This window comes from Flavobacterium sp. WC2421, from assembly GCF_040822115.1.
Classification (GTDB): Bacteria; Bacteroidota; Bacteroidia; order Flavobacteriales; family Flavobacteriaceae; genus Flavobacterium.
Genome location: NZ_CP162004.1, coordinates 1 through 57,671 on the forward strand (window position 1 = coordinate 1; position 57,671 = coordinate 57,671).

Genomic DNA, 57,671 nt, shown 5'->3' on the forward strand with positions numbered 1-57,671 from the left:
ATGAACAAAACTGCTCAATCAGTATGGGAAAACTGTTTGTCTTTTATAAAAGACAACATTCAAGATCAAGCATTCAAAACTTGGTTTGAACCGATCAAATCAGTTGAACTTACCGATAACGCATTATATATTCAAGTTCCAAGTAAATTTTTCTACGAATGGTTAGAAGAACACTATGTGAAATTATTAAAAGTTGCCTTAACTAAGGAACTTGGTAAAAACGCAAAGTTACTTTATAAAATTAAGATGGAAAACACTTATGGTAATAAACAACCGTTTACGGAACAATTACCAAGTGCCAACCGGGCTCCAATGAAACCACAAAATGTTGACGCCCCTTTTAAAAACTTAGATCCTGAATTAAAAAATCCTTTTGTAATTCCAGGAATTAGAAATTTAAAAATTGAATCCCAACTTAATGCCAACTATAGTTTTGATAATTTCCTTGAAGGAGATTCTAATAGGCTAGCTCGCTCAGCGGGTATGGCTGTTGCCAATAAACCTGGAGGAACATCATTTAACCCGTTATTGATTTTTGGTGGCGTTGGACTTGGTAAAACACACTTAGCGCATGCTATAGGAGTTGAAATCAAAGACAAATACCCAGATAAAACTGTTTTATACATTTCAGCCGAAATATTCACTCAACAATACATTGATTCCGTTAAGAAAAATAATAGAAATGACTTCATTCACTTCTATCAATTGATCGATGTTTTAATTATTGATGATGTACAATTCCTTTCGGGTAAATCAGGAACACAAGATGTCTTTTTCCACATCTTCAACTATTTACACCAAAATGGAAAACAAGTAATTCTTACATCAGACAAAGCACCGGTTGATATGCAAGATATTGAGCAACGCTTATTATCTCGTTTCAAATGGGGATTGTCTGCTGAATTACACCAACCAGATTACGAAACTAGAATTTCAATCTTGAAAAACATTCTATATCGGGATGGTGTGGAGATTCCAGAAGAAATTATTGAATATGTAGCACGCAACATTAAATCAAATGTGCGTGAATTAGAAGGAGCAATTATTTCCTTAATTGCACAATCTTCTTTCAATAAAAAAGAGGTTACTATTGAATTAGCCAAAAGTGTGGTAGAGAAATTTGTGAAAAATGTAAAACGCGAAATTTCTATTGATTACATTCAAAAAATTGTTTCTGATTATTTCCAATTGGATTTAGAAACATTACAATCAAAAACTAGAAAAAGACACGTGGTACAGGCGAGACAACTGGCTATGTTTTTTGCTAAAAAATTCACTAAAGCGTCCTTAGCCAATATTGGTTCTCAAATTGGAGATCGTGATCACGCAACAGTATTACACGCTTGCAAAACAGTTGACAATCTTGTGGCAACCGATAAACAATTCAAAAAATTTGTTGAAGATATCCATAAAAAATTAACGTTATAAACGCATCATGCCCGTAAAAATTTTAATGGTTTGTTTGGGCAATATTTGTCGATCACCGTTGGCAGAAGGTATCTTAGCTTCTAAACTTCCAAAAGAAAAATTTACAGTAGATTCTGCAGGAACTGGTTCTTGGCATATTGGCCACGCTCCAGATTCTCGCTCCATTGCTATAGCAAAAAAGTACAAACTAGATATTTCAAAACAAAAAGGAAGACAATTCAATACTTCTGATTTTGAAACTTATGATTACATCTATGTCATGGACAAATCCAATTATGACGATGTAATCGAATTATCTAAAACTCAAGAACAAAAGAATAAAGTACAAATCATTTTGAACGAATTGTACCCCAACGAAAATGTAGATGTACCTGATCCTTATTTTGGTATGCCCAATGGATTTGACATCGTTTACAATATGCTAAATGAAGTTTGCGAAATTATAGCTACAAAAATTAAAGAGACCCACCCATAATTTTAGGAGTTCATTTTTACCTGCAAAACAAATTCATTTCTTTATTAATGCCGTTCTTTGCATTTCTAAATTAGATTAAAAACATAAATCGATCAAAATGAAACCAAATACTTTACTAGGAAAACTCTATTTAATCCCAACTACAATGGGGGATTGCGACCCAATGGATGTTTTGCCTCAAACTGTTAAAAGGACCATCGATTTTATTGACTATTATATTGTAGAGAACGACAAAACAGCTCGAAAATCGATTAAAGAAGTTAATCCCGAAAAAAAACAATCGGACTTAGTTTTGTTTACTCTAAACAAACGCACTGAAGTAAAAGAACATCTTGATTTTATCAAACCATTACTAGAAGGTAAAAACATGGGATTAATGAGTGAGGCCGGTTGCCCTGGTGTTGCTGATCCTGGTGCTGTTATCGTAAAACTAGCACATGAAAAAGGAATTCAAGTAGTTCCCTTAGTTGGCCCCTCTTCTATTTTATTAGCCATGATGGCTTCAGGAATGAATGGTCAAAGCTTTACCTTTCACGGGTATTTACCTATTGAAAAAGACGAGAAACGAGCCAGTTTTAAAACTTTAGAACGAATTTCTTTCGAAAAAAATCAATCCCAAATATTTATTGAAACCCCTTATCGCAACAATAAATTACTCGAAGATTTATTACTGACCTTGCATCCTGAAACACACTTATGTATCGCTACAGACATTACATTACCAACAGAATACATCAAGACTAAGAAAATTGCGGCTTGGAAAAAAGAAACGATTGATTTACATAAACGACCTACTATTTTTATTATTCATAAAATGTAATTTTTAAACTATAAACTTTTTTATACAATAGAAATCTCAAAACCATATCCATTTTCCTATAAAGTAACTGCTTTGTATGGCAATGGATTTTTGGTTTTTATTAATAATAACCTTCAGCACTTTTTAATTTTTAATATTAAATGGCATAAAACTCATTTTATTATCAAAAAATAAATATTAAACACTGATAATCAATATTTTATACTTAAATTTAATATCCCCTTATCTTAACCAAAAATCATCATTATAAATTTAAAAAAATTTAATTATGAAAAACAAGATTTTAAAAGGAGGATTAATGTTGGTTACTATGTCTTTACTGATAGCCTGTAATCAAAAAAAAGAGGCACCCATGGCCGTAATTGACAAAGACGCAATCAAAACCGAAATTCAGTCGATGGAAGATGCATTTGCAACTAACTTTAATGCGAGAAGCACCGATAACATCATGTATTACGCTGATGATGCCATCAGTTTTTCAAATGAAAAAAAACCTTTAGAAGGGAAAGCTGCCATTCAAGCTTCAATAAAAGAGGATTTAAAAACTTTTCCAAAAGGAGCCAAAATCAATTTTGAAACTAAAGAAGTTCATGTTTCAAATGATGCCAATCAAGTGGTAGAAATTGGCGGCTATGAGGTCAAAGATTCCACTGATGCAAAAATCATGAGCGGCAACTTCATCAGCCTATTTGAAAAAAAAGACGGCAAATACATTTGTATTCGAGACATGGGAAACTCTGATATGCCTAAACCAAAAAAATAAAACAATATCATAAAAACACAAAGTAAAGTACTCCTAACAAAGTACTTTACTTTGTGTTTCCGTTTTAAATAAATACAATGTCGATTACAAAAAAATGAATCCGAAAAATGTATTTCTAAACTCAAATCAAATACTTACTTTTAGATCATTAAAAAAAGAAGCATGTCAAAACTCCCCAACATTGGTACAAGTATTTTTACAGTAATGTCTAAAATGGCAACAGAATATGATGCTGTCAACCTTTCACAAGGATTTCCTAATTTTCCTGTAGACGAGCGTTTGACTACTATTGTAGCTCAGTTAGCCAGTGAAAATGTACATCAATATTTACCAATGGCAGGTTATCCTCCATTGTTAACCAAAATTGCTCAACTAACCTACCGTTCTTATAAAAGAACCATTCGAACAGACACTGAAATTCTTGTTACTGCTGGTGCGACCCAGGGTATTTTTACCACCATTCAAGCTTTAATTAAATCTAATGATGAAGTCATTATCTTAGACCCTAGCTATGATTGTTATGAAGCGCCAGTTCTTTTATGTAATGCAAAACCAGTGCGAGTTCCTCTTAATGATAATTATACTCCCCACTGGGAAAAGATAGAAAATGCGTGTTCTTCAAAAACAAAAATGATTATTATCAATAATCCGCATAATCCAACTGGGAAAATTTGGATTCATTCTGATTTTGAAGCATTAGAAAATATATTACAAAAATATCCTGAAATGATTGTTCTCTCAGATGAAGTGTATGAATACATCACATTTGAAAAAAAACATATTTCAGCTCATACACGTGAAAAATTATTAAATCGTTGCATTATAATTTCTTCTTTTGGAAAATCCTTCCATGTTACTGGTTGGAAAATAGGCTATCTCATTGCTCCTGAACATTTGATGAAAGAAATCAAGAAAGTGCATCAATTTTTAGTTTTTAGTGTGAATAGCATTTGTCAGGTGGCTATTAGCAACTATTTAGACTTAGTATCTGTTGAAGAAATAAGTCAATTATATATTGAAAAACGGGATTATTTTAGCGCTTTATTAAAAGAGAGTCGTTTTAAATTACTGCCTTGCGAAGGCACTTATTTTCAAGTTGCATCCTATGCTTCTATATCAAATGAAAACGATGTTGATTTTTGCAAAAGATTAATCACAGAGCATGGAGTGGCGGCAATACCCATCTCTACTTTTTATGAAAACAACATAGACCATCACCTCATTCGTTTTTGTTTTGCAAAAGACAATGCGACTTTAGAAAAAGCGGCTAAAAAACTATGTGCAATTTAGGTGTAGTCAATTACTTGATTTTATATGCATGCATACTATTTAATTTGTTATATTTACAATAAAAAAATTATATCATGGGTTATACAGATAAAATGTTACGCGATGATGCATTAAAAGGCAAAGTTATAGTCGTAACCGGAGGAGGAAGCGGTTTAGGTAAAGCAATGACAAAATATTTCTTAGAACTAGGTGCAAAAGTAGCAATTACGTCAAGAGACCTAGAGAAATTAAAAAATACAGCCTCTGAATTAGAATTAGAAACAGGTGGAACCTGTTTGCCTTTACAGTGTGATGTACGTCATTATGAAGAAGTCGAAAACATGCTGCAAGGTGTCTTGAAAGCTTTTGGAAAAGTAGATGTCCTTTTAAATAATGCTGCAGGAAACTTCATCTCTCCTACCGAAAGATTATCTGCTAATGCATTTGATACCGTAATTGATATCGTTTTAAAAGGGACTAAAAACTGTACACTTGCTTTTGGAAAACATTGGATAGATACTAAACAAACATCATCAACTGTTTTAAATATTGTAACTACCTACGCATGGACAGGATCAGCTTATGTTGTGCCAAGTGCCACTGCCAAAGCTGGAGTATTAGCTATGACCAGAAGTCTGGCTGTAGAATGGGCAAAATATGGCATCCGAACTAATGCAATTGCACCAGGACCATTTCCTACTAAAGGAGCCTGGGATCGATTATTACCTGGAGATCTTGCCGAAAAATTTGATATGGCTAAAAAAGTGCCGTTAAAGCGTGTGGGAGATCATCAAGAGTTAGCCAACTTAGCTGCCTATATGGTTTCTGATTTTTCAGCCTATGTAAATGGGGAAGTAGTTGTAATTGATGGTGGTGAATGGCTTAAAGGTGCTGGACAGTTTAATTTGTTGGAAGCCATTCCAGAAGAATTATGGGACCAACTGGAAATGATGATTAAAGCAAAAAAGAATAAATAACTAAAATCAAAATTCTTATAAAAAAAGAGCGCTAATTAATTAACGCTCTTTTTTTAAAGTTAGGCATTCAAAGCCATCAAAATCTCTGTTTTCAATAATCCGCTACCTCCACCGTAATGCTGTACCACTGCAGTATTAGAATTTTGTTTCCTAAAAAACAAACGCAAATGGGTTTCGCTTTCTTCAGTAATTCCAGGTCCCAATAAAACTATTTCGAATTTTTTTTCTTGAAAAAGAACTTTAGCTTCTTCATCATTCAAAACACCAATCCCAGACCAATCAGCATTTGCATTAATTAATCGGACTACCGTACGTAATATCTCAAAATTTCTGCCTACGTATAGAATATTTATATTTCCCATAACTTTATCTAAAAAAAACCTCAACTACATGAAGTACCTGAGGTTATGCTAAAAACCGATTATTCTTTTATAAATTGAAGTTCTATTGCCAATTTAACTTCTTCACCAACTAGTACACCACCAGTTTCAAGAGCTGAATTCCAAGTTAATCCCCAATCTTTTCTATTAATTTTACCTTCTAATGAAAGAGCTAATTTTGTATTTCCCCAAGGGTCTTTCATTAATCCACTAAATTCTGCTGGTAGCTTTACTGATTTTGTTACCCCATGCATTGTTAAATCACCTACCAATTCATATTCCCCTTCATTAATTTTAGAGAATGAAGTTGCCGAAAATTTAATTGTTGGAAATTGCCCTGCATCAAAAAAATCAGCACTTAATAAATGGGTATCTCTATCCGCATTACCAGTTGCAATTGAATCGATTGCTCCGGTAAATTCAATTTTTGCATTTTCGAAATTCGAATCATCGGATTCGATTGACGCATCAAATTTTGTAAATTTACCTGAAATAGTAGTAAACATCATGTGTTTCACTTTAAAACCAATTTCTGAATGTGTTGGGTCAATTGCCCATTTTGTTGTTGACATAATAGTATTATTTTTAATTATTTAATTTATTTCGTAACTAATTATAATTTCATGGGTACTTCCATCAAAAGAATTTCGGCATTATCAGAATTAGCAATAAGATTGAATGAATCCGTATCAGTTATTCCCAGACCATCACGCTCATTTAAAGTAATACCACCAATAGTAAAGTCTCCTTTTAAAACAAAAGCATAAATACCGTTTCCTGCTTTCTTTAATTGGTATGAATTCGAAAAACCTTTATCAAATTTTCCAATATGAAACCAAGCATCTTGATGAATCCAAACGCCTTCATCTTCTGGATTTGGAGATAAAATTTGTTGTAGATTATTGTGACGATCCTTTAAGTCCAAAGAGATTTGGTCGTAACGAGGTGTTACATTTTTTTTATTTGGATAAATCCAAATTTGCAAAAACTTAACCAACTGGTCTTTATTTTTATTATACTCACTGTGAAAAATCCCAGTTCCTGCACTCATCGCTTGAATATCTCCTTCTTTAATTACAGTAGTATTTCCCATACTGTCTTTATGTTCTAAATCGCCTTCGAGCGGGATAGAAATAATTTCCATATTATCGTGTGGGTGTTTTCCAAAACCCATTCCTTGACTTACTCTATCATCATTCAAAACGCGCAACACACCAAAATTCATACGTTCCGGATTGTGATAACCCGCAAAACTAAAAGTATGAAATGACTCTAACCATCCATGATTAGCATGTCCTCTGGTATTTGCTTTATGCAAAATAGAATTTGAAATCAAACCTTCTTTAGTACTATTTGTATTTTCCATTTTCGCTTTTGTTAATTATTATGATACAAAGTTGCGACTAAAAAGAAACTAAAGCATTGAACTAGGACAAGAAATGAAAATAGTTGAAATTAATTTTTAGCGAGTTTTGTTCTAATTTTACTTAGAAACTCAGGAGATATCCCTAAAAAGGAAGCGATATAATGTTGCGCTACACGCTGAGAAAGTGTAGGATATTTATCTAAAAACTCCAGATATTTATCTGTAGCAGTTTTAGAAATAGCATTAAACAATCGTTTTTGCGTTACTGCTAGATTGCGTTGCATTAATATACGGAAAGCCCTTTCAAATCTTGGTGCCTTTGCAAATAACACCTCTTTAGATTCGGGATTGAACATAAAAAATTCGCAATCTTCTAAGGTTTCAATAAATACATCACTGGGACTGTCCTCATAAATACTAAATGAAATATCACTTACCCAAGCATTTTCAATTGCTAATTGCAAAATCACTTCTATACCATTGGAATCTATATAATACTTGCGAACACAACCTTTTACAACAAAAGCTTCAAAATTGCATTTTTCACCTTCATGTAAAAGAATTGTCTTTTTTGGAATTTTTTTATTTTCTAATAAAGAATTAAAAATGCTTAATTCCTCTTTTTCAAAAGTGACATAACGGCTTATATTTTTATTGATTTGAGTATACAAAGTATTATTTTTAGGAAATTAAAGGTACTAAATTAATTCAAAAACTGGTGGGTAAATTGGCATTATAACTGAGTATCTCTTCGGTCAAACTAAAAATTAGCTATTTAATCTATAATGAATAATACGGATTTCCATTTTTAGTTTAAAAAAATTAATAAATACTAATTCTAATTTAGCAATTCTCTATTTTCAATCTATAAATTCCTATTTTTGCTTCATCAATAAATAACTCAACTATTATATGCTTATTATAGGAATTGCAGGTGGAACTGGAAGCGGAAAAACAACCGTAGTTCATCAAATCATGAATGAATTACCCGAAACAGAGGTAGGAATTATTTCACAAGATTCATATTACAAGGAAAATCACGGTCTTTCATTCGATGAAAGAGCACTAATCAATTTTGATCATCCACGTGCAATTGATTTCGAGTTATTAGTCACACATCTTAAAGAATTAAAAGAAGGAAATAACATCAATCAACCCGTGTATTCTTTTGTGACGCACAATCGAAGCGATGATACTGTTTTTACACATCCTCGAAAAGTGATGATTGTGGAGGGTATTTTAATTTTGGCAAATCCAGAATTAAGAGATTTATTTGATGTAAAGATTTATGTTCACGCTGATTCTGATGAAAGATTAATCCGTCGAATGAAACGTGACATTGCTGAAAGAGGTCGTGATATGGAGGAAGTTTTAAACCGTTACCAAACAACATTAAAACCTATGCATGAGCAATTTATAGAACCCACAAAAGCATTTGCGGATATTATTATACCTAATGACAAATACAATACAGTAGCTATTGATGTAGTTCGGGCAGTAATAAATCAAAGAATTCTATAATTTTATTGTAATTTTATCAGAATATAGGATTCTAGAATTTAATTGCAACGGAAGGCATAAACTAAGCATTATTTTACGTTTTCAACTTTAGTTATGTTAATAAAACATTGGCTATTCGTTTAATAAGGACTTTAAAAAAAAAGAAATGACAAATCCACATAAAGACAAACCTTGGTTTAAATTTTTAAGTAATAAATACATTTGGGTATTGCTTTTCTTTTCAACTTGGATGGTTTTTTTGGACAACTATTCCTATTTTGATCATCGATTTTTAGATACTCAAATTAATGAACTTGAAGATAATAAAGAATATTATCAAGAGGAAATAAAAAAAGATGAAGAACAAATTAAAGAACTAAAAAACCCAGAACAAATAGAAAAATATGCTCGTGAAAACTACTATATGAAAAAAGATAGTGAGGATATTTATCTGATCGAATTTGAAGGTGACAGTATAGAGAACAGCAATAAACCCTGAATTATAAAAAACAAAAATAAAAATGGCGACTAATTTATTTGAAGATTTCGATCCTGTTTCTTCCAAACAATGGAAACAAAAAATCCAGTTTGAACTTAAAGGTGCCGATTATAATGATACCTTAATATGGAATTCTCCAGAAGATATTAAGGTGAAACCTTTTTATCACAAAGATGAGTTTACCAAAGCTTTTCCATTAACCACAAAGGCTTCCAACTTTAAAATTTGCCAAAATATATTTGTTTTTGATATTGAGAAATCAATAGAAAGAGCTTTAGATTCTTTAAATAGAGGTGCTGAAAGTCTTCGTTTTACTATTGAAAATGATACTATTGACATTACTAAACTTTTAGAAAACTTACCATTAGAAAATGTTTTTGTTTACTTTAATTTAAACTTTATTTCAATCGATTTCGTAGCTAAAATCAATACAATAGCAATACAAAAAAAGGCAGTTGTATTTATCAATTTAGATCCAATAGGACAATTAGCCAAAGACGGAAACTGGTTTACAACGAAAGACAAAAACAATTTTGACACACTTAATTTAATTACTACTGCCGTACCACAACATTCGGTATTAAGCATTGACACTAGTTTATATCAAAATGCAGGTGCCAATATGGTACAGCAAATTGCTTATAGTTTAGCGCATGCCAATGAATATTTTAATAGGATTCCTATTATAAATCAACCCATCGTTTTTGAAGTTGCAGTAGGTACCAATTACTTTTTTGAAATTGCAAAACTACGTGCACTACGCCTTTTATTTAAGCTAATTGCAAAAGAATATAATCACTACTTAGATTGTCATCTCTTTGTTACACCCACAAAACGAAACAAAACCATTTATGATTATAATGTAAACATGTTACGTACCACAACCGAATGTATGTCGGCAATTATTGGTGGTGCGGATACTATTGCTAACTTACCTTATGATTCTTTGTACCATAAAGACAATGAATTTGGAGATCGCATTGCTCGAAATCAGCTGTTAGTATTAAAAAATGAAAGCTATTTTGATAAAGTAAATAATCCCGCTGATGGAAGTTATTATATAGAAACACTCACCAATCAACTGGCCGAAAAATCGTTGACTTTGTTTAAAGACATCGAATCCAATGGTGGTTTTCTAAAACAATTGAATGAAGGAATCATTAAAAGAAAAATTCAGGAAAGTGCTGATAAAGAGCAAGATCTTTTTGACTCAGGAAAAGAAGTATTGTTAGGTACCAATAAATACCCTAATAAAGAAGATCGCATGAAACAGGATTTAGAACTTTATCCATTTATAAAAATCAATCCAAGAAAAACGTTGATAACCCCTATTATAGAAAAACGCCTTGCCGAGAAAACGGAACAGGAACGTCTCGCATTAGAGTAATTTTCAATAAAAGGAATCAATTAAAAACGCATAAAAATTAGAGTCAAAATGATAAGAAATGACCTCAAACATATTAAATTAGAAAGTACTAAGACAATAGAAGACAATCAAAATTCATTGTCTGAAAATTTCTTAACGGCAGAGGGAATCGAACTCAAACCAACCTATTCTGAAAAGGATATTGAAAATCTAGCGCATTTAGATTTTGGAGCTGGCTTTGCGCCAAATTTGCGCGGACCATACACTACGATGTATGTGCGCAGACCATGGACAATTCGTCAATATGCTGGTTTTTCAACTGCAGAGGAAAGCAATGCTTTTTACAGAAGAAATCTTGCAGCTGGTCAAAAAGGATTATCCATTGCATTTGATTTACCTACCCATCGGGGATATGATTCAGACCATGAACGTGTTGTAGGAGATGTCGGTAAAGCTGGAGTAGCAATAGATTCGGTTGAGGATATGAAAGTATTATTCGATCAAATTCCATTGGATGAAATGTCAGTTTCCATGACTATGAATGGTGCCGTATTACCCATTATGGCTTTTTACATTGTGGCAGCCGAAGAACAAGGGGTAAAACCTGAATTACTTTCAGGAACGATACAAAATGATATTCTAAAAGAGTTTATGGTGCGTAATACTTACATCTACCCACCTACTCCATCCATGAAAATCATTGCCGACATTTTTGAATTTACAAGCAAGAAAATGCCAAAATTCAACTCGATATCTATATCGGGATATCACATGCAAGAAGCAGGTGCTACTGCCGATATTGAATTGGCTTACACATTGGCGGATGGATTGGAATACATTCGCACTGGACTAGCAACGGGAATGAAAATTGATGAGTTTGCCCCTCGTTTATCTTTTTTCTGGGCGATTGGAATGAATCACTTCATGGAAATTGCTAAAATGCGTGCTGGGCGAATGATATGGGCCAAACTAGTGAAACAGTTTAATCCAAAAGATGATAAATCATTAGCATTAAGAACTCATTGCCAAACAAGTGGCTGGAGTTTAACAGAACAAGATCCTTTTAATAATGTAGCGCGTACGTGTATTGAAGCATCGGCAGCCGCTTTTGGAGGAACACAATCACTACATACTAATGCTTTGGATGAAGCGATTGCTTTGCCAACTGATTTTTCGGCAAGAATTGCTCGAAATACACAAATATTTTTACAAGAAGAAACCAAAATTACAAAAACTGTTGATCCTTGGGCAGGTAGTTATTACGTAGAAAGCTTGACCGATGAGATTGTCCAAAGTGCTTGGAAACTTATTGAAGAAGTAGAAGAACTAGGTGGAATGACCAAAGCGATTGAAGCAGGGATTCCTAAACTAAGAATAGAAGAAGCAGCGGCAAGAAAACAAGCCCGCATTGATAGTGGACAGGACATAATTGTAGGGGTCAACAAATACCGTTTGGACAAAGAAGATCCTTTACAAATTCTAGATGTCGATAACCAGATGGTGCGAAAGCAACAACTGGAACAACTCGATCGTATAAAAGCAACAAGAGATACTAATAAGGTACAAGAATCAATTAAAAAATTAATCCTTTGTGCTCAAACTGGTGAAGGTAATTTACTGGAAATCGCAGTAGAAGCTGCAAGAAACAGAACTACGCTAGGCGAAATTAGTGATGCCTTAGAAACTGTTTTTGGAAGGTATAAAGCACAAATTAAATCCTTTAGTGGCGTGTATAGTAAAGAAATTAAAGACGATAAAAGTTTTGAAAAAGCAAAACAGCTAGCCGATACCTTTGCCAAACAAGAAGGTCGTCGTCCTAGAATCATGATTGCCAAAATGGGACAAGATGGACACGATCGTGGGGCAAAAGTAGTAGCCACAGGTTACGCTGATGTAGGTTTTGATGTGGATATTGGTCCGTTATTTCAAACTCCTGCCGAAGCTGCAAAACAAGCCATAGAAAATGATGTACATATTCTTGGTGTTTCCTCATTGGCTGCAGGCCACAAAACTCTAGTTCCACAAGTGATAGAAGAGCTTAAAAAATATGGCCGTGAAGATATAATGGTAGTTGTAGGTGGTGTGATTCCGGCACAAGATTATCAATTTTTATTTGATGCTGGTGCAGTAGCTGTTTTTGGACCTGGAACAAAAATTAGCGAAGCAGCTATAAAAATATTAGAAATTTTAATAGGAGAATAAACAATCATTACAATATAAAAAAAAGAAAACACCAACATAAAGTTGGTATTTTCTTTTTTATCCCTTTTCTAACAAATTATAAAGAAAACCACTTTCCTATTAAATAAATGACACTAAAAGTGTTTATTATTAACTAAACTTAAGCAAATACTTAACTATCAACGAAATGACAAAACCGTAACTTTACATATATAATCAACAATAAAAATATATTGCTCCAAATCTTAACTGTTGTTTTATTAAAACATGTAAATTAAATTATAATAGAAGGGGAAGAAAACAATAGGCCTTACTAATTTAATTCTACAAATAATTATTAATCAAATTAAAAATCAACTATTATGAAAGCCTATATTATTGCAATTTTTGCATTTGGGATAACAACTTTATCCTATTCACAAGATATCATGAATGATGATAAAGAAGATGTAAGTTATAAAGTAGAAAATTTACCCGCTGTTGTCATTAAAAGCGCAGGAACAGATTTCTCTGTGTATTTGCCAGATCGTAATGCTGACAATACCATAAGAAAACTTGAAGATGAATTTATTGCCTATGATCTTGGCAAAGACTATGAAGGGTATGAAACTTATCTAGTTGTTATGGAAATTAAAGATGGCTCATTGGCAGCGACATATAATGAAAAAGGAAAATTAATTCGGGTCGTGGAAAATTACAAAAATGTAAAGCTTCCCAGTAAAGTTATTTTTTCCGTTTACAAAAACTATCCAGGTTGGGAAATAGTTAATGATAAATATTTATACTCGCAAAAAGAAGGGGATATTGAAAAAAAACAGTATCATTTAAAAATTAAAAAAGGAAATGAAACACGTAAATTAACGGTTCATCCAGACGGTAAAATTATTGCAGGTATCTAAGTTTAAAAAATATAAAATCATTTGGCTGTTCTTAAAAAAGAGCAGCTTTTTTTGTTTTAACTATCATCAATGATAAATAAATAACGCTTCAATTTCCTCCTAAATTAATACCTATTACAGTATAGAAAATATAATTTAATTTATCCAAAAGATGACAATTCTTAATAAAAAAAAGAAGTAGAAACCAATTTTATTAACATAAGATACGGATTAAATTAACAGAAATTAGATAAAAAAAAACTACCTTTAACAAGATTACTTATCTGATTATCAATGATTTAAAAAGACCTCAGTATTGAATTAACCTATAATATTATGTATAAATAAATATTAATTTAAAAACTAAATATTATGAAATCATTTATTATTATGTTATTCGTTGTAGGCCTATCTTTTTCCGCTTATTCGCAAGATACAGAAAAAGGAAAGGTTAGTGTTGAAGAATTACCCGCAGTGGTAATTAAACGAATTGGTTCTGATTTTTCTGTTTACATTCCAGACAATCATCCCGACCAAGACGTTAGAAATATGGAACAAAAATTTATTGCTTATGACATTGGGAAAGATTATGAGGGATATGAAAACTATTTGGTATTGATGGAAACAAAAAATGGATCTTTATCAGCTACTTATGATGAAAAAGGAAAATTAGTTCGAGTTGTAGAAAATTACCAAAATGTAAGATTGCCTAATGAAGTAATTTATTCAGTCTATAAAACCTATCCCGGTTGGAATATTGTCAACGATAAGTACTTATATTCTCAAGAAGAAGGGGATATTGTTAAAAAACAATACAATCTGAAAATTGAAAAAGGCAATCAAAAAATGAAATTGTTAGTTCGTTCCAATGGCGAAATATTAAAAGCAAAATAAAAAAAAAGCAGTCCAAATAATTTTGGACTGCTTTTATATTTTTTAGTGTTTTTGTGAAAATTAATTTAAACTTGCCACTGCATTTACATTAGCCACAATAAAGGAAGTGTCATAACCTCCAAATGCTTTCATATAACTTCTAATTGAAGTACCATAAGCATCTTTTATAAATTTCTTCCCATTGTGCTTAAAGTATCTTCTTACGGAACCCGCTCCACCAAGATGTGCGGCTGCTAAAATCCCTGATTCTGTTACCAGAATCCCATTAACTACTTTCCCATCATATTTCTCAATGATGTCTTGTAATAGCCATTTGTTTTTTGATAAAAGTGCTACAAAGGCTCTTTCTTGCAATTTGGGGCTTTTTAGGAATAAAATACTATCCTTCACACCAACAGATCTTAAGGTTTCTATACCAAATTGGTATTTACCTAAATAACCGAGAGAATTGATTTTTTTGTATTTCCCTTCTGATTCTTTGAAACCAAGAGCTTCCTTAAAACCAATAAATAAATTTCCAGTAAAAGGGAAATTTAAATTGATATAATCTTCTTGTTCTATGGATGGATATAAGTATCGTGTTCCATCCGTGTTTTTTATTAGAAACCAATCATTTTTTTCTATTTTAAGAGGTTTAAAACCCGCACTTAAAAAGGCTATAATAATCGCCAAACTTGTATAAAAATACCACTTCTTTACCATAAATTGTTTTTCTTCAAAACGCTGTCCCGTTAAGAAATTTCTGCGTGCAAAGATACAATAAATTTTATAAAGCTGAAAATCAACCTATTAAATTTTTTAAAAATATAAAATTCGTCCTCTAAAACCCTCGTTAACTGAGTATTCAATCGTTGGAGCTGGAATTTTAAGCGTATTAAAAACAGAAAAAAAAGTCTTCAAAAAATGAGATTTTGTTTCAATTTTCGTCAGGTCAACGTCAAAACTCAAATAAAACTGTCTGAATCTCTCTGTTTTCGGAAGGAGTAATTTATCAGAATTTTCGCTATTTCCACTCACCATTCCATCCGCTCCATAACCCATTGCGAGATTGAGCCATTTTGGTATTTTAGAACCTTTGGAAAAAGAATATAAATTAACCGAAAGCCAATACGTTTGACCGTTATAATCTTTAAGGATCTGCTCCGCTAAGTTGCTTCCTAAAACGTTGGGCCTATATTGGGCAAATTGTGTGGTGTGAAAAGAGAATTTTGGTATAATACGTTGTTCATTCCATAATAACTCTTGGGAAACATATAAAGCCGTTCCAGAAGCATTTGCTATAACATCTCCAGGTGATGCTCCCCATTCAGAAGAATAGCCATCTAAAACCTCAACAGCCGTTAAAAATGCAAATCCTAAACCAGCACCATATAGCAATTGCTTCTTTTTACTAGCTCCACTCCATTGTAGCATTTCACTTCCCATCCTTCCCAATTGATACGAAGAATAGAAATGTCCTATTTTATCCATTTGAAGCCATTCCGCATTATCATTTATAAAATGAAAATTAGATCTTGGATAATCGGCATACCATAGCTGGTTTAGGCCTACTAATGCTGCAGAGGCCAATATTGATTCTGAAAGAATAACTGTATTTTGTCTTTTTATATTTAAAGTGTCCGAAGGTTTTAAAAAACGATCGAATTTTTTACTTTGAGCATCTGCATCACGCAGTCCACTTACCAAAAAAAACATCAGAAAAAAAATAGCTTTATATTTCAAACCTATCTTTTTACTCCTTGGCTGTTGATCCAATCCGAATATTTTTTAGCATTTTTATTATGCTCAGGCAAAGTCGCTGCAAATTCATGGTATCCAAAACGTTCTACACTAGCACAAAAATAAATAAAATCATTCTTTTCTGGATCCAATACTGCTTCTAGAGCTGTAATGTCGGGCATTGCAATAGGACCAGGAGGAAGTCCAACATTTACATAGGTATTATAAGGAGAAGACATAGTCAAGTCTTTAAAAAACACTCTTTTAATTACTTGATTAAAGTCATCGTCTTTTTTCTTGATAGCAAAAATTACTGTGGGATCCGCTTGAAGCGGCATGCCCAATCGCAAACGGTTTAAGTAAACTCCTGCAATTCTTGGTCTTTCATCTTTTTTAACCGATTCTTTATGTACGATAGAAGCTAAAATTGTAGCTTCAATTGGGTTTAAACCTTGTTTTTCTGCTTTAGCAACTCTTTCTTTATTCCAAAAATTTCGGTATTCTTTAATCATCTTATCTCGAAACTTCTCTGCAGATGTGTTCCAATACGTTTCATAGGTATTAGGAATAAACATAGCCAAAACATTATCTTCATTAAATCCGTTTTCTTTCAAGAAGATAGAATCTTTAAATGAAGTTAATAATGACAAACTGTCCGCCTCAATTTGGGATCCTACTCGTCCAGCAAGATTTTCCACTCGCTCTTGATTATTAAATGCCAACTTTACAGGAACATTACTTCTTAAAGATTTGACTAATTCATAACTATTCATCCCTTTAGTAAAAAGAAAACGTCCCGATTTTACATTTTCAGGATAACTCATTTTACTGGCTACCATTTCTAAACGGTCGATATTTACGACATAATCTGCCAATATTTTTTTGACATCAGTATACGTTGCATTTGTTGGGATATGAACATAAACTTCTTTATCTGAAAACTTAGTGTTAGCAGCAAAAATTTGGCTCATCAAAACAAAACCGTAAATGATTAATCCACTTACTAAAACAACAGCTGCGATTGTAATATATTTTTTAAAATTCAAAACTTAAATATTAAAGTTGATTATTGATTAATTGAAAAACGGCTTCGTCTTTGTAAACACCATTCACCAGATTCCAATCTTTTTTTGTACCTATATTTTGGAATCCAAATTTAGTAAAAAGAGCGATACTAGATTTATTTTCAGTCCCAATATTTGCATATAATTGATGTAAATTTAAATGGCGAAATGAATACTGAATTAAAAGCTCCAAAGCTTCGGACCCAATGTTCTGTTTTCGATTTTCCTGCCCTTGAATTACAATCCCTACTCCTGCTCTATTATTCTTTGGATCAAAATCAAATAAATCGATTAATCCCAATGCAGGAAAGTCTTGGTCTTGACATATGGCCAAACGCAATTGCTTGGCTTCATATATATCTTGATGCGCATTCTCCAAATATTGTTTTACTAAAAATCGACTATATGGGGTTTGTGTATTGCTTACTTCCCAAATACGCTGATCATTCTCAATGGCATAGATGAACTCTAAATCATTAGGTTCCAATGCGCGGATGTATATATTTTCGCCTTTTAGAGTTATCATACAAATTTTGTGAGTTGAAGTTTTAGGCTTTTATTAAATTTCAATAACACCTTTAAAAACAAATTTGGCTGGTCCTATTAGAAAAACATTAGTATATACATTGTTCTTTTTATCAAAAGAAACGGCTAGTTTTCCACCTTCCACATTCAAATCGATAGTTGTAGCATCAGTAACTCCCGTTGCATTCATCGCAATTGCAACCGCAGTTGCACCAGTTCCACAAGCTAATGTTTCATCTTCAACTCCTCGTTCATAAGTACGGACCGAAAAAGTAGTATCATCAATTTTATTTACAAAATTGATATTACTACCCGCTTTTCCATATAAATCACCGTATCGAATTGCAGCACCATTTTCTTTTACATTATAATGTTCTAAGTCCTCTACTAACTGAACATGATGTGGAGATCCTGTATTCAGGAAAGAATAATCAGGAGTTTCTTTGATCTCTAAAACATCAATCATTTGTAATGATACAATTCCGTCTTCTGCTACACTTGCATGATGTAAACCATCTATAGCGTTAAAAGTAGCATCGTTTTTAATGACCTTTAGCTGTTGGGCGAAAGCCACTAAACATCTTCCTCCATTACCACACATAGTACTTTGATTCCCATCTGAGTTGTAATACACCATTTTAAAATCGGCTTCAGGATCATTTTCTAATAAAATAAGTCCATCTCCGCCAATTCCAAAACGCCTGTCACATAAATGAGCAATCAACTGTATATTTTCTTTTGGAAAAGTATTCGAACGATTATCAATCATTACAAAATCATTTCCGGTTCCTTGGTATTTATAAAATTCTATTTGCATTATTTTTTTAATTGTGTTTCACAAAAGTACGAACTATTAATGAAATGTTAATCATTGTTAAAGAGCGTTAAACTGTTTTTTAACAATCTAAAATAGCTTTATTTTTACTAGACAAATAACGTAAAACACACTCTATTATGAAAAAATATTCACACCTATTACTGGTGTCTCTGCTTAGCGGAGCCATAACATTAGGGGCTTACAAATTATTATTTGACACTAATGGTTATTTTTCCAACTCAAATCATTCCATAACTACCCTTGCAAACAACTCATTTACCAAAAATGTAGGCCTATCCCCAGATGTACTTGATTTTACCGATGCGGCAGAGAAAACAATTCACTCTGTAGTCCATGTAAAAAATGTTTCATACAAAACCGTTACTAATCCTATGCTGGAATATTATTACGGGTACAAAGGAGGGCAAACCCAGGAGCAAGTAGGAACAGGATCTGGAGTAATAATTTCAGAAGATGGTTATATCGTGACCAACAATCACGTAATTAAAGATGCCTCAGAAATTGAAATTACCTTAAATAATAAAAAAACATACAAAGCGAAACTCATAGGAACCGACTCTAAAATGGATATTGCTTTGTTAAAAATTGATGCCGACGAAAAGCTTCCTTATACTGCTTTTGGAAATTCTGATTCCGTAAAAGTAGGTGAATGGGTTCTTGCCGTAGGAAATCCATACAACTTAACGTCTACAGTAACGGCTGGAATTGTTTCGGCAAAAGCGAGAGATATTGGAACAAGTGGAATCCAGTCCTTTATTCAAACTGATGCTGCAGTTAATCCTGGAAATAGTGGTGGTGCTTTAGTAAACACCCGCGGAGATCTAATAGGAATCAATACCATGATCTCTTCTATGACAGGTTCTTATGTAGGATATTCATTTGCAGTTCCTTCTAATATTGCTCGAAAAATTATCGAAGACATTATGGAATATGGCAATGTACAAAGAGGAATTCTAGGTGTAGAAGGTGGGGAATTGAACGGCCCTGTTTCTAAAGAATTAGGAATCAACCAGACAGAAGGATTTTACATTAAAAATGTAACCAAAAAATCAGGAGCTGAGAAAGCTGGACTTACAAAGGGAGATATCATTGTGAAATTAGACAGTCAAAACATTGCTACTTATGCTGACTTATCTGGATATATTAACACTAAAAGACCTAATGATAAAGTGGATGTAACCATTATTAGAGACGGAAGTAAAAGAACTCTACCTGTAATTTTGAGTAAAAACGAATTTTTTAGTACGGAGTTCAAAGGAATTGAATTAGAAAATATTGACGCCACTGATAAAAAGAAATTTCACTTGGATTACGGAGTAAAAATTAAATCTATCAATAACGAAAATTTGGTCCAATACACAGATGAATTAAAAGGAAATATTATTTTGAGTATTGACAACGTAAAAGCCAAAGACATCGAATCAGTTTCCAAACTTTTAAATAGCAAAGACGAAAGTCAAAGTGTAAGACTAGAAATGGTCAACAAAAATGGAGAAGTATTTCGAATAATCATTTAATTCGATTCTTAAAAATCAAGGAAAGCCAGCTCATTCATTGAGTTGGTTTTTTTTATTTGAAAAAAAATGAAAAATAGTCTACGAAATCGATTGAAATGGGTATTTTTGCACCAAATTTAAAAAAATAACTACTCAATTTTTCAAATTTTCAAGTATGAAAAACACAGCTTTGTACCAAAAAGAAGTCTCATCTCAGGTAGATAGACGTCGGGCGGGAGTCAAATTAATTAAAATCGTTAGTGATTTATGGTATGACAAATCCATAGAAATGGTTTTATTTAAAAATCAATTATTAGACAAAAATGTAAGTGACATTATCAACTTGCATCAATATGCAGCCGATTTTGTAGGCAAACCTATTAGTATTTTTGATATCGTTGAAATTGCCAAAGTAGTTCGAGAATTAGACTTACCTCCTTCCAAGTTGGACATTGGTAAACTAACTTACGAATACCTTTTAGAAGAAGACAAATTTGAAGATGCGAGACATTTTGTATTGGATAAACTGAAAGAAGCTAAAACTTCTGAAGAAATCCAACCCAAAGATGTAGTTCTTTATGGTTTTGGAAGAATTGGTCGTTTATTAGCTAGAGAGTTAATGTCTAAAACAGGAAAAGGAAATCAATTGCGATTGAGAGCGATTGTAACTAGAGATAAAAACGATGCTTCCAGTCTTGAAAAAAGAGCTTCTTTATTGCGTTATGATTCCATTCATGGTGATTTTCAAGGATCAGTTTCTGCCGATGTTGCCAATAATGCCTTAATTATCAACGGAACAACAGTACATATTATTACTGCTAATGCGCCTGAAGAAATTGATTATACAGTCTATGATATTGACAATGCTTTAATTATAGACAATACAGGCGCTTTCACCACTGAGGAAGCGTTAAGCAGACATTTAGTTTCAAAAGGAGCACACAAAGTATTGCTGACTGCACCTGGAAAAGGAGTTCCTAATATTGTTCACGGTGTAAACCAAAACGAATACAATCCAGACGAAATTAATATTTTCTCTGCAGCTTCTTGTACTACTAATGCCATTACGCCAATCCTAAAAGCAGTCGAAGATACTTTAGGCGTTGTAAAAGGACATTTAGAAACAATTCATTCGTACACAAACGACCAGAACTTAGTAGACAACATGCACAAAAAATACCGTCGTGGTAGAGCTGCTGCTTTGAATATGGTTATTACTGAAACGGGTGCTGGAACTGCTGTTGCAAAAGCACTACCATCACTAGAAGGAAAATTAACTTCAAATGCCATTCGTGTTCCTGTTCCTAATGGATCTTTGGTTGTATTGAATTTAGAAGTTTCTAAGAAAACATCAATAAAAGAAATAAATTCGATAATGAAGAAATACGCTCTTGAAGGAGAGTTAGTAGAGCAAATCAAATACTCTATGAATAACGAATTAGTTTCTTCGGATATCGTGGGTACATCGGCACCATCGATCTATGACAGTAATGCAACTATCGTTTCTAACGATGGAAAAAACATAGTATTATATATCTGGTATGATAATGAATACGGTTACAGCCACCAAGTAATTCGCTTGGCAAAATATATTGCAAAAGTAAGACGTTTCACGTACTACTAGCAAATCGCTTACAGGTTGGAATTTGTAATTGCAGATTTTTAGTTTTTAGTTTTTAGTTCAAGTTTTAGATTTAAAGAGTATTGCAATCCAACCTGTATCTAATAAAAAATCCGTTTCGATTAATTTCGAAACGGATTTTTTTATTCTTATTAAAAAGAAAATAGAAGATAGAATCAAAAAAACAAATTATAAAGCATAACAGATTCTAATCTTTTGATTCTTACCCCTTGATTCTAGCTTCTTCTCTCTATAGTAACCTACTCTTTCGCTTTTGTCAAATAATAAACTGGAATACCTATTAACATAATCAATACACCCCAGCCACTTGTACTCGTTTTAGTGTAAAGCAAAGCAATACAAATTGCACTTGCAATAATGATATAAATAGCAGGAATTACTGGATATCCAAAAGCTTTATAAGTACGTTCAGCATCAGGTAATTTTCTACGCAAAATGAAGATTCCTAAAATAGTCAAGATGTAAAAGATCAAAACGATGATGACTACAAAGTCCAATAAGTCACCATATTTCCCTGTTAAACACAAAGCCGAAGCCCAAACACATTGTGCCCAAATAGACCAAGCAGGAACGCTTGCTTTATTCAGTTCAGCTGCTTTTTTGAAGAAAACACCATCTTGTGCCATCGTATAATACACTCTTGCACCAGCCATAATTAAACCGTTATTACAAGCAAAAGTCGAAATCATAATCATTACCGCAATAATCAAGGTCCCTATAGAGCCAAAAATATATTGTGAAGCTACTACCGCTACTCTATCTGACTCGGCTGTTGCTATTTCTTGCAAAGGCACAACCGCCAAATACATTAAGTTGGCTAAAATATAAATTACACTTACAATCAAAGTCCCCAAAAACAAACTCAATCCTACATTGCGTTTTGGGTTCTTAATTTCGGCAGCAATAAAAGTTACTCCTTCCCAAGCCACACTCGAAAACATCGATCCTACCAAAGCAGCCGATATTCCCGATATCAAAGCCGTTCCGCTAATAGGCATCCAAGAACCACTCGCTACATCCAGTGATTGCGATGTCCAGGCATTAGCCCAGTTCGCATCCCAAACCTCAGCTTTAGCGGCAAAAAAACCAAAAAGAATTAATCCCGCCAACGATAAAATCTTGATTACCGTTAACACGGTTTGTAAAATCTTAGAGTTTTTTACCCCACGACTGTTGATATAACTCAATAAAATAATTGTAAAAATAGAAACCAGTTGCGCTGCATTCAGTTTAAAATCTCCTATTTCATATAGGATGTTTTTATCACTAAACGACGGAAATAAATAGGCAGCAAACTTGGAGAAAGCTACACCCACGGCAGCAATCGTTCCGGTTTGAATCACCGCAAAAAAGCTCCAGCCATATAAAAACCCAATTAATTTACCGTATGCTTCCTTAATGTATACGTATTGACCGCCCGCTTTAGGAAACAAGGCACTCAACTCGCCATAACTCACTGCAGCAATCACCGTAATAACACCCGTAAGCACCCACATGGCAATCAACCATCCAGCCGAACCCAATTGACGAACCATATCAGAACTCACTATGAATATTCCCGAACCTATCATCGATCCCACCACCAGCATGGTTCCGTCCAGCAGGCCGAGTTCTCTCTTAAAATCGTCTTGGTTATTGTCTTGCATATTTGTTTTTGGTTTTAATGGTTGGCTAAAGATATACTTTTTTTCTAAAAACTTTAAGGTATCCTTAAAACTTACGCTTATTCTTTTTGGCGTGTCCATGTTATAGAAAATTTCAGCAAAATAACTGCTTAAGTGCAGCAACAAGGTCAGGCTATCCGTTTCAAATAAAATTTACTGAATACCAAATAAAATAATATCAGATGAAGTAATCTCCCTGAAAAACGGGAGGATTTCCACTGCTATCCTTCACGCAACACAAACATATAATTACTTAATTTACAATTTAGTAAAAATTGAATTCTAAAAAATGATTTGATTAAATAACAAGAAAAAACGCACTCAAGACATCGATTTGAAGATGAAATTTATATATATTTGAAGTACACAAGCATTAACTATCCATCATATTACCATAGTACTTCAATAAAATAATTCTTAAAAAAACAGAAAAAAATTAACATTAATCATACCAATGAAAAAATTAACATTACTACTCCTTATACTTTCTTTTTATTCAAAAGGTCTTGCTCAAGAAACTAAAAAATCAAATACTGACACCCTTTTGAAAGAGTTGGCTGAAAACAGCTGCAAATGCATAGATTCAATTAATGTTTACGATAAAGCTACTGATATAGTAGCAAAAGAAATTAGTAAATGTATTGATGAACAAACTGGAGCACTTCAACTAGGTAAAAAACTAATGAATATCAAAGACTTGAAAAAAAATGCCAAAGAGAAAGAAGGCAAAAAACAAGTGGATATTTCAATTGATTTTAACAAAAATTCAGAAGAGTATAAAAAATCTTATTACGAATTAGAACGGTATATGATGAGTAATTGTAGCTCTATAAAAGACAAAGTGGCGTCAACTGAAAAACAAAGTACAAAATCAGTATCAGAGAATAAAAAAGCTTTAGAATTTTATTCCAAAGGTCAAAAAGAATCTAAAAATGAAAATTATGAAAAAGCAGCACAATATTTTGAAAAAGCGGTGAAAGAAGATCCTGAATTTGCCTTTGCTTGGGATAATTTAGGCATTAGTTACAGACAATTAAATAATTTTGACAAAGCCATTGAATCATATAAAAAATCTTTAGAATTAGACCCAAATGGATTAATGCCTTTGCAAAATATCGCAATTGTATATCAATATAAAAAAGAATATTCTAAAGCCATAGAAGCCTATGAGAAATTAGCTAAAGTAGACAACAACAATCCTGAAGTTTTTTATGGCATAGGAAATGTTTACACAACAAACCTAAAGGATTACGATAAAGGATTAGATAATATGTGCAAAGCCTACAATCTATACATCGATCAAAAATCACCTTATAGAACTGACGCCGAAAAAATTATTAATATCATTTATTCTGAAATGAAAAAACAAGGAAAAGAAGAGCAATTTAACACTATTTTAAAGGCCAATCATATTAATCAAAACTAATGAATGCATCATTAGACTGATTTTTATTTCGTATCATAATAACTTCATCTACGCAACTCAAAAAACAACTCTTATTTATTTAACGAATTGAATTACTTTTGTTGAAACATAAAACAACTTTATCTTGAGAAAATTTAAAGCAAAAAAACATTCAATACTAATGCAGTCTTCCATTAGCATCGCATTGGTATTTACTGTTTCAATTATCTGTTTTTTTTCCTTAAAATATATCGATTACAGGATAACTGCATTAATTCTACTGATGACGGTTTCTATTGTTGCAATGCTTTTCGAAATTATACCAGTTGTAGTAACAGCTATTTTAAGTGGTTTGATTTTAAATTTCTTCTTTATACTTCCTCTTTATACTTTTCATATTACAAATACCGAAGACATATTACTGTTTTTAATGTATTTTATTATTGCGTTAGTAAATGCCGTTTTAACCTTAAAAATTCGAGAAGCCGAAAAAAAAGCAAGAGATAAAGAAGAAAAAGAAAAAACAATAAAGCTATACAATACCTTACTCAATTCCCTATCTCATGAGTTGCGAACCCCAATAGCTACAATTATTGGAGCAATTGATATACTTAAAGAAAATAAAAACAAACTTTCAGAAATAAATCAGAACGCACTATTAGATGAAATTGACTCAGCTACTATTCGACTAAACAGACAGGTAGAAAACCTATTAAACATGAGTCGATTAGAAACTGGAATGCTAAAACTAAAACTAGACTGGTGTGATAGTAATGAACTTATTTATGGGGTAATTCAAAAAATAGCAACTATAAAAAACAATCATACCATTCATTTTATTTCAAATGAAAAATTACCATTATTCAAGCTAGATGCAGGATTAATGGAAGAAATTATTCAAAATTTAATAACTAATGCACTACAATATACTCCCAAAAACTCAATCATAAAAATTGAAGCTTCACATCAAAATGACAGTTGCGTTTTTTCAGTTTCTGACAACGGAAATGGCTTTCCTGAAAGTCAAATTCAATTTGCTTTTGATAAATTCTACCGATTACCAAGCACAAAAACGGGAGGAAGTGGCCTTGGACTATCTATTGTAAAAGGTTTTGTTGAAGCCCATAATGGGACTATAAAATTAAAAAATAATCTGAATTCTGGTGCCAATTTCACCGTAACAATTCCTACGGAAACCTCTTATTTAAACAATCTCAAAAATGAATAAAGCCGAAATATTAGTGATTGATGATGAAGCGCCAATTAGAAAACTATTAGAAATTACATTAGAAAGTAACGACTACAAAGTGTGGCTTGCCGAAACAGGAAAAGAAGGAATTCTTATGGCTGTAAATCATCCTCCAGAATTAATTTTACTAGATATTGGTTTACCTGATAAAAGCGGACACGAGATTCTTAAAGAATTACGCACATGGTACAATAAGGCAATTATAATCCTATCTGTACAAGACAGCGAAGATGATATTGTAAAAGCACTAGATAATGGAGCCACTGATTACCTAACAAAACCGTTTAGAAACGCCGAACTTTTGGCACGAATTCGTTCAGTAATTCGACGAAATCAATTACAAAATGATTGTAGTATTCTTACTTGTGGAGATTTACAAATTGATTTTGGAGCTCGAATCATAAAACAAAATGACGAAGTATTAAAATTAACTACAACCGAATTCAATTTATTATCCCTTTTTATGAAAAATGAAGGTCGAGTATTAACACATCAATTTGTCTTAAAAGAAATTTGGGGAGTGGCCTACCAAACAGAAACACAATACTTAAGAGTTTTTGTAGCAACATTGCGCAAAAAAATAGAAGAAAACCCAAACCACCCAAAACACATTATTACTGAAAGTGGTGTTGGATATCGTTTTATCTAATCTTTATAAAATCTTTATATCTATCCCGTATATCTTTATATTCTGCAAATACCATTTTAAAGACCTTTGTATCATTAGAATTTTAAAAAAAATTACACAATGAATACAACAAAAAATGGTGTCGCTAATAAAGTAACTATTGCATCACTTTTAGTCGCACTTGGTATTATTTATGGAGATATAGGAACAAGTCCTCTCTATGTTTTCAAAGCAATTATTGGATCTAGAGATATTAACCTAATGTTAGTATATGGTGGTGTTTCCTGCGTTTTTTGGACTTTGGTTTTTCAAACAACAATCAAATATATTTGGCTTACACTTCGAGCAGACAACCACGGTGAAGGTGGGATTTTCTCTCTTTACGCCTTAGTTAGACGTTACGGCAAAAAATTAGTTATTCCAACAATACTTGGAGCTACAACCCTATTGGCCGATGGAATTATAACACCACCTATCTCTGTTTCCTCTGCAATTGAGGGTTTAAATATGGTACACGGTTTAGAAACTATAATTATTCCTGGTAATTTTTTAACTATTGGAATTGTAGTAGCTATTTTATCATTATTATTTTTCTTTCAGCGTTTTGGAACTCAAGTCATAGGTAAAGCATTTGGTCCTATAATGACAATTTGGTTTACAATGTTGTTAGTGTTTGGAATTAAAGAAATCGCGCAACACACAGACATATTACACGCATTAAATCCGTATTATGCTTATGATTTATTAGTAAATTACCCTAAGGGATTTTGGTTATTGGGTGCTGTTTTTCTCTGTACAACAGGAGCCGAAGCTCTATATTCGGACTTAGGACATTGCGGTATAAAAAACATTCGCATCACTTGGGTTTACGTAAAAATAAGTTTAGTTGTTGCATACTTAGGACAAGCAGCTTGGCTTATGCATCAAGGCGAAACTCTATTAAATGGTAGAAATCCTTTTTTTGAAATTATCCCCACCTGGTTTTTATTACCTAGTGTCATAATTTCTACTTTTGCTACAATTATTGCCTCTCAAGCCTTAATAAGCGGAAGTTTCACCCTAATTAGTGAAGCTATGAACCTGAATTTTTGGCCTCGTATTACAGTAAGACAACCCAGTGACAGCAAAGGTCAAATATACATCCCAAGTATCAATACCATACTTTGGTTTGGATGTGTTTTAATGATGGTTTACTTCAAGGAAAGTGCACACATGGAAGCTGCATATGGTTTCTCTATTACCATTACTATGATGATGACCTCCTTATTATTAAGCTATTTTATTTATTATAGATTAAAATGGAAAAAAATATACGTCATCTTATTTCTAACCATTTTTGGAACTATTGAAATATCTTTTTTCATAGCAAATGTGGCAAAAATTAAAGAACGTTGGATGTTTTTATTCTTCGAATTGTTCATTTTTATGGTAATGTACATTTGGTATTATGCTCGAAAAATCCACAATCGTTTTACAAAATTTGAAGAAATAGGAAAATACAGTTCCCAACTTACAGAATTAAGTCAAGACGATGCCATTCCAAAATTTGCAACGCATTTAATTTATTTAACTAAAGCTGACAGAAGACATGAAATAGAAGATAAAATAATCAAATCTATTTTTGCTAAAAAACCAAAACGTGCCGATGTATATTGGTTTTTACACATCAATCGTACCGAAGACCCCTTTACATTATCGTATGATGTTTCGGAATTAGTTGATGATAAAGTTATAAAAGTAAACATCAATGTAGGGTTTCGAATACAACCTAAAACGGAACTTTATTTCAAAAATATAGTGAAAGAATTAGTAAACAATAAAGAACTTAATTTACATATTCGTCCTGACGGATCCAGCAAATACAATAACGAGCCTGATTTTAAGTTTATTGTAATTGAGAAATTTTTATCTATCGAAAACGAATTTACATTACGTGAAGGGCTATTACTAAATGGTTATTTCTTTTTGAAACGTTTAGGAGTAAGTGATGAAAAAGCATTTGGATTAGAAAAATCAGATGTTGAGATAGAACAAATTCCTTTAGTTTATCAGCCTATAACTAATATTAAATTGGATCGTGCAACAAGGTAACAACAAGTTTTTTAAACCCTCGTAAACATAATAATTCTACCACAATAAAAAAGCTGCATTTACTCAAAATGCAGCTTTTTTATAATTCAATTAGAAAACAAAACTTATTTATTTTGTTTTCATTGGTGGCAAATCAAACGCAGCTGATTCATGGTCAAAACCGTTGCGGTGTGAACCATCGCAAAAAGGTTTGTTAGATGACAATCCGCAACGACAAAGTCCTAATGCTGTTCTTCCTTCTAATCCGTATACTTTTCCTTCACTATCCATTATTTCAAAATCGCCTTCTATTTTAATAGAACCGTTCTTGTTGATTATTAATTTTGTCTTGCTCATAATGCTATTTATTTCTTTTTGGTTCAAAGATTGCAAAATAAAATATACAATTTTGTATTCGTGGGTATTTTTTATAATTTAAATTCCTAATTTACATCAATTCTATTTTATATAAAGTGTACTGTAAATCCCATTTAAGACATGAAAAACGAACCTTTAGATACTGATTTTTTGGCTTCTTTACAATTTCAACCTTTAACCAAAAAGAATTGGAATCAGTTTGTACAATTATTTGGTAACAATGGGGCTTGCGGAAACTGTTGGTGCATGTACTATCGCCTTAAAAAAAGTGATTTTGACGAAGGAAAATGCAATGATGGGAATAAAGAAGCGATGAAAGAACTTGTATGGGACAATCAACCCACGGGAATTTTAGCTTTTTATGAAGATATTCCCATTGCTTGGTGTGCCTTTGCTCCAAGAGAAGACTTCTCCAAGCTAGCAAGATCCAGAGTGCACAAACCCATTGATGACAAATTAGTTTGGTCTATCCCCTGTACATTTATTGCAAAAAAATTCAGACGCCATGGTGTTTCTGTCGCGCTATTAAAAGGGATTGCAAACTATGCCAAAACAGTAGGTATAAAAATCTTAGAAGCGTATCCTACTATTCCCACTCAAGAAAAACTACCTGATTCTTTTGCTTGGATTGGGTTATATAAATCATTTGAAAGAGCTGGTTTTGAGATTGTCGATAGAACTTCTAAGAATAGACCGATGGTTCGCTATTATATCGAATAACAAAATCATTAAATTTTTAAAACACGATAATAATTATAATTTATTACTGAAAAATAAACGGTAAATTAGTGCTTCTTTTCTGAGGTTTATAGAAGAGCTCTATGCTCAAATAAAAATCAGATTATTTTTTTAAAAACAAATTAGCGCTATAAAAATGAATACATTAAAATTAGGATGGGTAGGCCTTGGAAACATGGGAAATCCAATGGTAATGAACTTGCTAAAAGCAGGTTTTGAAGTAACTGTTTTCAACCGAACTAAAGATAAAGAAGCTCCACTAATTGAAGCAGGTGCTACAACAGCAAATAGTCCACAAGAACTGATGGAAAAATGCGATGTTGTCATTACTATGTTATCCAATGATGCTGCAGTAAAAGAAGTTTTTGAAAGCCCAACGGGTTTATTATCCAAAGAGTATCCTACGAAAGTTATTATCAACATGAGTACCGTTTCGCCTGAAACATCTCGTTATCTGGCAAGCAGTTGTAGTACCCATAATGTCCATTTTATCGATGCTCCAGTTTCAGGAAGTGTTAAACCTGCTCAAGATGGAACACTAGTAATTCTTGTAGGTTCAAGTACTACTGATTACGAATTAGCAAAACCTATATTTGACGTTTTAGGTAAAACTGCAATACACGTAGGGGAAGCGGGTGTAGCAAGTTCAGCTAAACTAGCGATTAATTACCTTTTAGGACTCAACCTACAAGGATTAGCCGAAACCGTATTGTTTGCCGAAAGTAATGGAGTGAGCAAAGAAGACATGTTAAACATAATTAATGCTGGTGCGTGTGGCAACGGAATTACCAATATAAAAGCACCTTCTATCTTAAATGACTCCTACCCTGCCGCCTTTGCCTTGAAACATCTAGTCAAAGATTTACGATTAGCCAAAGAAGCGGGACTAGATTCTCCATTGATACATCCATTATTTAATAGTTATGCTGCAGCAGAAAAAGAAGGATTAGGAGATCAAGATGTAATGGCAATTTTAAGTAGTTTAAAACATAAACAATAATTTACAATAAAAATATATGCGATTATTTTCAGCGCTTTTGGGTAATGCAGGAACTGTAAGCCAAGAACAATTAATGAAAGAATACGGTCAACTTTTAATTGATGGAGAAGAAATAGAAATGGGTTTTAAACTCATTCGAGACACTTTTATTTTTACCACCAAACGACTAATTCTAGTGGACAAACAAGGTTTAACCGCAAGTAAAACCGAATACAAATCAATATCCTATAAAAGTATTTCAAGATTTAGTGTTGAAACAGCCGGAACATTTGATCTTGATGCCGAACTTAAAATTTGGGTCTCTAGTGAATTGCAGCCTAGCATCAGAAAACAGTTTAATAAATCAGTCAATGTATATGAAGTACAAAAAGTATTGGCGCATCATGTTTTAAAGTAATACCTAAAAAGAAGTTTACCTAGATTTGAAAGTATGGAACGCGCGCAAAAAAATATAGATAGTTATATCAAAGATTTTCCAAAAGAGATACAAATTATCTTGGAAAAAATGAGAGAAACCATTCGAAATAGCGCTCCCAAAGCAAAAGAAACTATTAAATATGGTATTCCCACTTTTACTCTGCATGGCAACTTGGTACATTTTGCAGCTTTTAAAAATCATATTGGTTTTTATCCTACACCAGGTGGTATCGATGCTTTCAAACAAGAACTTTCAATTTACAAAGGTGCAAAGGGATCAATTCAGTTTCCTTTTGACAAAGAAATACCCTATGATTTAATACGCAAAATTGTTGATTATAGGGTAAAAGAAAATGAAATGAAGAGCCCTACAAATAAATAAAAGTGCAATACCATTAAATTAACTATCTAGTATACTAGCAAATAATCCCGATTCATTTAAAAAAATATTACTTTAGTAAAAAAAATATCATGAAAAAATTAGGTTTATTATTACTTGTACTTGTAGGTTCTGGTTCGCTTTGGGCGCAGGAATCTAATTTCTTTTCACTAACATTAAATCACGACGCCATATCGGTTAAGGATGTAAACCGTTCGGTTGATTTTTATAAAAATGTATTGCACCTTCAAGAAATTACGAATCGCACCGAAAAAGAAGGAATTCGCTGGATGTCACTAGGTGATGGAAAAGAACTACACCTTATTTCTACTATCAAAGAACCTGTCGTTATTAATAAAGCAGTGCATATTGCATTTACAACTCCGGAATTTGACCATTTTATGAATGTTTTAAAAGAAATGAAAATTACGTACTCTGATTGGGCAGGTTCATTGAACAAAATTAGCATTAGAGCTGATGGGATTCAACAAGTCTACATTCAGGATCCTGATGGGTACTGGATTGAAATAAATAGTGCTGAAAAAATATAAACTATTTTCGTTGCACTACACCAATAGCCCTGATGCAAGTGAAAGCATTATGAAATTCTTCCCCTCTTTTTCTTGAACTAAAAGAGCGACTAAAAGAAGCTCCTTTTAGGGCATTAGAAAAAAGGGAAGAAATAAAATAAGGCTGTAACGACAGCAGGAAAAAGCTCCATAAAAAAACTCCCAAGTAGCCTTGAGAGTTTTTTTATATATCTAATATTTGATTTATATTACAAAACACGATTGATTTGAGTTAACTTCTTACTATAATACTTTTCTTTTATCGAAGAAATAATAACTCCGCCGCCTACAGAAGCGTGGATGAATTTAATATCTCCATCATTTACTTCGACTACCATTCCAACATGATTAATTTGTCTTCTTCCATTAGTTTTAAAGAAAATTAAATCTCCTTTTTGTGCATCTTCATTATTTATTTTAACACCATAACGAGACTGCTCAATAGAAGTTCTAGGCAAATCGATATCAAATGCACCAAAAGTAGTACACATGAGACCGGAACAATCAAAACCCTCTTTTGTAGTTCCACCTGTGCGGTAGCGAGTCCCTATATTTTCAGAAGCGGTTGAAACTAATTGATCTAGAAAATCAGTTCCGTGAAAACCTTTAACATTATAATCTGGGGTTTGTGACGTTTCTGCAATTACTTCTTTAACAATAACGGGTTCAACAATTTTAAGGCTATGAATTGACAATTTATAACCTACAGGTAGTCTTTTTACTATTTTAGGATTTTGTCTCTCTAGTTCTTTAACTGAAATACCAAACTCTTTTGCTATACCATATTTAGTTTCTTTAGGTAAAACTTCACGGGTTATTACTGAAGTTTCAACTATTTTATTATCTAATACAACTGGCTGAACAGGGTCTAAAATTACTTTTTCAGTTACTGTTTTATTATTATTATTATTATTATTATCAACAGTTGCGATTGGCTTAGTACTATTTTCTGGTTTCACAGGAATAATAATCTTTTGACCAATTTTTAATGCTTCTGTCTCCAATATTGGATTTGCTTTGTCTAAATCGGCAACCGTAATCCCATATTCTTTTGCAATAGCATATTTGGTTTCACTAGGTTGTATTTCACGAACAATTCCATCAGTAGTAGTTTCAGCAACAATTGAATTTGTTTCTGTTTCTTTTTTTGATGGTGTTTTTTCGGGAACTGTTGTTTTTGGATTTTCTTTTACTGGTTGTTGTACAGCTATTTGTTGCGTTGTAGTATTTAATTCGTTTCCTGGAATAGTGATTTTTTGACCTTTTTTTAATCCTGATTTTTCAAGTGCAGGATTGCTTTTGTATAGATCATTGACCGTAACTCCATATTGTTTAGCAATACCGTAAAGTGTTTCTTTGGAAAGAACTGTATGTGTTTTTTCAGGAAAATTGGTAGTAATTTCGGTAGTTGCAATTTTACCTTTTACTGTAGTTGAAGGAATTAATAGAACGGTGTGAAACTTTATCCCTTTTTTGGCATCAGGATTAAGTTCATAAATAGCACTTGTCTTGACATGGTATTGTTGTGCTATTTTAGTAATTGTCTCTCCTTTAGAAACGGTATGTTTTGTGTACTTTTCTTGCGAAAAAGAACTGAGCCCAGTTAAAAATACCATCCCTAAAATCCAATTACTATACCTCATAAAATACATTTAAACGCTACATACAAAAAACAACACCTTAATTACCAGCAATATATAAAAAAACTTTAATAAAAATCAATTATTTTTTATACTTTAAATTATAAAAAATCAAAAAAATCATTTGATAAAAGCGAATTTAACCAATTAATACAAATATCGTATTTTTTTAACAACTCTTTATATAGAATTTAACAAACCTCAAAAATTAAAAAAACTTTTTAAAATACAGTCATATTATCCTTACTTTTAATTCTAAATTAGAATCTCATATTAAAATTAATGCTTTGAAAAAATTAATATTCCTTTTTACATTTTCCTCTTTACTTACGTACGCACAAAGTATAAAAGGAGTTGTCCTAGATAAAAACACAAACCTAGGTATTGAGGATGTCAATATTACCTCCCAAAAAACAACGGCAACTGCATTAACGGATGAAGACGGCAAATTTAACTTAAAATTGAAAAATGAAATTCAATATAATGATTCCATCTATTTTTCGCATATAGGTTATATTACAAAAGGAATTCTTATTTCAGAATTCAAAAAAAATAATTTTTCTATCCAACTAGAAACTGAAATTGAAAATTTAAAAGAAACGACTATATACAGTACCAAAAATTTAAAAAGTAAAATTAGCTTCACCAAGTTAAGCAACTTAAAAAAAGGGATTTACTCTTTTGGCTCTGTATTAATTGATGGTAAAATATACGTAATTGGTGGTGATACTTCATTTGAATCAGATGCTTTCAAAAAATTGCAATACGAAAACCCCGACTTTACTTTGGAAGATTATATGAGAGAATTAGCTACGCAGTTCAGTGGTACTGCATTTTCAGGCAATTTATATATTTACAACATAAAACAAGATTATTGGGAAAAATCAACAGCTGACTTCAGAAAAAGAGCGTATCATAATCTTAATTATTATGACAATAAAATATACGTAATAGGTGGCAGAAGAAGATCTAGAAATGGTGTCTATGATTATTTAGAAAATACTATTGAAGTATACGATTTGAAAAATAAAACAATTGAAATTGATAAAACAAATCCACACCAAGCCACCAATTTTTCTTCATTTACCTATAAAGATAATATAATCCTCTTGGGAGGATCCACAAAATCAAATGAAAAAGGGGAGAAAATATATTCCAAAGAAGTTCACAACTATGATACTAAATCTGGATATTGGTACAAACTAGAAGACATGCCTACTGCAAAGGAAACATCCGGTGTTCTAGTAGGAGACAAAATTTATTTAATTGGTGGCTACGACAATAAACCATTAACAGAAATTACAACTCTCGATTTACTAACTGGGAAGTGGGATACAATTGGCAATCTACCATATGCAATGGAAAAACCTGCTTTGACAGTAAATAATGATACGATATATATATTTGAAAACGGGAAAATTATCACATTGGACCTCAATTCCAATATTTTAAAGGAATACTTAATTGACTTACCCATGAAGACTTCTCAATTGTATTTCTATAATGATACTATATATTTACTTGGGGGTTCAATAGAAAACTATTATTCGAAGAGCCCATCTGCTAATCTTTACAGTATTGATCTAAATGAATTTACTATTACAAAAATTTACCACTTAAAAACTTTATAACTTGATAAGATTACAAACAAAAAACGCTCTGTTTTCACAGAGCGTTTTTAAATATATAATAAAACTAAAAATTAAGCTTCAGCTGCAATTAAGTTTAATGCTGATCCAGCAACATACCAACCAATTTGCCCTTCATTGTATGTATGGTTAGCCAAGATAATATCTTTACTTCCATCAGCATGAACAAATTCTATTGATATTGGTTTCGCTGGAGCAAAATCGACTAAATCAATAAAGTTGATTGTATCATCTTCTTGGATTTTATCGTAATCTGCTTCATTAGCAAAAGTCAATCCTAAAAGTCCTTGTTTTTTAAGATTCGTTTCATGGATACGAGCAAATGATTTTACTAGTACTGCTTTTACTCCTAAGAAACGAGGTTCCATTGCAGCATGCTCACGAGAAGAGCCTTCACCATAGTTATGATCTCCAACAACAACGGAAGGGACTCCAGCTGCTTTGTATGCACGAGCAACTGCAGGAACTGCATCATATTCACCTGTTAATTGATTTTTAACTGAATTTGTTTTTTGTGTGTACGCATTTACTGCACCAATCAACATATTATTAGAAATATTATCTAAATGTCCACGAAAACGCAACCATGGTCCAGCCATAGAAATATGGTCCGTTGTACATTTACCAAATGCTTTAATAAGCAATTTAGCTCCTGTAATATTTTTTCCGTCCCACGCATCAAATGGAGCTAATAATTGTAGTCTATCAGATGTTTCACTAACCACTATTTTAACACCAGAACCATCGGAAGCAGGCGCTTGAAATCCATTATCATCAACATCAAATCCTCTTTTTGGTAATTCATCACCATAAGGAGCTTTCAATTTCACTTCTTCTCCATTATCATTCAATAAAGTATCCGTTAATGGATTGAAATCTAATCTTCCTGAAATTGCTAACGCAGCTACCATCTCTGGTGAAGTTACGAAAGCATGTGTATTTGGGTTACCATCTGCTCTTTTTGAGAAGTTACGGTTGAAAGAGTGCACAATTGTATTTTTCTCCTGTTTATCAGCTCCTGCTCTATCCCATTGTCCAATACATGGTCCACAAGCATTTGTAAATACTTTTGTACCCATTTTTTCAAATGTAGCAATTATACCATCTCTTTCAATTGTAAATCTAATTTGCTCTGAACCTGGATTAATTCCAAACTCCGCTTTTGGAGTAATTCCATGCTCAACAGCTTGATTTACGATAGATGCTGCACGAGCCATATCTTCGTAAGAAGAGTTGGTACAAGAACCAATTAATCCCCATTCTACTTTTATAGGCCATCCATTTGCAGCAGCTTCTTCTTTCATTTTAGAAACTGGAGTACCTCTATCTGGAGTAAAAGGCCCATTGATATGTGGTTCTAATTCTGATAAATTTATTTCAATTACTTGGTCAAAATAGTGCTCAGGATTAGCATAAACTTCAGGATCGCCTGTTAAATAATCAGCCACTTTATCAGCAGCATCCACTACATCTTGACGACCCGTTGCAGATAAATACCTACGCATAGAATCATCATAACCAAATGTTGAAGTTGTAGCTCCAATTTCGGCACCCATATTACAAATTGTACCTTTACCAGTACAAGACATATTAGTAGCACCTTCACCAAAATATTCAACAATAGCACCAGTTCCCCCTTTTACAGTAAGAATATCAGCTACTTTTAAGATCACATCTTTTGGAGCAGTCCAACCAGATAACTTTCCAGTTAACTTAACACCAATTAATTTAGGAAATTTTAATTCCCATCCCATACCTGACATTACATCAACGGCATCAGCTCCACCAACACCTATTGCCAACATACCTAATCCACCTGCATTCACAGTATGAGAGTCAGTACCAATCATCATTCCGCCTGGAAAAGCATAATTCTCCAAAACGATTTGATGAATAATCCCCGAACCAGGTTTCCAGAATCCAATTCCGTATTTATTTGAAACAGAAGAAAGGAAGTCAAAAACTTCACTTGACTGTTGTTTTGCTACTGCTAAATCTTTCTCAGCACCTACTTTCGCCAAAATTAGGTGATCACAATGTACCGTTGTAGGCACCGCTACCGTTTTCTTACCTGCATGCATGAATTGCAACAAAGCCATTTGAGCAGTTGCATCTTGACAAGCTACTCTATCTGGAGCAAAGTCAACATAATCAACTCCTCGTCCGTACGCTTGCTTTGCCTTTCCGTCCCACAAGTGGGTATATAAAATTTTCTCTGTTAAAGTTAGCGGACGACCCACTACCTCGCGTGCAGCATCAACACGAGCAGCCATGTTGTCATACACTTTTTTAATCATATCAATATCAAAAGCCATAATATATAAGTGTTTTTGTTGTTCAATTTTAAACACCACAATATACAAAAAAATGAGGAGCTATAAAAAAAAGCCTGAGTTAATAACTCAGACTTTTCATATATTTAATAAAGATTAACAATTACCTAACTAATTGCTTATGAGGAGGTGCAAACTTAGTCAAATTGATTCCTTTTACAGCTACTTTGTATTCTTCTATAGTAGGAGTTCTACCTAAAATTGTGGATAAAACTACAACAGGTGTAGACGAAAGTAATGACTCTCCTTTTTTACCTTCAGTATCCTCAACAACTCGCCCTTGGAAAAGACGTGTAGAAGTTGCCATTACCGTATCTCCTTTGGCGGCTTTTTCTTGATTACCCATACATAGGTTACATCCTGGACGTTCTAAGTACAACATTTTTTCGTATGAAGTACGTGCTATCGCTTTAGGTATGTTATCATCAAATTCAAAACCAGAATACTTCTGTAAAATCTCCCAGTCTCCTTCTGCTTTAAGTTCATCTACGATATTATAAGTAGGTGGCGCCACTACAAGCGGTGCTTTGAACTCTACCTTACCTTGTTGCTCATCTATGTTTTTAAGCATTTGAGCAAGAATTTTCATATCTCCCTTGTGAACCATACAAGAACCTATAAAACCAAGATCTACTTTTTTATCACCACCATAGAAAGAAAGTGGTCTAATTGTATCGTGCGTATATCGTTTAGAAACATCAATATTATTTACGTCTGGATCTGCAATCATTGGCTCTGCAATCACATCAAGATCAACAACAACTTCAGCAAAATACTTAGCATCTGCATCTGGAGTCAATGCTGGTTTGTCACCTGATTTGATTTCCGCAATTCGCTTATCAGCAATAGCAATCAATCCTTTCAGAACTTGTGTTTTATTATCCATTCCTTTATCAATCATGATCTGGATTCTACCTTTTGCAATCTCTAAAGATTCGATTAATGTAGCATCTTCAGAAATACAGATAGAAGCTTTCGCTTTCATCTCTGCAGTCCAATCCGTAAATGTAAAGGATTGGTCAGCTGTAAGAGTACCAATATGTACCTCAATAACTCGTCCTTGGAACACGTTATCTCCTTTAAACTGATGAAGCATCTGAGATTGAGTAGCATGAACTACATCACGGAAATCCATATATTCCTTCATTTCCCCTTTGAAAGTTACCTTCACAGATTGCGGGATTGGCATAGAAGCCTCACCTGTAGCCAATGCAAGTGCAACGGTTCCTGAGTCAGCACCAAAAGCAACTCCTTTAGACATTCTGGTATGAGAGTCACCACCAATAGTAATTGCCCAGTCATCAACTGTAAGGTCATTTAATACTTTATGAATAACATCCGTCATTGCAAGATATTCTCCTTTCGGGTCACGTGCAGTAATCAAACCGAAGTCGTTCATAAACTTCATTAATCTAGGGATATTTGCCTTAGACTTATTATCCCAAACTGAAGCAGTGTGGCACCCTGATTGATAAGCACCGTCAACAATTGGCGAAATCACAGTAGCAGCCATAGACTCTAACTCCTGAGAAGTCATCAAACCAGTTGTATCTTGCGAACCCACAATATTTACGGTAACACGCACATCTGAACCAGCGTGCAATACTTTACCTGGAGTAGTTCCAACAGCGTTTTTATTGAATATTTTTTCAACTGCAGTTAGACCTTGTCCTTCAATAGAAATTTCTTTTGATGCAGCGTACACTTGAGGTATATCAATATTTAAAGTTTTACAAGCAAATGTTTGTAATTTTTTACCAAAAACGATAGCATAAGACCCACCCGCTTTTATAAATTCCACTTTTTGAGGAGTTAAAGAAGATGAAATATCAATCAATTCTTTGTCCCCATTATATAATTTCTTAGTCTTTGTGTTGATTGTAAGAACAGTTCCTGTAGCAACAGAGTACACTTCTTCAAGAATAGCCTCTCCTGCTGCATCAACGACAACATTTCCTTCTGCATCTAATTTTTTAGCCCAGTTTTTAAGATCAATCCCAATCCCACCTGTTACCCCAACAGTTGTTAGGAAAATTGGTGAAATACCGTTTGTACCGGCAATAATTGGAGCAATATTGATAAATGGAACATACGGACTTGCTTTTTTACCTGTCCATAATGCCACGTTGTTAACACCTGACATTCTTGATGAACCTACGCCCATAGTACCTCTCTCAGCGATTAACATAACGCTTTTATCAGGATTAGCTTCTGCCAATGCTTTAATTTCATCTTGTGCTTCAGGAGAAATCAAACATTTACCATGCAATTCACGATCCGATCTTGAGTGTGCTTGGTTTCCTGGAGAAAGTAAATCAGTTGAAATATCTCCTTCACCAGCGATATAAGTAATTACCTTAATTTCTTCAGCTATTTCTGGTAATTTTGTAAAGAATTCTGCTTGAGCATAGCTCTCTAAGATTTCTTTTGCTACAGCATTACCGCTTTTATAAGCCTCTTCTAAACGATCAGTATCTGCTTCATAAAGAAAAACTTGTGTTTTTAATACTGCCGCAGCATCTTTTGCAATAGCAGCATCAGCACCTAAAGCTAAGTCTAGCAACACTTCAACCGAAGTTCCACCTTTCATATGTGATAACAACTCTAAAGCAAAAGCAGGAGTAATCTCAGCAACAACTGATTCTCCTAAAATAATTTCTTTCAAAAATTTAGCTTTTAAACCTGCCGCAGGAGTAGTACCCGGTACCACATTATAAATAAAAAAGTCAAGAGAACTTTCTCTATCCTTGTTATTTAAATCTTTAATTTGCGAAATAACATCGCTTAGTAATTCAGCACCATCAATTGGCTTTGGGTTAAGTCCTTGGTTTTTTCTTTCTTCAATCTCTTGGATGTAATCCTGATACGTATTCATAATAGAAGTCTTTTTCAATTTTAATAGCAGATTCCATTGATAATTTCAATATCAAAAAGCCATTATATATAGGTGATTTTTGTTTTTTCAAGTGCAAATTTACATATTAAAGATGAGAATTAAAAAAATTTAATAGAGGTGCCCTTTTCAAAAATTATTATTATCTAATACTGATTTTTAATGCGTATAATTAGTAAAATAGAAAAAATTTAACACTAAAATGATTAATCCGTAATCAAACATTTGTATTAGTATTTTTTCTAAAAAGCAAAAATCACACTCAACAAGAAAACGTTGTAGTTCTATTCAAAACCCAACTACAAACCAGCTAATAAATTTCATTTTAAAGTAACTTTGAGATTATAATCTCTTCAGTTATCCCCTCAGCATCTGCTTTGTAATTCTTGATAATTCTATGGCGAAGTATGCCAATTGCCACGGCTTTGACATCTTCAATATCTGGCGAAAATTTACCGTTGAAAGCGGCATGAGCTTTGGCAGCTAAAATTAAATTTTGTGATGCCCTAGGTCCTGCACCCCAATCTAAATAATTTTTAACAAACCCATCAGACAAAGCATTATCAGGACGTGTTTTACAAACCAAACTTACTGCATATTCAACAACATTATCGGCAACTGGTATTCTACGTATCAAATGCTGAAAGTCTATTATTTCTTGAGCCGTAAAAAGAGGATTAATACTTGAACTCACATCAGAAGTAGTTCTTTTAACCACTTCTACCTCTTCATCAAATGAAGGATATTCTAATTTTATAGCAAACATAAAGCGGTCTAACTGCGCTTCTGGCAACGGATAAGTTCCCTCTTGCTCAATAGGGTTTTGTGTAGCTAAAACGAAATAAGGCAGATCCAGTTTGTAATTCTCACCTGCTATTGTAACAGAACGCTCTTGCATCGCTTCTAATAAAGCGGCTTGTGTTTTTGGAGGTGTTCTATTGATTTCATCCGCAAGAATGATATTCGAAAAAATAGGTCCTTTTATAAATTTAAATTGGCGATTTTCATCTAATATTTCACTACCTAAAATATCGGAAGGCATCAAATCTGGTGTAAATTGTATTCTTTTAAAATGAAGCCCTAAAGCTTGAGCCAGTGTATTTACTAACAATGTTTTTGCTAATCCTGGAACACCAACTAAAAGAGCATGACCTCCAGAAAAAATACAGAGTAAAATTTGATCTACTACTGCATCTTGACCCACTATTATTTTGGCGATTTCGTTTTTAAGATCGTTCCGTTTCTGTACTAAATTATGTATTGCTGCTACATCAGACATTTATAAACCTATTTAAATTAAAAAAGAGTTAACGCTATGAAAATCCATAAAGCTAACTCTTTTTATTTATTTTATAAAAATTATTTTTTCTTCAACCAGTTATTGGTAAAATCACAATCTCTGTATTCACCAAGAACCTTAATATACGTTTCATTTATTTTCTCATCAAACCATTTTCCAACAGCTTTAATTTGTTTTTCTTTTAAAGCCAACTCTTTTATTTTAAGATAATCGGTGGCATAATCCGCAACATGTTCGTTGATTCTATTTGTCACAGTAATAAGCTTAAAACTTTTTTTACCGTTTTCATCCGTATCCAATATAGGTTGTGAAATCGCATCATCTTTTAAATTTGAAACTTGACCATACAGACTAGGATCCATTTTTGTCAATTCGAAACGCGTATCTTGCGTTTTTGGATTAATCAAAACACCACCATTTGCTTTAGTTTCCTTTTGATCAGATTCTGTTCTAGCCGCTTCTGCAAAAGTTATTTTTTTATCTACAATTTTACTTCTAATTAAACTTATCTTCTCTTTAGCTTCATTAATAGCTTCGTCAGAAACTGTTGGCGTCAATAATATATGGCGTAATTCAATTTCTTGTCCTTTAATTTTCTCTATGTATATAATATGAAACCCGTAAATAGTTTCAAACGGAGCCGATATCTCCCCTTCTTGCAAACTAAAAGCAACATCCTTAAATTCTTTAATAAAAGCTGTTTTTCTATTCATTTTATAATAACCTCCATTTGTAGCTGACCCAGGATCTTTAGAGTATAAAACTGCTTTAGTTGCAAAACTAGAACCTTCTTCTACTTCTTTCTTAAACCCATTAAGTTTATCAATTACTTTTTGTTTTTCAGCATCCGAAACTTTAGGAGTAATTACGATTTGCGCTACTTCCATTTCTGCACCAAAAAGAGGCAATTCATCCTTAGGTATTTTTTTGAAAAAATTACGAACTTCTTCTGGTGTAATTTCAACTCCTTCAACAATCTTTTTTGTCATTTCAGAAGTTAATTTTTGCTCTTTCAAAATATCAAAAAAGTAACTTTTAAACTCCTCTTCTGAATTTTTTTTATAGTATTTTACTACTTTTTCAAGAGATCCAATTTGACCTACCATATAGGCTAATCTATCTTCCAACATCCCTTTTACTTCAGCATCAGTTACTTTAATACTATCCTGAATTGCTTGATGCGCATACAGTTTGTCTTCCATTAGTTTTCCTAACATCTGACATCTTGTTATATCTTTAATTGAACCTCCTTGACTTGAAATTTCTAAATACGATTTATCAATATCTGAATCCAATATAATATAATCCCCTACAGTAGCAACTACACCGTCTATTTTTTGTCTTTGATTGGATTGGATTTTCTTAACAGGAACAATAACACTGTCTTTAATTATCTCTTGAGCTCTTGAAATTGTACTTGAAAATAGTAAAAGAAAAAAAACAAGCGCAATTTTATTATTTATGGACTTCATTTGTAATTTATTTAATAGCATTATTTGAAATTTATATTACGGCAAAGGATTCTGTTCCTCAATTCTTCAAAATTTATTTATAGAAGTCTTTACTTTCGCGACCAAATATACGCTATAAGTATCAAGAAATAAAAATGTTCTTACAAACCTTTTCCCATAATTAAAACGAACAAAAATAACAATTCAATTACATAATACAAGTTTCCACTCTACTATTAACAAAATTTTATAGGAGCATTATTCTTTATTAGAAGTACTGCATTAATAGTCCTTTTAACTTATTGAAATCGAGTTTGCAATAATTATAAATGAGGCTATTCTAAAAGAGAGCCTCATTTTTTTTTATTAGCATTTATAAATAGTACTTTTGCAAACTATTTACAGTAAATATGAGCTTTTTAAAAGAAATACAAAGAAGAAGAACTTTCGGAATTATCTCGCATCCCGATGCAGGTAAAACAACACTAACAGAAAAATTGTTGCTTTTTGGAGGAGCAATTCAAGAAGCTGGTGCAGTAAAAAACAATAAAATTAAAAAAGGAGCTACGAGTGATTTCATGGAAATTGAGCGTCAGAGAGGAATTTCGGTTTCTACCTCTGTTTTGGCTTTTAATTACCAAGATAAAAAAATCAATATTCTTGATACTCCTGGGCATAAAGATTTTGCCGAAGATACTTTTAGAACTTTAACCGCTGTTGACAGTGTTATCGTTGTAATTGACGTAGCAAAAGGGGTTGAAGAACAAACAGAAAAATTAGTCGCAGTTTGTAGAATGCGAAAAATTCCTATCATCGTTTTTATTAATAAAATGGACCGTGAGGGAAAAGATGCTTTTGACTTGATGGATGAAGTGGAACAAAAATTAGGACTTACTGTCACACCTCTTAGTTTTCCAATAGGAATGGGGTATGACTTTCAAGGTATTTATAATTTATGGGAACAAAACATCAATTTATTTAGCGGAGACAATCGTAAAAATATTGAAGAAACAATCGCTTTTTCTGATGTTCAAAACCCTGAATTAGAAAAAATAATAGGTCAAAAACCTGCAAATACTTTACGTGAAGAACTAGAATTGATTGATGAAGTTTATCCAAAATTTGATCGTCAAGACTATTTAGACGGTAAACTACAACCCGTGTTTTTTGGATCGGCATTGAACAATTTCGGGGTAAGAGAATTACTAGATTGTTTTGTTGCTATTGCACCTTCACCTAGACCAAAAGAATCCGAAACAAGATTAGTAGATCCAAAAGAAGAAAAAATGTCTGGTTTTGTATTTAAAATCCATGCAAATATGGATCCAAAACACAGAGACCGTCTTGCTTTTATAAAAATTGTTTCTGGAACATTTGAAAGAAACAAACCCTATTATCATGTACGTCAGAAAAAGAATTTAAAATTCTCAAGTCCAAATGCTTTTTTTGCAGAAAAGAAAGAAATTGTAGACATCTCTTATCCTGGAGATATTGTAGGTCTTCACGATACAGGAAATTTCAAAATTGGCGACACTTTAACCGAAGGAGAAATCATGAGCTTTAAAGGAATCCCTAGTTTCTCTCCAGAGCATTTTAGATACATTAATAATGCAGATCCAATGAAAGCAAAACAACTGGATAAAGGTATCGATCAATTGATGGATGAAGGGGTTGCACAGTTGTTCACACTTGAAATGAATAACCGTAAAATCATTGGAACTGTAGGTGCACTTCAGTATGAAGTAATCCAATACCGACTAGAACATGAATATGGTGCTAAATGTACTTATGAAAACTTTCCTGTACACAAAGCATGTTGGGTAAAACCAGATGATGCTAAAAACAATGAGTTTAAAGAATTTAAAAGAATCAAACAGAAATTCTTAGCGCACGATAAATACGGACAATTAGTCTTTCTAGCTGATTCCGACTTTACAATCCAAATGACTCAAAACAAATACCCAAGTGTAAAATTATTCTTTACATCAGAATTTGAATAAGGTTATAAAAAATACAAGAACAAAAAAAAACGCTAATTCACATTAGCGTTTTTTTTATCCCTTTTAAATTTTATTTTGTTTATGCTAAAGCACTTTCAAAATTCACTGCTTTTTTCAAGAAAGCTTTAATCAATAAACGATTAGGTGCCAACCCAGAAGTCATAATTTGTTTTTTTGTATTTATACCCTCAGTAGATATTGTACTGTTTGGATCTTGTTTTGAACCCATGAACCAAAGAACAAATTCCATATTAGCTGCTTTGTTATTTTCTTGTTTAACCTCATTAGTAGATTCTGTAGTATTTGATACTAAAGAATTAACAATTTGAGTTTGAGAAAATGAAACATTAGACAACAAAATAAAAGCAAACATTAAAAATAATGTTATTGAATTTATCTTGTTATTTATAGCTACTGAATTGATCATAATTTTTGTTTTTCAATAAGGATTATTAATTTAGCTCCTTATTCTTTAGCAAAAATACAACCGCATTAGACTTTTAAAAAATATTTCCGATGAACACCACTTAAACTCGTTAACTAACAAAAGAACAGTTTAAACGCTAATATGTACGTTCACTGACCTACTAATTTTCACATTAACAACAAATATTTACTACTTACTACGAATATCCCATTTGCAATAATAAGATATAACAAAAAAGGCTCCATAAAAATGGAGCCTTTAATAAAAATTATGCTTGTCCTGCAGGACCAAAATTCAGCGGTATTGGAGGTTGTTCAGTATCTTTAATCTCACCATGGGCAAGTTCAAAACGATGAATATTTTCTCCAATTGCTTTCAACAATCTTTTGGCATGCTGCGGAGTCAAAACTATTCTTGACTTTACTTTAGCTTTAGGAATACCAGGCATGATACTTACAAAATCGAGAACAAACTCTGAAGATGAATGATTAATTATTGCTAAATTGGAATAAATTCCTTCAGCAGTTTTTTCATCCAACTCTATATTAATTTGTTCCTGTTGTTGTTTAGAATTACTCATATCTTAATAAATATATTCCTCTTTATTAGCCATCATATCATTATAATCTTCTTTTGAACCTACTATCGTGTGATCGTATTCTCTCATACCAGTTCCGGCAGGGATTCTATGACCAACAATAACATTTTCTTTCAATCCTTCTAAGTAATCAATTTTACCTGCAACAGCAGCTTCGTTTAATACTTTAGTTGTTTCTTGGAAAGAAGCAGCAGAAATAAATGATTTTGTTTGTAATGACGCTCTCGTAATACCTTGTAAAACTGGAGTACCAGTAGCAGTAATAACATCGCGTGCTACAACAATATTTTTATCGTTACGTTTTAATAATGAATTTTCATCACGTAATTCACGAGGAGTTATAATTTGACCTTCTTTTAGGTTAGTCGAATCACCAGCTTCTTCAACAACTTTCATACCATAAAGCTTATCATTTTGAACGATAAAATCTTTAGTATGAATCAATTGATCTTCTAAGAATAAAGTATCTCCAGGATCTTGAACTCTCACTTTACGCATCATTTGACGTATTACTACTTCAAAGTGCTTGTCGTTAATTTTCACCCCTTGTAAACGATATACTTCTTGAATTTCATTTACCAAATACTGTTGAACAGCAGCAGGTCCTTTAATTCTTAAGATATCATCTGGTGTGATTGCTCCATCAGATAAAGGTACACCAGCTCTTACGAAGTCATTTTCTTGAACAAGAATTTGACTTGAAAGTTTTACTAAGTACTTTCTGATGTCACCAAATTTAGATTCGATAACAATCTCACGGTTACCTCTTTTGATTTTTCCAAAAGAAACAACACCATCAATTTCAGAAACTACAGCTGGATTAGATGGATTACGAGCTTCTAACAACTCTGTAATTCTTGGTAAACCTCCTGTAATATCTCCTGATTTAGAAGAACGACGTGGAATTTTAACCAATACTTTACCTGCTTTAATTTTCTCCCCATTTTCAACCATTAAGTGGGCACCTACTGGTAAGTTGTAAGAACGAATCAATTCACCTTCTTTACCGTAAACCAATAAAGTAGGTATTAATTTTTTAGCTCTTGACTCAGAAATTACTTTTTCTTGGAAACCCGTTTGCTCATCAATTTCAACCATAAATGATTGACCTTGCTCTAAATCTTCGTAAGCAATTTTACCCGTGAATTCCGAAACAATAACTCCATTATATGGATCCCATTTACAGATTACATCTCCTTTTGCAACGGATTGACCGTCTTTTACAAAAATACTTGAACCGTAAGGGATATTATGAGTATTTAATAAAATACCTGTTTTTTCGTCAATTAATTTTAATTCAGTTGAACGAGAAACTACGATGTCAACTGCATTACCATCATTGTCTTCACCTTTAACAGTTTTTAAATCTTCAATTTCTAGTTTACCGTTAAATTTAGTAACGATGCTAGATTCTTCAGAAATACCACCCGCAACCCCTCCAACGTGGAAAGTACGTAATGTCAGCTGTGTACCTGGTTCTCCAATAGATTGTGCTGCAATTACACCAACTGCCTCACCTCTTTGTGTCATTTTACCAGTAGCTAAGTTTCTACCGTAACATTTAGCACAAATACCTTTAGGAGCTTCACATACAAGAGGCGAACGAACTTCCACTTTCTCGATTGGAGAAGCTTCAATTACTTTCATTATTGCCTCAGTAATTTGTTGTCCAGATTGTACTAATACTTCATTAGTTAAAGGATTAATAACATCTTGCAATGCAACACGCCCTAAAATTCTTTCTCCTAATGATTCAACAATTTCTTCATTCTTTTTCAATGCTGAAACTTCAACACCTCTTAATGTTCCACAATCTTCGATGTTAACAATAACATCTTGAGAAACATCATGCAATCTTCTTGTTAAATATCCTGCATCCGCCGTTTTCAAGGCAGTATCCGCAAGACCTTTACGCGCACCGTGAGTAGAGATAAAATACTCAAGGATAGAAAGACCTTCTTTAAAGTTAGAAAGAATCGGATTTTCAATAATTTCCCCACCACCAGCGGTCGATTTTTTAGGCTTAGCCATCAAACCACGCATACCAGTTAACTGACGAATTTGTTCTTTGGAACCCCTTGCTCCAGAATCAAGCATCATATACACTGAGTTGAAACCTTGTTGGTCTTCTCTAATGTTTTTCATTGCTAATTCAGTAAGCTGAGCATTTGCAGAAGTCCATACATCAATAACTTGGTTGTAACGTTCGTTATTTGTAATAAGACCCATGTTATAATTAGCAGAGATACCTTCAACTTGCTCTCTAGCATCTGCAATTAATTTTGGTTTTTGCTCTGGAATTCTAATATCACCTAATGAGAATGATAATCCTCCTCTAAAGGCGAATTTATACCCCATATCTTTCATATTATCCAAGAAAGCTGCTGTTTCAGGTACACTAGTCGCGTTTAATACGTGACCAATAATATCTCTAAGGTTTTTCTTAGTTAATACATCATTGATATAACCTGCTGCTTCTGGTACTACTTCATTAAATAATACACGACCCGCAGTAGTTTGAATGATTTTATATACTAATTCTCCAGCATCATTAAAATCTTTAGCTCTAATTCTAACACGAGCATTCAATTCTAATTTACCTTCGTTTAATGCAATATTTACTTCTTCAGCAGAATAGAAAGTCAAATCTTGACCTAAAATAATGTGTTCAGGAGTTGAGATACGTTCTTTGGTCATATAATATAGACCCAAAACCATATCCTGAGAAGGTACAGTAATTGGCGCACCATTTGCAGGATTCAGAATGTTATGAGAAGCCAACATTAATAATTGTGCTTCAAGAATAGCTTCTGGTCCTAACGGCAAGTGAACTGCCATTTGATCCCCATCAAAATCCGCATTAAATGCAGTACAAACTAAAGGGTGCAATTGGATTGCTTTTCCTTCAATTAATTTTGGTTGGAACGCTTGTATACCTAATCTGTGCAAAGTAGGAGCACGATTCAGTAATATTGGGTGACCTTTAATTACATTTTCAAGGATATCCCAAACTACTGGCTCTTTCTTATCTATTATTTTCTTAGCTGATTTTACAGTTTTAACAATACCTCTTTCTATCAATTTACGGATAACAAAAGGTTTGTATAGTTCAGCTGCCATATCTTTAGGGATACCACATTCGAACAATTTCAATTCAGGTCCAACAACAATTACCGAACGAGCAGAATAATCCACACGTTTTCCAAGTAAGTTTTGACGGAAACGTCCTTGCTTACCTTTAAGGGAATCAGATAATGATTTTAATGGTCTGTTAGATTCTGTTTTAACAGCAGATGCTTTTCTAGTATTGTCAAATAATGAATCTACTGATTCTTGCAACATACGTTTCTCGTTTCTTAAGATCACTTCCGGAGCTTTAATCTCCATTAATCTTTTCAAACGGTTGTTACGTATAATTACACGACGGTATAAATCATTTAAATCTGAAGTTGCAAAACGACCTCCATCAAGTGGCACAAGTGGACGTAATTCTGGTGGAATAACAGGAACTACTTTCATAATCATCCATTCTGGACGATTCTCACGGTTCAAGTTAGATTCACGGAAAGACTCAACAACTTGTAATCTTTTTAATGCTTCTGTTTTACGTTGTTTAGACGTTTCATTGTTAGCACTATGTCTTAATTGGTAAGATAACTCATCCAGATCAATACGAGCTAATAAGTCCATAATACATTCAGCTCCCATTTTGGCAACGAATTTATTAGGATCGAAATCATCTAAATACTGATTATCAGCAGGAAGTGTATCTAAGATATTCAAATATTCCTCTTCAGTTAAGAAGTCTAATCTTTGAACTGATTCACCTTCTGCATTTTTAGCAATACCAGCTTGGATTACTACGTATCTTTCGTAGTAAATGATCATGTCTAATTTCTTAGATGGAAGACCAAGGATATAACCAATTTTATTTGGAAGAGAACGGAAATACCAGATGTGAGCGATAGGCACAACAAGATTGATATGACCCACTCTATCTCTACGTACTTTTTTCTCAGTAACTTCTACTCCACAACGGTCACAAATAATTCCTTTGTAACGAATTCTTTTGTATTTACCACAAGCACATTCAAAATCCTTAACTGGTCCAAAAATTCTTTCACAGAAAAGACCGTCACGCTCAGGCTTGTGCGTACGGTAATTGATAGTTTCTGGTTTTAAAACTTCACCTCTTGATTCTTTCAAGATAGATTCAGGAGAAGCAAGACCAATCGAAATTTTATTAAACCTTTTTACAGGATTCTTATCTTTATTATTATTTCTATTATTCATCATAGTTTTTACTATTGATTTATTAGCAATTGAAAATTGATTCTCGTTTTAGTCTAAAGTCAAATGTCATAAAGTTTTTAAAGTCATAAACGACTTTGGACTTTCGACTTTCAAACTTTCGACTATAACATTACCTCGGCTTACTTCTCTAAACTTCAAACGACTTGAAGTGCTAATTAAAAACTAAATTTAGTTCATTAAAAAATCGGAACGGGTTACGGGTATAAATCCTAAAAACTCTTAAAAATGAGAATTCAGCCCCGAAAAAATCAAGGCTGAAAACTACTAAATATTATTATTCTTCTAATCTAATGTCTAATCCAAGACCTTTCAATTCATGCATCAATACATTGAATGATTCAGGTAATCCTGGTTCTGGCATAGACTCTCCTTTTACGATAGCTTCGTAAGTTTTAGCTCTACCAATTACATCATCAGACTTCACTGTCAAGATTTCTCTAAGTGTACTTGACGCTCCATAAGCCTCAAGTGCCCAAACCTCCATCTCTCCAAAACGTTGACCTCCAAATTGAGCTTTACCTCCAAGTGGTTGTTGTGTAATCAACGAGTATGGTCCGATAGAACGTGCGTGCATCTTATCATCAACCATGTGTCCTAATTTTAACATATAGATCACACCTACAGTTGCTGCTTGATGGAAACGCTCTCCAGTACCACCATCATAAAGGTGTGTATGTCCAAAACGTGGCACTCCAGCTTCGTCAGTCAATTCATTAATTTGGTCAAGAGAAGCACCATCAAAAATTGGAGTAGCAAATTTTCTACCTAAGTTTTGTCCAGCCCAACCTAATACCGTTTCATAAATTTGACCGATGTTCATACGTGAAGGTACCCCAAGTGGATTCAACACAATATCAACTGGCGTTCCGTCTTCAAGGAAAGGCATATCTTCATGACGAACAATACGAGCAACAATACCTTTGTTACCGTGACGTCCAGCCATTTTATCCCCTACTTTCAACTTACGTTTTTTGGCAATATATACTTTAGCTAATTTCAAGATTCCTGCTGGCAATTCATCTCCAACAGTAATAGTGAATTTCTCTCTTCTTAATGCACCTTGTAAATCATTCAACTTAATTTTATAGTTATGAATTAATTCATTCACCATTTTATTAGTTGAGTCATCCGCAACCCATTGACCTTTGCTTAAGTGAGCAAAATCTTCAACAGCATAAAGCATTTTTTGAGTATATTTTTTACCTTTTGGTAAAACTTCTTCACCCAAATCATTCATTACACCTTGAGATGTTTTACCGTTAACGATTAAGAAAAGTTTTTCAACTAATTTGTCTTTTAATTCAACAAATTTAGTTTCGAATTCCATTTCTAAAGCGCCTAAAGCATCTTTATCTTGAGTACGTTTGCGTTTATCTTTTACTGCTCTTGCAAATAATTTTTTGTCTAAAACAACACCATGTAAAGAAGGAGAAGCTTTTAATGAAGCATCTTTTACATCACCTGCTTTATCCCCGAAGATTGCACGAAGCAATTTCTCTTCTGGAGTAGGATCTGATTCCCCTTTTGGAGTAATTTTACCGATAAGAATATCACCAGGTTTAACCTCGGCACCAATTCTAATCATACCATTTTCATCTAAGTCTTTAGTAGCCTCTTCAGAAACGTTTGGTATATCATTTGTCAATTCTTCGTTACCTAATTTAGTATCTCTAACTTCTAATGAATAATCATCAACGTGAATAGAGGTAAAAATATCGTCACGAACTACTTTTTCAGAAATTACAATCGCATCCTCAAAGTTGTATCCTTTCCATGGCATAAACGCCACTTTCAAGTTACGACCTAAAGCTAGCTCCCCATTTTGAGTTGCATAACCTTCTGATAATACTTGTCCAAGAACTACTCTATCCCCTTTTCTTACGATAGGTTTAAGGTTAATACTTGTACCTTGATTGGTTTTTCTAAATTTAATTAGATTGTATGTTTTCTCATCAGTATCAAAACTCACCATTCTTTCTTCCTCAGAACGATCGTATTTAATAGTAATAATATTAGCATCTACATATTCAATAACTCCAGGACCTTCAGCATTTATCAATACTCTAGAGTCAGAAGCTACTTGACGCTCTAAACCAGTTCCAACAATTGGAGCTTCAGGACGAATTAATGGTACGGCCTGACGCATCATGTTAGATCCCATCAAGGCTCTATTCGCATCATCATGTTCCAAGAAAGGAATCAAAGAAGCAGAGATAGAAGCAATTTGGTTAGGAGCAACGTCTGTATAATCTACTTGAGCAGGATCAATAACAGGGAAATCACCTTCTTGACGCGCAATTACGTTTTCGGCAATGATTTTTCCAGAATTGTCCATTTCAATATTCGCTTGCGCGATTAACATTCCTTCTTCTTCTTCAGCACTTAAGTAAATAGGAGTAGACTCTAAATCTACAACTCCATTAGTTACTTTACGGTAAGGTGTTTCAATGAATCCCATTCCGTTTACTTTAGCATAAACTCCAAGAGATGAAATCAAACCAATGTTTGGTCCCTCTGGTGTTTCAATAGGACATAAACGTCCGTAATGTGTATAGTGAACGTCACGAACCTCAAATCCAGCTCTTTCTCTCGAAAGTCCACCTGGTCCTAGTGCAGATAATCTTCTTTTGTGCGTTATCTCAGCTAGTGGATTCGTTTGATCCATAAATTGAGACAACTGGTTTGTTCCAAAGAAAGAGTTGATAACAGATGATAATGTTTTAGCATTAATCAAATCTATTGGTGTAAACACCTCGTTATCTCTAACGTTCATACGCTCTCTAATAGTTCTAGCCATACGCGCTAAACCAACACCGAATTGTTGCGACAATTGTTCTCCAACTGTTCTAACACGACGGTTTGATAAGTGGTCAATATCATCAATATCTGCTTTTGCATTTATTAATTCAATCAAATACTTAACGATAGTTATGATATCTTCTTTGGTAAGCACTTGCTTTTCCATTGGAATATCTAAACCAAGTTTTTTATTCATTCTATAACGACCTACTTCACCTAAGTTGTAACGTTGGTCAGAGAAGAATAATTTATCTATAATACCTCGAGCAGTTTCTTCATCAGGCGGTTCTGCGTTACGCAATTGTCTGTAGATATGCTCAACAGCTTCTTTTTCAGAGTTTGTTGGATCTTTTTGTAACGTGTTATGGATGATAGCATAATCAGCTTGATTAGCATCTTCTTTATGCAACAAAATAGATTTAACGTTAGAATCGATGATTTCTTCCACATTATCTTTGTCGATAATAGTATCTCTATCAAGGATTATTTCGTTACGTTCGATAGAAACTACTTCACCAGTATCTTCATCTACGAAATCTTCATGCCATGTATTTAATACACGAGCAGCTAATTTTCTACCGATATATTTTTTAAGTCCTGTTTTAGAAACTTTAATTTCCTCAGCAAGGTCAAAAATTTCAAGGATATCCTTGTCTCTTTCAAAACCTATTGCACGGAATAAAGTAGTTACAGGTAATTTTTTCTTTCTGTCGATATAAGCGTACATTACGCTATTGATATCTGTAGAAAATTCTATCCAAGATCCTTTAAAAGGAATTACTCTGGCAGAATATAATTTTGTTCCATTCGCATGAAAAGACTGTCCAAAGAAAACCCCTGGAGATCTATGCAACTGAGAAACAACAACACGTTCAGCACCATTGATTACAAAGGTACCACTTGGCGTCATATAAGGAATTGTTCCTAGATATACATCTTGAACAATTGTTTCAAAGTCTTCGTGCTCTGGATCTGTACAATACAGTTTTAACCTTGCTTTTAAAGGTACACTATGTGTCAAACCTCTTTCTATACATTCTTGAATTGTATAACGTGGTGGATCCACAAAGTAGTCAAGGAATTCCAATACAAAGTTGTTTCTTGTATCTGTAATTGGAAAATTTTCCATGAAGGTATTATAAAGTCCTTCATTGCCTCTTTCATCAGATTTAGTTTCTAATTGAAAAAAATCTTGAAAAGATTTTACCTGAACATCTAGAAAATCTGGATAGTTCGGGATATTTTTTGTAGAGGCAAAATTCAATCTTTCAGTCTGATTTGTTATCATCAATGGACAAAATTTTGATTAAAAAGTAATTTTTTGTGTATAAACAAGAATTTATTTATACTTTTCTTTTACGACCATTACATCTTTAAAAACCAATTTAAGATAACTACTTTCTTATTATCTGTTAATTTTTTTTCCTCGTAATGGGTAAAAGGAATTTAATCTGAAAATCTATTTTGCAGTAAAACAAGATAGACTTTTATTATACGAAAAATGGTTTAGGTCTTTGGGCGACTAAACCCAAGACCTAAACCTAATTCTAAACTAAGAATGAATTATTTCAATTCAACTACAGCTCCAGCTTCTTCTAACGATTTTTTAAGACCTTCAGCCTCTTCTTTAGAAACACCTTCTTTAACGTTTGATGGAGCAGAATCAACTACATCTTTAGCTTCTTTCAAACCTAAACCTGTAAGTTCTTTTACCATTTTCACAACAGCTAATTTAGAAGCACCAGCTTCTTTCAATACAACTGTGAATTCAGTTTGAGCTTCTTCAGCAGCTTCTCCACCACCTGCAGAAACTACTACAGCTGCAGCAGCTGGTTCGATTCCGTACTCATCTTTTAATATTGTTGCTAATTCGTTAACTTCTTTTACAGTTAAATTAACTAATTGTTCTGCGAATTGTTTCAAATCTGCCATTTTTTCTATCGTTTTAAAATGATTTGTAAAATTATATTTTGTTTATTGTGCGCATTGTAAATAATAAAACCGAAGGAAACCTCCTTTTTTTATTATGCTTCTTCTGTTTGCTCTTCTCCAGCAAATTTGTTTTGAAGTGCAGAGATAATTCTTTGTGCTGGTGATTGAAGTAATCCAATAAGTTCACCAAGAAGCTCTTCTTTAGATTTGATAGTTGCTAACGCATCTAATTGATCATCTCCAATATAAACTTCAGCATTAATATAAGCTCCTTTTAAAACTGGCTTAGCCGATTTTTTACGGAAGTCTTTAATTATCTTACCAGGTGCATTTGCAACATCTGAGATAAAAATAGCACTATTCCCAGTTAAAACTGTAGGCAAGTCACCATATTCATTTTCAGAAACCTCCATTGCTTTTACAAGCAAAGTGTTTTTTACCACCTCTAATTTTATACCTGCTTTAAAGCAAGCTCTTCTCAACTTTGAAGTTGTATCTGCATTTAGTCCAGAAATATCTGCTATATAAACAATATTTGTACCAGCTAACTGTGCAGTTAAATCTTCAATCGCGATTGATTTTTCTTCTCTAGTCATACTAAAAATTTTTAACTACCAATTATACTGCTTTAGGGTCAAGCGCAATAGCTGGACTCATAGTGCTTGTAAGGTAGATACTTTTGATGTAAACTCCTTTAGCCGCAGTTGGTTTAAGTTTGATTAATGTTTGAATAATTTCGTGAGCATTGTCAAAAATTTGTTCAGCCCCAAAAGAAACTTTACCAATTCCTGCATGCACTATACCAGTTTTATCAACTTTGAAATCGATTTTACCAGCTTTCACCTCTTGAACAGCTTTTGCAACATCCATAGTTACAGTACCTGTTTTAGGGTTTGGCATTAAACCACGTGGTCCTAAAATACGACCTAATGGACCTAATTTACCCATAACACTTGGCATAGTGATGATAACATCAACATCTGTCCAACCATCTTTAATTTTTTGTAAATACTCGTCAAGACCTACATAGTCTGCTCCAGCTTCTTTAGCTTCCGCTTCTTTGTCTGGAGTAACTAATGCCAATACTTTAACATCTTTACCAGTTCCATGAGGTAATGTTACCACACCTCTAACCATTTGATTCGCTTTTCTTGGATCTACACCCAATCGAACTGCGATATCAACAGACTCATCAAATTTTGCAGAAGAAACAACTTTAATTAATGCCGCAGCATCTTTTAAAGTATATAGTTTGTTCTTTTCAATTTTTGAAGCAGCCTCTTTTTGCTTTTTTGTCAATTTTGCCATGTTTTTCTCTTAATTAAAAAGGAGAATCTCCTGATACAGTTATACCCATAGATCTAGCTGTTCCAGCAACCATACTCATCGCAGCTTCCATAGTGAACGCGTTTAAGTCTGGCATTTTGTCTTCAGCAATAGCTCTAATTTGTTCCCAAGTAACACTAGCTACTTTTTTACGATTAGGTTCACCTGAACCAGATTTTAGCTTTGCAGCTTCCAATAACTGAACCGCTGCTGGAGGAGTTTTAACAACAAAATCAAATGATTTGTCTTTATACACAGTAATTTGTACTGGGCATATTTTGCCGGGTTTATCTTGAGTTCTAGCATTAAATTGCTTACAAAACTCCATGATGTTTACCCCAGCAGCTCCTAAAGCAGGTCCAACCGGTGGCGACGGATTCGCAGCACCTCCCTTAACTTGTAGTTTAACTACCTTACTAATTTCTTTAGCCA

The 57,671-nt window shown here is 33.2% G+C and carries 49 protein-coding genes (1 of these 49 running past the window's edge); 25 read left to right on the forward strand and 24 right to left on the reverse strand.

Annotation, left to right across the window (positions count from 1 at the left end; translation table 11 throughout):
• The 6 genes from dnaA (at nt 1) to AB3G33_RS00030 (ending at nt 5,732) form a co-directional block, all read left to right on the forward strand.
• A complete protein-coding gene (dnaA, locus tag AB3G33_RS00005) occupies nt 1-1,428 on the forward strand; it encodes a chromosomal replication initiator protein DnaA (protein ID WP_367754774.1) in 1,428 nt (475 codons plus the stop codon).
• Between the two features lie 7 nt (nt 1,429-1,435).
• Entirely contained in the window at nt 1,436-1,903 is a 468-nt protein-coding gene (locus AB3G33_RS00010; protein ID WP_367771667.1) for a low molecular weight protein-tyrosine-phosphatase, read from the forward strand.
• Between the two features lie 97 nt (nt 1,904-2,000).
• On the forward strand, nt 2,001-2,723 hold the full coding sequence (locus AB3G33_RS00015; protein WP_367771670.1) for an SAM-dependent methyltransferase: 723 nt from the start codon (nt 2,001-2,003) through the stop codon (nt 2,721-2,723).
• Between the two features lie 268 nt (nt 2,724-2,991).
• Nucleotides 2,992-3,486: a DUF4440 domain-containing protein gene (locus AB3G33_RS00020; protein ID WP_367771672.1), complete on the forward strand. Its 495-nt coding sequence runs from the start codon at nt 2,992-2,994 to the stop codon at nt 3,484-3,486.
• A 162-nt stretch (nt 3,487-3,648) separates the two neighbouring features.
• Nucleotides 3,649-4,776, forward strand: a complete 1,128-nt coding sequence (locus tag AB3G33_RS00025; protein WP_367771674.1) for a methionine aminotransferase — start codon at nt 3,649-3,651, stop codon at nt 4,774-4,776.
• A 74-nt stretch (nt 4,777-4,850) separates the two neighbouring features.
• A complete protein-coding gene (locus AB3G33_RS00030; protein ID WP_367771678.1) occupies nt 4,851-5,732 on the forward strand; it encodes an SDR family oxidoreductase in 882 nt (293 codons plus the stop codon).
• A 59-nt stretch (nt 5,733-5,791) separates the two neighbouring features.
• Here AB3G33_RS00030 and AB3G33_RS00035 read toward each other — a convergent pair whose 3' ends face one another.
• The 4 genes from AB3G33_RS00035 to AB3G33_RS00050 form a co-directional block, all read right to left on the reverse strand.
• Complete coding sequence (locus tag AB3G33_RS00035) at nt 5,792-6,094, reverse strand: hypothetical protein (RefSeq protein ID WP_367754785.1); 303 nt, start codon at nt 6,092-6,094, stop codon at nt 5,792-5,794.
• A 59-nt stretch (nt 6,095-6,153) separates the two neighbouring features.
• Entirely contained in the window at nt 6,154-6,684 is a 531-nt protein-coding gene (locus tag AB3G33_RS00040) for a YceI family protein (RefSeq protein WP_367771681.1), read from the reverse strand.
• 41 nt (nt 6,685-6,725) lie between these two features.
• On the reverse strand, nt 6,726-7,478 hold the full coding sequence (locus tag AB3G33_RS00045; protein WP_367771684.1) for a pirin family protein: 753 nt from the start codon (nt 7,476-7,478) through the stop codon (nt 6,726-6,728).
• Between the two features lie 89 nt (nt 7,479-7,567).
• The gene (locus AB3G33_RS00050) at nt 7,568-8,149 is read right to left on the reverse strand and encodes a Crp/Fnr family transcriptional regulator (protein WP_367754791.1); all 582 of its coding nucleotides are present in this window, start codon (nt 8,147-8,149) and stop codon (nt 7,568-7,570) included.
• A gap of 241 nt (nt 8,150-8,390) precedes the next feature.
• Between AB3G33_RS00050 and udk the strand changes: the two genes are divergently transcribed.
• From udk to AB3G33_RS00080, 6 genes are all read left to right on the forward strand, one after another.
• Nucleotides 8,391-8,999, forward strand: a complete 609-nt coding sequence (udk, locus tag AB3G33_RS00055) for a uridine kinase (RefSeq protein ID WP_367754793.1) — start codon at nt 8,391-8,393, stop codon at nt 8,997-8,999.
• Between the two features lie 145 nt (nt 9,000-9,144).
• Nucleotides 9,145-9,477 carry a septum formation initiator family protein gene (locus AB3G33_RS00060; RefSeq protein WP_367754795.1) on the forward strand — a complete coding sequence of 111 codons (333 nt, stop codon included), beginning with the start codon at nt 9,145-9,147 and terminating at the stop codon, nt 9,475-9,477.
• Nucleotides 9,478-9,499: 22 nt separating this feature from the next.
• The gene (locus tag AB3G33_RS00065) at nt 9,500-10,864 is read left to right on the forward strand and encodes a methylmalonyl-CoA mutase subunit beta (RefSeq protein ID WP_367771687.1); all 1,365 of its coding nucleotides are present in this window, start codon (nt 9,500-9,502) and stop codon (nt 10,862-10,864) included.
• Between the two features lie 48 nt (nt 10,865-10,912).
• Nucleotides 10,913-13,045: a methylmalonyl-CoA mutase gene (gene scpA, locus AB3G33_RS00070; RefSeq protein ID WP_367771689.1), complete on the forward strand. Its 2,133-nt coding sequence runs from the start codon at nt 10,913-10,915 to the stop codon at nt 13,043-13,045.
• Nucleotides 13,046-13,386: 341 nt separating this feature from the next.
• The gene (locus AB3G33_RS00075; protein WP_367771692.1) at nt 13,387-13,923 is read left to right on the forward strand and encodes a hypothetical protein; all 537 of its coding nucleotides are present in this window, start codon (nt 13,387-13,389) and stop codon (nt 13,921-13,923) included.
• A 351-nt stretch (nt 13,924-14,274) separates the two neighbouring features.
• A complete protein-coding gene (locus AB3G33_RS00080) occupies nt 14,275-14,796 on the forward strand; it encodes a hypothetical protein (RefSeq protein ID WP_367771694.1) in 522 nt (173 codons plus the stop codon).
• Nucleotides 14,797-14,856: 60 nt separating this feature from the next.
• Here AB3G33_RS00080 and AB3G33_RS00085 read toward each other — a convergent pair whose 3' ends face one another.
• From AB3G33_RS00085 to dapF, 5 genes are all read right to left on the reverse strand, one after another.
• The gene (locus AB3G33_RS00085) at nt 14,857-15,498 is read right to left on the reverse strand and encodes a peptidoglycan-binding protein LysM (protein WP_367771697.1); all 642 of its coding nucleotides are present in this window, start codon (nt 15,496-15,498) and stop codon (nt 14,857-14,859) included.
• A gap of 96 nt (nt 15,499-15,594) precedes the next feature.
• A complete protein-coding gene (locus AB3G33_RS00090; protein ID WP_367774168.1) occupies nt 15,595-16,491 on the reverse strand; it encodes a DUF2279 domain-containing protein in 897 nt (298 codons plus the stop codon).
• A gap of 29 nt (nt 16,492-16,520) precedes the next feature.
• Nucleotides 16,521-17,561 carry an endolytic transglycosylase MltG gene (gene mltG / locus AB3G33_RS00095; protein WP_367754807.1) on the reverse strand — a complete coding sequence of 347 codons (1,041 nt, stop codon included), beginning with the start codon at nt 17,559-17,561 and terminating at the stop codon, nt 16,521-16,523.
• A gap of 10 nt (nt 17,562-17,571) precedes the next feature.
• Nucleotides 17,572-18,105, reverse strand: a complete 534-nt coding sequence (locus tag AB3G33_RS00100) for a GNAT family N-acetyltransferase (protein ID WP_367754808.1) — start codon at nt 18,103-18,105, stop codon at nt 17,572-17,574.
• Between the two features lie 33 nt (nt 18,106-18,138).
• Nucleotides 18,139-18,921 carry a diaminopimelate epimerase gene (dapF, locus tag AB3G33_RS00105; protein WP_367771700.1) on the reverse strand — a complete coding sequence of 261 codons (783 nt, stop codon included), beginning with the start codon at nt 18,919-18,921 and terminating at the stop codon, nt 18,139-18,141.
• Nucleotides 18,922-19,058: 137 nt separating this feature from the next.
• Between dapF and AB3G33_RS00110 the strand changes: the two genes are divergently transcribed.
• Both AB3G33_RS00110 and AB3G33_RS00115 read left to right on the forward strand, forming a co-directional pair.
• A complete protein-coding gene (locus AB3G33_RS00110; protein WP_367771703.1) occupies nt 19,059-20,459 on the forward strand; it encodes a trypsin-like peptidase domain-containing protein in 1,401 nt (466 codons plus the stop codon).
• 154 nt (nt 20,460-20,613) lie between these two features.
• Nucleotides 20,614-22,062 carry a glyceraldehyde-3-phosphate dehydrogenase gene (locus AB3G33_RS00115; protein WP_367771706.1) on the forward strand — a complete coding sequence of 483 codons (1,449 nt, stop codon included), beginning with the start codon at nt 20,614-20,616 and terminating at the stop codon, nt 22,060-22,062.
• A 257-nt stretch (nt 22,063-22,319) separates the two neighbouring features.
• Here AB3G33_RS00115 and AB3G33_RS00120 read toward each other — a convergent pair whose 3' ends face one another.
• The gene (locus AB3G33_RS00120; protein WP_367774170.1) at nt 22,320-23,726 is read right to left on the reverse strand and encodes an APC family permease; all 1,407 of its coding nucleotides are present in this window, start codon (nt 23,724-23,726) and stop codon (nt 22,320-22,322) included.
• Nucleotides 23,727-24,198: 472 nt separating this feature from the next.
• On the opposite strand from AB3G33_RS00120, the gene AB3G33_RS00125 reads away from it, so the two are divergent.
• From AB3G33_RS00125 to AB3G33_RS00140, 4 genes are all read left to right on the forward strand, one after another.
• Entirely contained in the window at nt 24,199-25,170 is a 972-nt protein-coding gene (locus AB3G33_RS00125) for a tetratricopeptide repeat protein (protein ID WP_367771709.1), read from the forward strand.
• A 124-nt stretch (nt 25,171-25,294) separates the two neighbouring features.
• Complete coding sequence (locus AB3G33_RS00130) at nt 25,295-26,377, forward strand: ATP-binding protein (protein ID WP_367771712.1); 1,083 nt, start codon at nt 25,295-25,297, stop codon at nt 26,375-26,377.
• Entirely contained in the window at nt 26,370-27,047 is a 678-nt protein-coding gene (locus AB3G33_RS00135; protein ID WP_367771715.1) for a response regulator, read from the forward strand. Before AB3G33_RS00130 ends, AB3G33_RS00135 begins: the two co-directional genes overlap by 8 nt.
• 99 nt (nt 27,048-27,146) lie before the next feature.
• Nucleotides 27,147-29,117, forward strand: coding sequence for a KUP/HAK/KT family potassium transporter (locus AB3G33_RS00140; protein ID WP_367771717.1), 1,971 nt, complete (start codon nt 27,147-27,149; stop codon nt 29,115-29,117).
• A 108-nt stretch (nt 29,118-29,225) separates the two neighbouring features.
• On the opposite strand, the gene AB3G33_RS00145 is transcribed toward AB3G33_RS00140, so the two are convergent.
• On the reverse strand, nt 29,226-29,453 hold the full coding sequence (locus AB3G33_RS00145) for a CDGSH iron-sulfur domain-containing protein (protein WP_367771720.1): 228 nt from the start codon (nt 29,451-29,453) through the stop codon (nt 29,226-29,228).
• A 141-nt stretch (nt 29,454-29,594) separates the two neighbouring features.
• Between AB3G33_RS00145 and AB3G33_RS00150 the strand changes: the two genes are divergently transcribed.
• From AB3G33_RS00150 to AB3G33_RS00170, 5 genes are all read left to right on the forward strand, one after another.
• Nucleotides 29,595-30,194, forward strand: coding sequence for a GNAT family N-acetyltransferase (locus AB3G33_RS00150; RefSeq protein WP_367771723.1), 600 nt, complete (start codon nt 29,595-29,597; stop codon nt 30,192-30,194).
• 154 nt (nt 30,195-30,348) lie between these two features.
• The gene (locus AB3G33_RS00155) at nt 30,349-31,212 is read left to right on the forward strand and encodes an NAD(P)-dependent oxidoreductase (protein WP_367771726.1); all 864 of its coding nucleotides are present in this window, start codon (nt 30,349-30,351) and stop codon (nt 31,210-31,212) included.
• A gap of 16 nt (nt 31,213-31,228) precedes the next feature.
• A complete protein-coding gene (locus AB3G33_RS00160) occupies nt 31,229-31,609 on the forward strand; it encodes a PH domain-containing protein (protein WP_367771729.1) in 381 nt (126 codons plus the stop codon).
• 33 nt (nt 31,610-31,642) lie between these two features.
• The gene (locus AB3G33_RS00165) at nt 31,643-32,011 is read left to right on the forward strand and encodes an iron chaperone (protein WP_367754831.1); all 369 of its coding nucleotides are present in this window, start codon (nt 31,643-31,645) and stop codon (nt 32,009-32,011) included.
• An 89-nt stretch (nt 32,012-32,100) separates the two neighbouring features.
• Complete coding sequence (locus tag AB3G33_RS00170) at nt 32,101-32,559, forward strand: VOC family protein (protein ID WP_367754833.1); 459 nt, start codon at nt 32,101-32,103, stop codon at nt 32,557-32,559.
• A gap of 227 nt (nt 32,560-32,786) precedes the next feature.
• On the opposite strand, the gene AB3G33_RS00175 is transcribed toward AB3G33_RS00170, so the two are convergent.
• Nucleotides 32,787-34,220 (reverse strand): LysM peptidoglycan-binding domain-containing protein, encoded by a 1,434-nt coding sequence (locus tag AB3G33_RS00175; RefSeq protein ID WP_367771731.1) that lies wholly within the window; start codon nt 34,218-34,220, stop codon nt 32,787-32,789.
• A 284-nt stretch (nt 34,221-34,504) separates the two neighbouring features.
• On the opposite strand from AB3G33_RS00175, the gene AB3G33_RS00180 reads away from it, so the two are divergent.
• The gene (locus AB3G33_RS00180; protein WP_367771733.1) at nt 34,505-35,848 is read left to right on the forward strand and encodes a kelch repeat-containing protein; all 1,344 of its coding nucleotides are present in this window, start codon (nt 34,505-34,507) and stop codon (nt 35,846-35,848) included.
• A gap of 71 nt (nt 35,849-35,919) precedes the next feature.
• Here the strand turns inward: AB3G33_RS00180 and AB3G33_RS00185 are convergent, their stop codons facing one another.
• The 4 genes from AB3G33_RS00185 to AB3G33_RS00200 all read right to left on the reverse strand — a co-directional run bounded on the left by AB3G33_RS00185 (nt 35,920) and on the right by AB3G33_RS00200 (nt 43,885).
• Nucleotides 35,920-38,181, reverse strand: a complete 2,262-nt coding sequence (locus AB3G33_RS00185; RefSeq protein WP_367771735.1) for an aconitate hydratase — start codon at nt 38,179-38,181, stop codon at nt 35,920-35,922.
• Between the two features lie 121 nt (nt 38,182-38,302).
• Nucleotides 38,303-41,074, reverse strand: a complete 2,772-nt coding sequence (locus AB3G33_RS00190) for a bifunctional aconitate hydratase 2/2-methylisocitrate dehydratase (protein WP_367774172.1) — start codon at nt 41,072-41,074, stop codon at nt 38,303-38,305.
• Nucleotides 41,075-41,417: 343 nt separating this feature from the next.
• On the reverse strand, nt 41,418-42,371 hold the full coding sequence (locus tag AB3G33_RS00195) for an AAA family ATPase (protein WP_367754840.1): 954 nt from the start codon (nt 42,369-42,371) through the stop codon (nt 41,418-41,420).
• Nucleotides 42,372-42,451: 80 nt separating this feature from the next.
• Entirely contained in the window at nt 42,452-43,885 is a 1,434-nt protein-coding gene (locus AB3G33_RS00200) for a peptidylprolyl isomerase (protein WP_367771737.1), read from the reverse strand.
• 368 nt (nt 43,886-44,253) lie between these two features.
• Here AB3G33_RS00200 and AB3G33_RS00205 point away from each other — a divergent pair, with 368 nt between their 5' ends.
• Entirely contained in the window at nt 44,254-45,843 is a 1,590-nt protein-coding gene (locus AB3G33_RS00205) for a peptide chain release factor 3 (RefSeq protein ID WP_367771740.1), read from the forward strand.
• A gap of 79 nt (nt 45,844-45,922) precedes the next feature.
• On the opposite strand, the gene AB3G33_RS00210 is transcribed toward AB3G33_RS00205, so the two are convergent.
• The 8 genes from AB3G33_RS00210 to rplK form a co-directional block, all read right to left on the reverse strand.
• On the reverse strand, nt 45,923-46,270 hold the full coding sequence (locus tag AB3G33_RS00210) for a hypothetical protein (protein ID WP_367771742.1): 348 nt from the start codon (nt 46,268-46,270) through the stop codon (nt 45,923-45,925).
• Nucleotides 46,271-46,538: 268 nt separating this feature from the next.
• Nucleotides 46,539-46,850 carry a DUF3467 domain-containing protein gene (locus AB3G33_RS00215; RefSeq protein ID WP_331578288.1) on the reverse strand — a complete coding sequence of 104 codons (312 nt, stop codon included), beginning with the start codon at nt 46,848-46,850 and terminating at the stop codon, nt 46,539-46,541.
• A 3-nt stretch (nt 46,851-46,853) separates the two neighbouring features.
• A complete protein-coding gene (gene rpoC, locus AB3G33_RS00220) occupies nt 46,854-51,164 on the reverse strand; it encodes a DNA-directed RNA polymerase subunit beta' (RefSeq protein ID WP_367754850.1) in 4,311 nt (1,436 codons plus the stop codon).
• Nucleotides 51,165-51,456: 292 nt separating this feature from the next.
• On the reverse strand, nt 51,457-55,269 hold the full coding sequence (rpoB, locus tag AB3G33_RS00225) for a DNA-directed RNA polymerase subunit beta (protein WP_367771745.1): 3,813 nt from the start codon (nt 55,267-55,269) through the stop codon (nt 51,457-51,459).
• Nucleotides 55,270-55,544: 275 nt separating this feature from the next.
• Nucleotides 55,545-55,913, reverse strand: a complete 369-nt coding sequence (rplL, locus tag AB3G33_RS00230) for a 50S ribosomal protein L7/L12 (RefSeq protein ID WP_026708579.1) — start codon at nt 55,911-55,913, stop codon at nt 55,545-55,547.
• Nucleotides 55,914-56,005: 92 nt separating this feature from the next.
• The gene (gene rplJ, locus AB3G33_RS00235) at nt 56,006-56,509 is read right to left on the reverse strand and encodes a 50S ribosomal protein L10 (protein WP_367754854.1); all 504 of its coding nucleotides are present in this window, start codon (nt 56,507-56,509) and stop codon (nt 56,006-56,008) included.
• A gap of 22 nt (nt 56,510-56,531) precedes the next feature.
• Entirely contained in the window at nt 56,532-57,221 is a 690-nt protein-coding gene (rplA, locus tag AB3G33_RS00240) for a 50S ribosomal protein L1 (RefSeq protein ID WP_367754857.1), read from the reverse strand.
• Nucleotides 57,222-57,234: 13 nt separating this feature from the next.
• On the reverse strand, nt 57,235-57,671 hold the 3' portion of the coding sequence (gene rplK, locus AB3G33_RS00245; RefSeq protein WP_367754859.1) for a 50S ribosomal protein L11. The gene runs 1 nt beyond the window's last position; 437 of the gene's 438 nt are visible here — the last part of the coding sequence; the start codon is cut by the window's right edge — 2 of its three bases fall inside, at nt 57,670-57,671; the stop codon is at nt 57,235-57,237.

Excerpts from the sequence above, each read along its gene's own strand:
- AB3G33_RS00065 (WP_367771687.1), top strand. The coding sequence starts at position 9,500 with ATGGCGACTAATTTATTTGAAGATTTCGATCCTGTTTCTTCCAAACAA.
- AB3G33_RS00170 (WP_367754833.1), top strand. The coding sequence starts at position 32,101 with ATGAAAAAATTAGGTTTATTATTACTTGTACTTGTAGGTTCTGGTTCG.
- AB3G33_RS00210 (WP_367771742.1), bottom strand. The coding sequence starts at position 46,270 with ATGATCAATTCAGTAGCTATAAATAACAAGATAAATTCAATAACATTA.
- AB3G33_RS00190 (WP_367774172.1), bottom strand. The coding sequence starts at position 41,074 with ATGAATACGTATCAGGATTACATCCAAGAGATTGAAGAAAGAAAAAAC.
- AB3G33_RS00135 (WP_367771715.1), top strand. The coding sequence starts at position 26,370 with ATGAATAAAGCCGAAATATTAGTGATTGATGATGAAGCGCCAATTAGA.
- AB3G33_RS00160 (WP_367771729.1), top strand. The coding sequence starts at position 31,229 with ATGCGATTATTTTCAGCGCTTTTGGGTAATGCAGGAACTGTAAGCCAA.
- AB3G33_RS00125 (WP_367771709.1), top strand. The coding sequence starts at position 24,199 with ATGAAAAAATTAACATTACTACTCCTTATACTTTCTTTTTATTCAAAA.
- dapF (WP_367771700.1), bottom strand. The coding sequence starts at position 18,921 with ATGCAAATAGAATTTTATAAATACCAAGGAACCGGAAATGATTTTGTA.
- rpoC (WP_367754850.1), bottom strand. The coding sequence starts at position 51,164 with ATGATGAATAATAGAAATAATAATAAAGATAAGAATCCTGTAAAAAGG.
- AB3G33_RS00200 (WP_367771737.1), bottom strand. The coding sequence starts at position 43,885 with ATGCTATTAAATAAATTACAAATGAAGTCCATAAATAATAAAATTGCG.
- rpoB (WP_367771745.1), bottom strand. The coding sequence starts at position 55,269 with ATGATAACAAATCAGACTGAAAGATTGAATTTTGCCTCTACAAAAAAT.
- AB3G33_RS00085 (WP_367771697.1), bottom strand. The coding sequence starts at position 15,498 with ATGGTAAAGAAGTGGTATTTTTATACAAGTTTGGCGATTATTATAGCC.
- AB3G33_RS00115 (WP_367771706.1), top strand. The coding sequence starts at position 20,614 with ATGAAAAACACAGCTTTGTACCAAAAAGAAGTCTCATCTCAGGTAGAT.
- AB3G33_RS00100 (WP_367754808.1), bottom strand. The coding sequence starts at position 18,105 with ATGATAACTCTAAAAGGCGAAAATATATACATCCGCGCATTGGAACCT.
- AB3G33_RS00040 (WP_367771681.1), bottom strand. The coding sequence starts at position 6,684 with ATGTCAACAACAAAATGGGCAATTGACCCAACACATTCAGAAATTGGT.
- AB3G33_RS00145 (WP_367771720.1), bottom strand. The coding sequence starts at position 29,453 with ATGAGCAAGACAAAATTAATAATCAACAAGAACGGTTCTATTAAAATA.
- AB3G33_RS00120 (WP_367774170.1), bottom strand. The coding sequence starts at position 23,726 with ATGCAAGACAATAACCAAGACGATTTTAAGAGAGAACTCGGCCTGCTG.
- AB3G33_RS00175 (WP_367771731.1), bottom strand. The coding sequence starts at position 34,220 with ATGAGGTATAGTAATTGGATTTTAGGGATGGTATTTTTAACTGGGCTC.
- AB3G33_RS00150 (WP_367771723.1), top strand. The coding sequence starts at position 29,595 with ATGAAAAACGAACCTTTAGATACTGATTTTTTGGCTTCTTTACAATTT.
- rplL (WP_026708579.1), bottom strand. The coding sequence starts at position 55,913 with ATGGCAGATTTGAAACAATTCGCAGAACAATTAGTTAATTTAACTGTA.
- AB3G33_RS00165 (WP_367754831.1), top strand. The coding sequence starts at position 31,643 with ATGGAACGCGCGCAAAAAAATATAGATAGTTATATCAAAGATTTTCCA.
- AB3G33_RS00185 (WP_367771735.1), bottom strand. The coding sequence starts at position 38,181 with ATGGCTTTTGATATTGATATGATTAAAAAAGTGTATGACAACATGGCT.
- AB3G33_RS00020 (WP_367771672.1), top strand. The coding sequence starts at position 2,992 with ATGAAAAACAAGATTTTAAAAGGAGGATTAATGTTGGTTACTATGTCT.
- AB3G33_RS00045 (WP_367771684.1), bottom strand. The coding sequence starts at position 7,478 with ATGGAAAATACAAATAGTACTAAAGAAGGTTTGATTTCAAATTCTATT.
- AB3G33_RS00015 (WP_367771670.1), top strand. The coding sequence starts at position 2,001 with ATGAAACCAAATACTTTACTAGGAAAACTCTATTTAATCCCAACTACA.
- AB3G33_RS00075 (WP_367771692.1), top strand. The coding sequence starts at position 13,387 with ATGAAAGCCTATATTATTGCAATTTTTGCATTTGGGATAACAACTTTA.
- AB3G33_RS00205 (WP_367771740.1), top strand. The coding sequence starts at position 44,254 with ATGAGCTTTTTAAAAGAAATACAAAGAAGAAGAACTTTCGGAATTATC.
- AB3G33_RS00060 (WP_367754795.1), top strand. The coding sequence starts at position 9,145 with ATGACAAATCCACATAAAGACAAACCTTGGTTTAAATTTTTAAGTAAT.
- AB3G33_RS00215 (WP_331578288.1), bottom strand. The coding sequence starts at position 46,850 with ATGAGTAATTCTAAACAACAACAGGAACAAATTAATATAGAGTTGGAT.
- AB3G33_RS00035 (WP_367754785.1), bottom strand. The coding sequence starts at position 6,094 with ATGGGAAATATAAATATTCTATACGTAGGCAGAAATTTTGAGATATTA.
- AB3G33_RS00090 (WP_367774168.1), bottom strand. The coding sequence starts at position 16,491 with ATGTTTTTTTTGGTAAGTGGACTGCGTGATGCAGATGCTCAAAGTAAA.
- AB3G33_RS00030 (WP_367771678.1), top strand. The coding sequence starts at position 4,851 with ATGGGTTATACAGATAAAATGTTACGCGATGATGCATTAAAAGGCAAA.
- rplJ (WP_367754854.1), bottom strand. The coding sequence starts at position 56,509 with ATGACTAGAGAAGAAAAATCAATCGCGATTGAAGATTTAACTGCACAG.
- AB3G33_RS00195 (WP_367754840.1), bottom strand. The coding sequence starts at position 42,371 with ATGTCTGATGTAGCAGCAATACATAATTTAGTACAGAAACGGAACGAT.
- AB3G33_RS00140 (WP_367771717.1), top strand. The coding sequence starts at position 27,147 with ATGAATACAACAAAAAATGGTGTCGCTAATAAAGTAACTATTGCATCA.
- AB3G33_RS00010 (WP_367771667.1), top strand. The coding sequence starts at position 1,436 with ATGCCCGTAAAAATTTTAATGGTTTGTTTGGGCAATATTTGTCGATCA.
- udk (WP_367754793.1), top strand. The coding sequence starts at position 8,391 with ATGCTTATTATAGGAATTGCAGGTGGAACTGGAAGCGGAAAAACAACC.
- scpA (WP_367771689.1), top strand. The coding sequence starts at position 10,913 with ATGATAAGAAATGACCTCAAACATATTAAATTAGAAAGTACTAAGACA.
- AB3G33_RS00155 (WP_367771726.1), top strand. The coding sequence starts at position 30,349 with ATGAATACATTAAAATTAGGATGGGTAGGCCTTGGAAACATGGGAAAT.
- rplA (WP_367754857.1), bottom strand. The coding sequence starts at position 57,221 with ATGGCAAAATTGACAAAAAAGCAAAAAGAGGCTGCTTCAAAAATTGAA.
- AB3G33_RS00110 (WP_367771703.1), top strand. The coding sequence starts at position 19,059 with ATGAAAAAATATTCACACCTATTACTGGTGTCTCTGCTTAGCGGAGCC.
- AB3G33_RS00080 (WP_367771694.1), top strand. The coding sequence starts at position 14,275 with ATGAAATCATTTATTATTATGTTATTCGTTGTAGGCCTATCTTTTTCC.
- AB3G33_RS00025 (WP_367771674.1), top strand. The coding sequence starts at position 3,649 with ATGTCAAAACTCCCCAACATTGGTACAAGTATTTTTACAGTAATGTCT.
- dnaA (WP_367754774.1), top strand. The coding sequence starts at position 1 with ATGAACAAAACTGCTCAATCAGTATGGGAAAACTGTTTGTCTTTTATA.